Origin of the sequence: Lacrimispora xylanisolvens (assembly GCF_002934545.1) — a bacterium.
Classification (GTDB): domain Bacteria; phylum Bacillota; class Clostridia; order Lachnospirales; family Lachnospiraceae; genus Lacrimispora; species Lacrimispora xylanisolvens.
The window spans coordinates 173,015-230,685 of the sequence record NZ_PTJA01000007.1 but is presented as its reverse complement, the minus strand read 5'-3'; the positions used below and the strand labels follow the sequence as shown (position 1 = coordinate 230,685).

Here is a 57,671-nt window from a genome sequence, read left to right as displayed (position 1 = left end):
TAAAAATGCAATAGAAAAAGCGGAATCAGGCATACATAATATTAGCAAATGTAATTAGTAAATTTTACCTTGGTGTGTTATGATGTTTTTAACAAAAATGTCGAAACATGCAGTATGAGGTCGAAGTCCGAACTACAGGAGATAAAATTATGAAAAGAAGAGTAGGAATCAGAAGCATTGGGATCAAGATGCTCCTTGGCATTTTACCCGTCGTAGTGCTGGCACTGGCACTATTAGCGAAGCTCAGTGAATCTACAAGCAGTGAGTTGATTGAGCAGCAGAGTAATTCCACTATGGAATCAGAACTGAAAGCGAATGTAAACGGCATTGACAATTATTTGAATGCGGTAGAGACCACAGCCATGAATATTTCTCATATCGTAGGAGCCTCTTATCAGTCTACGGATCTTGATACATACGGTAAGGCCATAGCAGATATTATATCTGGCAATGAGTTAATACTTGGCAGCGGAATCTGGTTTGAACCAAATGTATATGATCCCCAGCAAAAGTATGTAGGGCCTTACTGGTATAAAGACGGGAATAAGGTGACCTTAACCAATGAATACAGCAATGAGAGCTATGACTATTTTAATCAGGCGTATTACAAATCCGTATCAGGAGGGACAAAGGATGCAATTATAACCGATCCTTATTTTGATCCCACGCTCAATATGATGATGGCAAGCTGTACAGCTCCTATTTATGACAGCAGCAATCGTTTCATTGGAGCAGTTACGGTAGATATGCAGCTTAGCGATATTGACGAACTGATTAAATCGATTAAAGTTGGTAAGAACGGAACTGCAGTACTAATTTCCGGTGAAGGTGTTTATCTTTGCGGCGCAGATGCAGAAAAAGTGAGTAAGGGTGTCAATATGACTCAGGATGAGAATGCCACACTTTCCGCAGCAGCAGCCCAGATGGTGGCGAACGACAAAGGAAAGACGGTTTATACAGAGGGTGGAGAAACTTATAACCTCTATTATGATACGGTTCCGGGAGTGGGTTGGATCATCATGATTAAGATGCCTCAATCTGAACTGGCAGAGCCCATTGTTGCCTTAAATGAAAAGCTGGCGAAAATCAGCGCAGCAGCTTTGGTTTTATGTATCATCGCAGTTCTGTTTCAGGTCGGAAGTATCACATCAGGTCTTAAGAAGGTCCGCAAGTTTGCAGGTTCACTTGCAGACGGTGATTTTACGGTACAGCCGTTGAAATCCAGACGCAAAGATGAACTGGGTCAGATGAGCAGCTCATTAAATAATATGTTCCAAAGCAATAAAGGAGTGATCGAGCAGATTTCCGACCAGGCAGGTGATATTACGGATGCCAGTATTCATTTAAATAAAGTATCAACAGGTCTGCTTGTTCAGTTCAGCGATGTGAAAACATATATGAGTGATGTAGACAAGGCGATGATGTCTTCCAGTGCAGCAACAGAAGAACTGAATGCTTCTCTTGCAGAGGTAAACTCATCGGTAGGAGTACTTGCCAGTGAGACGGAAAAGAGCAGCAAGATGGCTGGCGAGATTATGGAACGGGCAAAAGACATTGAGAAAAAAAGCAGGGAAGCTTATGACAATGCCATTGTGATTTCACAGGAAAGAGAACAGGATCTCCAGATGGCTGTCCAGCACGCAAAGGTCGTGGAACGGATCGGCGATATGGCTCGTCTTATTTCCAATACCGCATCCCAGATTAATCTTCTGTCACTCAATGCCTCGATTGAAGCGGTAAGGGCAGGAGAACAGGGCAGAGGCTTCGCAGTCGTTGCCAGAGAAATCGGAAAACTTGCCAAGGATACTTCTGAGATTGTAAAAGAAATCGAGGGCACCATAACAGATGTTCAGAATGCATTTTCCATGATGTTAGACGGATCACAGTCTATGCTGTTGTTCTTAAGAGATACCGTAACTCCTGATTACGACAATTTTGTGAATGTAGGACAGCAATATGGCAGGGATGCCGTTACTGTTGAAGAAATCTCCAATGAAGTGGAGGAGATGGCGACCAACATCAGCCAGGTAATGCAGGAAGTGCGGGATGCCATACAGAATGTTTCCGAATCCGTCCAGACTACGGCAGGCAACAGCAGCATGGTTCTTAGCACGATTGAAAAAGCATACATAGTTGTACAGGACATGTCAAAGATGTCAGAGAAGCAGGAGCGGATTGCAGAGGAGCTTAAGACAGTGGTTTCCGGCTTCAAATTAAAGTAATTTAAGCTACAGTCACCTGTACCTCCGCCATATTGAAATGGCGGAGGTAATAAGTGATGAAATGCATAAAAGAAATATGGCAGAGTCTGCAATCCAATTATTAAGAAAATTCATCATGGGGTTTAACAGATTCAAAACCCAGAGTGTTGCTATGAATAGTGACAGAATAAAGGTTAAGTGTGACCATAAATTAACATACCATTCTTTCATTGCTTTGATTCCTCCTTTTTGAAATAAATAATATCACTAATGGTACGTCCGCCGTCTACTGGCTGATTTACGTAATTACCCTGATATACCATGGAGGAGGATTTTCCGCCATCCAGATTGTATGCCAGCAGACAATCTTCATTGGCCATGATTTCTGCAAGTTCACTCATGGTTGCTCCTTTGGAATAGCCTGTATTACGTCCGTCAACCAGAACGAACTTATAATGTCCTGGACCGGCATAACCAATCGCACAGCGGGGATTGCTTCCATTTAAATAAGAGGTTGTCTGGAACACAGTCTTGACTGACCCGTTATCCAACAACGAAGGTCCGAAGTTCCACGCCTGCCATACATCGCATTCCAGTATCTGTTCCTGGTCAAATTCTTCTGGAGTATATATTTTCATTGTACCATCCAGGAACAAAACGCATATTTCAGCGTCATTCGTATCTGAACGGTAAAGAATTCCGTTTCTTACTACAATTCCAGTTTCATTATTTCCGTAGGAATCACCGGATATTGCCAATAAAGCATCATTGTCTTCAGCCATTTGAACGGTTGTCTCTCTTAAATTCTTACCAAACGTCCCATTGGCAAAAGCTGTTTGAAGCTGTTTGATGGAGGTTACGTAGATATCAGCGGTATAATAGGTGATCTTATCATTCCCCTCTCCCAGCTCATTTTTTGTAATGTTCAGTTGTATGGTATCACTTTTGTATGACTCCAAAGTGGTATTGATTTTATCAGATAAATCCAGGCTGCTATTTTCTGATACAATTGATTTTGTATTAGTATTACCATTGCCGGGATTCTCTTTATTGCCTCTTTTTCGACCGAATGATCTGGATTTGGTGTTGTCTTTGCTGTCTGGAAGAGCAAAAGCCTGGGACAGTGTAGCAGCCTCGTTGATTAAAACGGTAGCGTTCTGGTCTCCTTTCTGTGGCATGATATAGAAATAAAGGATAAATGCTCCGAAGCAGAGCAAAGCAATTATAAAATCAAATAATATTACTTTTATGAATTTATTATTTATCATATTGGGCATCCTTTTCTTGGGCGGTTTATGAGAGTTTCAGATGCAATGATCTGATAACGCTGAGTATAACGTCTGAATCTTAAATGCATCTGAAAAAAAGAATGATAATTCTGTGTATATTTTTTCAGTGTTATTTCAGTAGTTACTTATATACTGTTTGAAAAGAGACAGAAAGAGAGGAGCTCTATGGCAGTGAAGAATAATTATATTGTAATTCCGGCGTATAATCCGGATGTGCGGCTAATTGCTCTCTTAAAGGAATTGAGTGAAAAATTGGAAGCAGTGCTGCTAATAGTCAATGATGGAAGCAGGTTAGAAACAAAAGAAATATTTCAGGAGGCAGAACGCTATGGAATTGTACTGCAGCATGACAGGAATTACGGAAAAGGAAAAGCAGTAAAAACTGCATTAACATTTATCAGGGAACAGATGGATTCAGGAAGAATAATCATTGCTGATGCAGATGGCCAGCATACGGCGGCTGATATTGCCCGTTTATTAGAAGCAAAAACAATAGAGAAGAATGTTCTTATTATTGGAAGCCGCTGTTTTCAGGGAAAAATACCATTAAGAAGCAGATTGGGTAATCAGCTTACAAGGGCTGCGTTCTGGCTTTTGTCCGGCAGGTGGCTGAAAGACACACAAACAGGGCTGAGAGCGTTTGACAGCACATTAATTCCAATGCTACTTGAGATATCAGGGGATCGGTATGAATATGAGACAAATATGCTTCTGACCTGTATTAAAGAGAAGATCCGGATAGTGGAAGTTCCCATTGAAACGATTTATCTGGAAGGAAATAAATCTTCTCATTTTCGGCCTTTAAAAGACTCTGCACGCATTTATATGACAATGTTAAAATTTGTTTCGTCCTCGTTTCTTAGTTTTTGTATCGACTACCTGCTGTTTGGCATTCTTTTATCCCTTACTTCCGGACTGGGAGTTATTACTGCAGATGCCGTCAGCAACATCATGGCAAGAATTGTGAGTGCTTCATTTAACTTCATTGTAAACCGCAATTATGTATTTCAATATAAAGGAAGCCTGCTGCAGTCTGCCTTGGGCTATGCCGCTCTGGCTCTTTCCATACTGGCAGTTAATACTGCCATGCTGTTGTGGCTGGTAAGAGATTGGGGAATGGGCGGATTAGAAGCAAAAATTGTGGTGGAGGTCACTATTTTCTTTCTGAATTTTCTGGTTCAGAAATTTTTCATTTTTAAAAAGAGACCAGTTCATACCGCTTTATGAGAAAGACCAGTTCTTTCATTTTGGTAAATGATACAGAAAGGACAGCAGGCGGAGGGATTACTGCCTGTTGTCCTTTCATTGCTTGGCTTCGTCGATTTTTTTATTTACTTTCATCGATCCAGATGCCATCTCCATTATCCTGATAATATTTATATATGGTATATCCATTCTTTTTATCTGTTTTTTCATTTTCAAAGTTTTTTGGCAGGTATTTTGTATCAAATTTCAAATTCTTCTCATTTATAAAATCTAAAAATATATAAGTGATTTTGTTTTCGCCGGTAAGTAAAGCATATTCATAGCAGTGGTTATTGGCATTAATCGTTACGTAAGCAGGATAATTGTAATTTTCGGTGTCGTAAAGAATTTTCTGTATCGTTCCATTGTAGGATTTAGATATTTGTGATAAACGTTTAAGTTCTGCTTCGTATTCTGGCTTATCAAATGAACAGCTTAGGTAAATTTGGCACGTTGGATCAAAGAGTGTATTCTGATATGAATAATAATACTCATCTATTATGGAAGGTGATATATTTTCTGGAAAAATATCCAGACTGCTGTATCCTCTTAGATCTTCAAATTTCCCATAATCTTCAGGGTTGGTAAATGTAACAGATTTATCTCCAAATAATAAGCTTTTAAAATAGATAGAACTTTTTGTATTACCAAACGTAATGAGTGAGGTACATAATAAAAGTACGATAAAAATCGTGGCAATGACCAGTTTATTACTTTTCTTGTTTTTCATATTTAATATATTCTCCATTCTCGACTTTACTGTGTTTTTACTGTAGTCAAAGTTATTTATTAAAGAAATTTCATAATGATCATCTTCATGTATTTCCTTTTTTTCCATTAAACTAAGGATACTTGAACAATAGTTTTTACGGTATGTGATATTCTGTCCTCTGATTACTTCCATATCACAATGGTATTCCAAATCTTTTTCGGCCTCTATCACCAGCAGGTATGCGAGGGGGTTAAACCAATGCAGACAGGAAGCAAGTACGCAAATTAATTTATACCAGATATCGTTCATCATTCCATGAACAATTTCATGTGCAAATATATAATCCAGTTCTTTTTCCGAATAGTTTATCTTAGGAAGCACGATCGTCTTATTGAAATACCCTAAAATAAGGGGAGAATGAATCTCATTTAGTATAACGATATTGACAGGAGATTTGTTTTTTAATCTCTCAGAGCATTTAACGAATATATTTTGGATGGACGGATCTGCAATTATACCCTCCTTCACTTTTTTACATAATAGAAGATAGCTAAATATTTTTATTGACAGATTGATTAAAAAACCGCCGATCCAGATGATTGTAATAGTTGTAATTAAGTTGTTTGATAATGCGATTCGTTTATCCGGTTGATTTTTCATTGCAATTATGGTCTCGGTATCAGTAGAATTAACAACATCTTTACCCGTTTTTGCAGGTTCAGGAGAAGCGGTTATTACTTTGGGATTAATTTCAATTCTTTGGCTGAAAGCTGGAATGGGAAGTGAAACAAAAAAAATCATGCGGATCGCAATTGCAAGCCAGATATAGCGATTAATTTTATAAGAAAATTTTTTATTGATTACGGTTCGGAAGCTCAGCCAGAACAAGATAAATAAGCCAGACAAAAATGATACCGTCAAAATGTGAAATAATAGTTCTTTCATACGTATTACTCCTCTGAATAGTGATCAACAAAATCTTTTAGTTCCTCTATATCTTTCAAAGTAAGCTTGTTTTTCTTGTATAAACAGTTCACCAGATTGCTGACAGAACCGCCAAACAATTTATCAACGATACTCTTTCCTTCTTCCTGTTTGTATTCTGATTCAGATATAAGGGGTTTGAAATATCTGTATTTCCCTTCCTTACAGCACTCTAAGAATTTTTTTTCCACAAGGCGGTTCAGATAACTATGAAGTGCGCCCGCAGTTATTTCCTTTTGCTGAGACAATTGCTGGGCTATATTGTTAACACCGATCTTTTCTTCTTTCGTTTTCCAGATAATTAACATAATATCTAATTCGGATTCCGGTAATTGATACATAATTATGCTGCTCCTTTTTATTTTATGCATTTGCATAAAATGATATAATATTATTATGCCGGTGTCAAGGTATTTATAGATATATTAATAGTTTACAAATTAAATTAAGATTTCTTTTTATAAAGTAATATTGAACAGGAGGTCTTAATATGCATTACCCTATTGTTTATCAAAAAGAGAAATATGATTGTGGACCAGCTTGCATCTGCATGATATGTGAATTCTACCAGTCAAATACAGATTTAGTAACAGTGTGCCGCATTGCCGGGTTAAGTGAAAAAGGAACCAGTATATGGGATATGCAGCGAACGTTACGCATATTAGGCTTTCAGACAGCTTCTATTAAAATGAATAATTTCATTTCAGATTATAATTTTGAAATTCCGCTGATTGCAGTTATCAGTAAGTCTGCTGGAAATAATCATTATGTAGTCATTTATAAAAGATTAAAAAATGGTTTAATCATAGGTGATCCCGATAAAGGACTAATAAAAATGAAAATAACGGAATTTTTAAAAGAATTTATTGGTTACTTAATTATTCCTCAAAAGTAGTTTACATTTAGCGATAAAGATCCTTTTTATTTAATGTAATCAACAAGTGAATGGAGGAAAATATGAATAGTAAATTTGATGTTTTAAGTGAAATGGAACAGAAAAGTATTTTTGCGGGTGCGGCTGAAGTGCCTATGAGCCCGCTGTATTTAACTAAGACAGCGTGTGAGGTTAAAGCTACTGCATTAGTAGTAACAGGTACAGTAAAAAACATTAGCATACATTCTGTTGCTCAGGAAATTTTTGCTCATGCCTGCTGTTACTACGGAGCCTCTGTCTTAAAAGGCCTTGGAGTAGAAAATGACATTGTTGATGATATTTACAGAAGAGCAAATCCTGTAAATATAGATGATGGATTAGACACTCCAAAAAGGGTTGCAGCATATATTCTTATCTGGAATCTTGCACCAGATGTATTTCCACTGTAAATGGTACTTGAGTAATTAAGGTTTATGAATTAAAATAATTGAAAACTTGCTGATTACAGGGGGGTGCTTTGACGCCCCCCTATTAGAATGCAAAAACTTAAGTGCTAAAAATGTCTTGACATTTTAATTTTATCTTATTATAATGGTGACAATATTACATTAAAATATGAAATGCTATGAAAGTGCAAGTAGAATCTTAATTTCTATCAGAGAGAAGGGGTCACCGGCTGAAAGCCCTTTTAAGTTCAATTAAGAGTTCGAATTTCCCACTGAAGCAGCATGGCTGAAACCTGTGAATTTATTTAATTGGCAGGCGGGTAGGTCATGACGTCCTTACACGTTACGTATGCCGAGTGCCTGCTTTTGATGCAGGAATCAGGGTGGTACCGCGAACACAGCTTCGTCCCTTTACAGGGATGGAGCTTTTTTTAATGTATCAGGGAATGAATCAAAGAAGGAGAGCATGATGAAAGATCAATTAGAAAAAATTAAACAAGAAGCGTTAAAGCAAATTGAAGCTTCCGATGCGCTGGAAAAACTCAACGATATTAAAGTTGCTTATCTTGGGAAAAAGGGAGAACTGACCAGCGTGTTAAAGAGCATGAAGGACGTTACTCCGGAAGACAGACCTAAGATTGGACAGATGGTGAATGAGGCCAGAGAAGCAATTGAAGGTAAGTTAGACGCAGCCATGACTGCGCTGATGAAAAAAGCAAGAGAAGAGCAGCTAAAGAAAGAAGTAATCGATGTCACACTGCCGGCGAAGAGGAACCGGGTTGGTCATACCCACCCTAATACCATCGCATTAGAAGAGGTGGAGAGAATCTTCGTAGGTATGGGTTATGAAGTAATTGAAGGCCCGGAAGTAGAGTATGACCATTATAACTTTGAAAAGCTGAATATTCCCAAGAACCATCCGGCAAGAGATGAGCAGGATACTTTTTATATCAGTGACAACATCGTTTTAAGAAGTCAGACTTCTCCCGTTCAGGTTCGTACCATGGAGCAGGGAAAGCTTCCCATCCGTATGCTGGCACCAGGCAGAGTGTTCCGTTCTGATGAAGTAGATGCAACCCATTCTCCTTCGTTCCATCAGATCGAGGGCCTGGTAATCGATAAGAATATAACATTTGCAGATTTAAAAGGAACCCTTGCTGAATTTGCCAGAGAGTTATTTGGACCTGAGACAAAGGTAAAATTCCGCCCCCATCACTTCCCGTTCACTGAGCCAAGTGCAGAGATGGATGTTACCTGCTTTAAATGTGGAGGAAAGGGCTGCCGTTTCTGTAAAGGATCTGGCTGGATTGAGATTTTAGGATGCGGAATGGTACACCCCAACGTGCTTGCCATGAGCGGAATTGATTCCAATGAATACTCCGGATTCGCATTCGGAGTGGGCTTGGAAAGAATTGCCTTGTTAAAATATGAGATTGATGACATGAGATTATTATATGAAAATGACATCAGATTCTTAAAGCAGTTCTAGAAACAGGAAGGGAGATAGATTGATGAATACACCATTATCATGGGTTAAAGCATATGTACCGGATTTGGAAGTGACACCTCAGGAATATACAGATGCCATGACACTGACCGGAACGAAGGTTGAGGGCTATGAATGCCTGGATAAAAATTTGGAGAAGATCGTAGTCGGTCATATCTTATCGATTGAACGTCACCCCGATGCAGATAAACTGATTGTCTGCCAGGTGAATGTAGGTTCTGAGACCGTTCAGATCGTAACCGGCGCATCAAACGTGAAAACAGGAGATAAGGTACCGGTTGTTTTAGACGGAGGAAAGGTTGCAGGAGGCCATGACGGCGGTCCTCTTCCGGAAGATGGAATTAAGATTAAAAAGGGCAAGTTAAGAGGCATTGAATCCTGTGGAATGATGTGCTCCATTGAAGAACTGGGATTTACAAATGAAATGTATCCTGACGCTCCTGAAAGCGGGATCTACATTCTTCCCGAGACTTCCGTACCGGGAAGTGATGCAGTAGAGCTTCTTGGCCTTCATGATTCTGTTTTTGAATATGAAGTAACTTCAAACCGTGTGGACTGTTACAGTGTGATCGGGATTGCAAGAGAGGCAGCAGCTACATTTAACAAAACCTTTGTTCCTCCGGTGGTAACTGCGACAGGCAACAGCGAGGATGTTCATGATTATCTGAAAGTAACAGTAGAAGACAGCCGTCTTTGTTCCCGTTACTGCGCAAGAATGGTAAAAAATATTAAGCTTGCTCCATCTCCTGTCTGGATGCAGAGAAGACTTGCAGCCTGCGGAATCAGACCAATCAATAACATTGTTGACATCACCAACTATGTTATGGAAGAATACGGCCAGCCAATGCATGCCTTTGATTATGAACAGCTGGCAGGCCATGAGATCGTTGTCAGATGTGCAGAAGATGGAGAGACCTTCCAGACCCTGGATGGCCAGGAAAGAAAACTGGACAGCACCGTACTGATGATTCGTGACGGAGAGAAGGCAGTGGGAATTGCCGGTATCATGGGAGGAGAGAATTCTAAGATTACCGATGACGTTCAGACCATGGTATTTGAAAGTGCCTGCTTTGATGGAACCAATATCCGTCTTTCCTCTAAGAAAGTTGGTTTAAGAACCGATGCGTCCGGCAAATTCGAAAAGGGACTTGATCCCAACAATGCAAAGGCCGCAATCGACCGTGCATGCCAGCTGATTGAGGAGCTTGGCGCAGGTGAAGTAGTTGGCGGTATGATTGACATTTATCCGGAGAAGAGAGAGGCAAAACGCGTTGCATTTGAACCGGAGAGAATGAACCGTCTTCTTGGTACAGATATTACAGCAGAGACCATGCTTGAATATTACAAGCGTCTGGAACTGGAATATGACGAAAAAACAGGTGAGATCATTGTTCCTACATTCCGTCAGGATTTAGAATGTATGGCGGATCTGGCAGAGGAGACAGCAAGATTTTATGGTTATGATAAGATCCCGGTTTCCCTTCCTACCGGGGAAGCGACGACTGGTAAACTCTCCTATAAATTAAGAGTGGAGGAGCTGGCAAGAGAAGTTGCAGAGTTCTGCGGATTCTCTCAGGGAATGACATATTCCTTTGAAAGCCCTAAAGTTTTCGACCGTCTTCTTCTTCCTCAGGACAGTCCTCTTCGGGTAACTGTGAATATTTTAAATCCCCTTGGCGAGGACTTCAGTGTAATGAGAACAACTCCTCTTCATGGAATGTTGAATTCACTGTCTACAAACTACAACAGACGTAATAAAAATGTCCGCCTTTATGAGCTGGCCAATATTTATCTGCCAAAGAGCCTTCCTCTTACAGAACTTCCAGATGAAAGAATGCAGTTTACTCTGGGCTTTTACGGAGATGGTGATTTCTTCGACATGAAGGGTGTCATTGAGGAGTTCTTTGAGAAAACCGGTATGAATTTAAAGCCTCATTATGATCCAAAGGCAGGAAAGACGTTCCTTCATCCGGGAAGACAGGCAGACATCATTTACGATGGAGTAAATATCGGATATTTAGGAGAAGTTCATCCGGAGGTGGCCGATAACTATAAGATTGGAGACCGGGCTTATGTGGCAGTAATCGATATGCCGTCTATGATCCCATTTACAAGTTTTGACCGCAAATACACCGGAATTGCCAAATATCCGGCAGTTACCAGAGATATCAGTATGGTAGTGCCAAAGAATGTTCTGGTAGGTCAGATAGAAGAAGTCATTGAACAGCGCGGAGGCAAGATATTAGAAAGCTATGAGCTGTTTGATATATATGAAGGTGCACAGATTCTGGCTGGCTTTAAGTCAGTTGCCTATTCCATCACATTCCGTGCAGCAGATCATACTCTGGAAGAACAGGAAGTTTCAGCAGTTATGAAAAAAATACTCAACGGTTTACAGGCACTTGGTATTGAGTTAAGAGCATAAAAATTTTTTATAAAAAGATGTCGGGAGAAAAGCAAAAGCTTCCGGCATTTTTTTTGTTTGCCTGCATGGAACTGAAAAATCCCGTCAATCCTTACGGTAGAGGAATGTTTGAAAAACAGGGAGGCAAAACAGATGCTTGATGATCTTGATATTAAACTCATAAGAGGGAGAATGCTTTTAGATTCGGGAGGAAATCCGGCTGTGGAAGCAGAAGTGATCCTGGAAAATGGTGCTCAGGGAAAGGCTGTGGTTTCGGTTTTTGATGAAACAAGCGGGGAGGAAGAAGCAGATTATATCAGGGAATGGCTGTCGGAAGCGATTTTATTTGAAGATGCTGCAGAACAAAAAAATATTGATAATCTGCTGATCAGACAAAGAGAGGCAGACGATGTGGACCATAAAGAAAACGGCAGAGGAAAAGCTGGAGTGTTAGCGCTGTCCATGGCAGCAGCAAGAGCGGCAGGTGCAGGTCTTGGACTACCATTATACCGCTATTTAGGTGGATCTACGGCTCCAGTCATGCCTGTTCCGGTCATGAGCATGATTGATGGAGGAGACTGGGGGAAAGGAATCGATTTTAAAGAAATTATGATTATCCCCTTAAACAGGAGTTCATTTGCAGAAGGACTGCGGATGGGTGGGGAAGTATACCAGACATTAAAGCGGCTTTTATCCTTAAACGGAATTGATACATCAGTAGGGGAAAGCGGCGGTTTTGCAGCAGACGTAAAAAGTGCAGAGGAAGCGCTTCATTATATAATGGATGCAGTCAGACTTTCCGGATATGATCCAGATACCGATGTGGCGGCCGCCATATCCGGATATGCAGATCATCTTTACGTAAAAGAAGAAGGAATTTATCATTTTGATAAAGAAAGCATGAATAATGGAATTCTGGTATACAGAAATCAAAAAGATATCATTTCCTATTATTTAAGGCTGGCAGAAGGATTTCCTCTGGGACTTGTGACAGAAGGACTCTGGACAAAAGATCTTGAGGGAAGAAACCGGATGTATCAGATGTTTCATCATCGTTTCACCATAGCTTCCGATGATTTTTTTGCATCCAATGGCGTGGAGATTCAGTTGAAGAAAGCCGGTACTGTAACGGCTGCACTGGAAATGGCTGAGAGAGCAGGAAGGCTTGGGAATAAAGTGATCTTTTCAAACAGTTATAAGGAAACAGAGGAAGTGTTTCTTAGTGACATGGCGGCGGCAGTTGGAGCTGATTATATAAAATGCGGCGCACCCTGCAGGGGAGAATGCACGGCTAAATACAACGAACTGCTAAGAATTGAGGAATTCTATGGCAGACAGCAGTGAAAAATAGAAAAAAATATTGTATTTACTGAAAATTTATGGTATGATAAGCGTTGTTTGACTTAAGGAGGTGGGAAAATGATCCGGATTATATTATCAATTGTGTTCGTTATTATATGCGTTGCTTTATCAGCGATTATCCTGTTACAGGAAGGAAAGAGTCAGGGTCTTGGTTCTATCGGTGGTATGGCGGATACTTACTGGGGCAGGAACAAAGGACGTTCCATGGAAGGAAAACTGGAGAAGTTTACAAAGTACGGAGCAATCCTGTTTTTTATCCTGTCATTAGTACTGAATCTGAATATACTGTAGCGATTAAACACTCTTGTGGTATAGCAGCAAGGGTGTTTTTTTCGCTTTAAGGAAAAATTCTGTCATACCATCAGGTGAAGTGCAGATAATAAAATATAAATTGACTTGTTAGAAAAATAGTGAAAAGAGAGGAAAATAATGACAGAAGAACAGTTAATGCAGCGGAAAGCCATGTTTATGGAACTGTTTTCGGATCCGACTTATAAACCGATGAAATTAAAGGAACTTGCCATGTTATTTGGGGTTCCCAAACATCAGAGAGACGAATTAAAACAGGTACTGGATGCTTTGGTTTCAGAAGGAAAAATCGGAGTATCCCAGAAAGGAAAATACGGGAAGCCGGATATCGGTTCCATGGCAGGAGTATTTTTCGGACACCAGAAGGGCTTTGGTTTTGTATCGGTAGAAGGTTTTGAGAAAGATATCTTTATCCCGGAGGATAAGACTGGCGGTGCTCTTCATGGAGATACGGTTCTTATATCTGCGGAAGCGGAAGGCTCTGGCGGCAAGAGAGCAGAAGGCCGGGTTATTAAGGTGCTTCAGCATGCAAATGAAGAGATTATAGGATTTTATCAAAAAAATAAAAATTTTGGTTTTGTCATTCCGGATAACCAGAAGATTTCAAAGGATATCTTTATCCCTCAGGGAAAGGATATGGGAGCTGTAAACGGACATAAGGTAGTGGTGAAGATCACCGATTTTGGCGGAGAAGGAAAAAAGCCGGAGGGTGTGATCAAGGAGATCCTTGGACATGTCAATGATCCGGGAACAGACATTCTTTCCATTGTGCGCGCTTACGGGCTTCCGGAGGAATTCCCGGACAGTGTGATGAAGCAGGTAGAGTCAGTCCCTGATTCTATTTCCGGTAAAGATATGCAGGGGCGTTTGGATTTAAGAGAATTACAGACTGTCACCATAGATGGAGAAGATGCAAAGGATTTAGATGATGCGATCACCATTTCAAAAAAAGACGGGGCATATACGCTGGGAGTTCACATTGCCGATGTAACCAATTACGTAACAGAGCACAGCCCCCTTGATGAAGAAGCTTTAAAAAGAGGCACCAGCGTCTATCTGGTGGATCGTGTTATCCCCATGCTGCCCCATAAGCTGTCTAACGGTATCTGCTCTTTAAATCAGGGAGAAGATCGTCTGGCGCTGAGCTGTATCATGGAAATCGACGGAGACGGAACCGTAACCGGTCACAGGATTGCAGAAACGGTGATCAATGTAGACCGGAGAATGACTTATACAGCAGTAAATGCAATTATAACCGACCATGATGAAGCTACCATGAAAGAATATGAAGCCTTTATTCCCATGTTTGAACAGATGAAGGAACTGGCTGATATTTTAAGAGAAAAAAGGAAAAAAAGAGGTTCTATTGACTTTGACTTCCCAGAAACAAAGGTAATTCTTGATGAACGGGGAAAGCCATTAGAGATAAAACCTTATGACCGGAATTCCGCTACTAAAATCATTGAAGATTTTATGCTTATGGCAAATGAAACCGTTGCAGAGGATTATTTCTGGCAGGAGATTCCATTCCTTTACCGGACTCATGACAACCCGGATCCGGAGAAGATGAAAAGTCTGGCTACGCTGATTAACAATTTTGGCTATTCCATTCGCTTCCATAACGGAGAAGTATATCCCAAAGAAGTTCAGAAGCTCCTTGCCAATGCAGAGGATACTCCGGAAGAGGCTTTAATCAGCCGCCTTGCTCTTCGTTCCATGAAACAGGCAAAGTATACAGTAGGAAATACCGGACATTTCGGTCTGGCTGCCAAGTATTATACCCACTTTACCTCACCCATCCGCAGATATCCTGATCTGCAGATTCACCGTATCATCAAAGAGAATCTAAGATCCGGACTTAGCGAGAAGCGGGTCAGTCATTATGACAAGCTTCTGATGCAGGTGGCGGTTCAGTCCTCTTCTCTGGAGAGGCGGGCAGATGAAGCGGAGCGGGAAACCATTAAGCTGAAAAAATGTGAATATATGTCCAGATATATTGGGCAGGAGTTTGAGGGAGTCATTTCAGGTGTAACAAACTGGGGGCTTTATGTAGAACTTCCCAATACGGTGGAAGGTCTGATCCATGTCAATGATCTTCAGGATGATTATTATCATTTTGATGAAGAACATTACGAACTGGTGGGAGAAATGACCAGGAAGACGTTTAAACTAGGTCAGCCCATTCGGGTAATCGTATCGGGTACGGATAAACTGCTGCGTACCATTGACTTTATTTTGGGAAGTGATATTGACGGGAAATAATAGATACCAAATTGGCAGGATGAAAATAATTAATTTTTATCCTGCCTGCATTATATCAGGGAGTTGCTAAGTATGAAGATAAAATATTTAATTAATGCATGCATAATGGCGGCATTGTTGTTTACCATGACCGGATGTGCAAAGGAAAGAAATAAGATTACGGTTCAAGAGCCTGAAAATACTAAAACAATAATTGATGAATCGAAGAAAGAAGAAAGTGAACCTGAGATTATAGTTGATAAAACTGAGCGCCTGGAACATATAATGATTAGTGACTGGTTTGATGATGATACTGCAATTGTATCAAAAGAAAATGAGTCATTAGAAAAAATGAGCTTATCGGAACTGTCAGACCAGTATCCTAAGAGTCTGTATTTACTGAATATTAACTCAAAAGAATATCAGCTGGTCAGGGAACAAAAAGATGTATTGCTTGGGGGAGCTGTTTTCTCCAGGGATAAGAAATATCTGATATACGATGAGTATGTTTTAGGGGATCCTGCTTACTTCATTATGAATATGGAGAATCATGAGAGCATTGGGCTTATGGGAGAACCGATTGGAGGAGCAAAAAGTGCGCACTGGGCTGATAATGAAACTGTCATCGGTTCAGCATATAGCGGTGGTGTTTATCTGGCTGACAGAACTGGAAATATGAGCTTGATTGATGAATTAAAAGAGGAAGGAATATTTCTTGCTGAGAAACTGGGTAATAATATTTATTATAATACACAATCAGATTTAACTTTAATGACCTTAGACCTGGCTACAAAGGAAAAGACCAGTCTTAATCTGGGACAGGTATCTGAAATCGTACCGTCTCCGGATAAGAAAGAAATGATAATCTTACAGAATAATGATTCCAAAAGTTCCATGATTATTTATAGTCCTGAGAAGGATGAAAAAAATACAATTGCAGAGAATGCTGAATTGTACGGAGTATCCTGGTCACCTGATCAGAGGATGATTGTTTATGGCATGAAAGAGGATAAAAATAATGCAGCAGAAAGAAATCTGTATGTATATGATATACTTACCGGAAAATCAGTAAAGATTGCTGTGAATGCTGAACCAATAAGTACTAACTGGAGTCCTTCTGGTAAAAGATTATCCTATACGGAATGGGATGGAAAACAGTATACCAGCAGTATTATTTATTTTAAATAGAGCCTTTGCTGATGTTCTTATCCTTTACGAGATATAAATAATGTAGTATGATTGTGTAAAGTTTTAATAAGGGAGATTTATTAATATGGGAGAAAATTTTAAATTAATCGCCAATAACAAAAAGGCCTATCATGATTATTTTATTGATGAAAAATATGAAGCCGGTATTGAGCTGTTTGGCACTGAAGTAAAGTCCATACGTATGGGCAAATGCAGTGTAAAGGAGTCTTTTGTCCGGGTTGACAAAGGTGAGGTTTATGTATTTGGCATGAACATCAGTCCTTATGAAAAGGGGAATATCTTTAACAAAGATCCGCTGCGTATCAGAAAGCTCCTCCTTCATAAATCGGAAATTCAAAAACTGGATGAAAAAATTGCACAAAAGGGATATACTCTGGTTCCTCTTTCCGTATATTTTAAAGGCAGTCTGGTTAAAGTGGAGATCGGTCTGGCAAGAGGTAAAAAACTTTATGATAAAAGAGATGATATCGCAAAGAAAGACCAGAAGCGGGAACTGGAACGTGACTTTAAAGTGCGCAATTTAAAGGTGTAATGGCTGTATGACGAAGAAATTGCCCGTCTGTACAGAATATGGATTGGATGGTAAAATAGGGGTATAAAATAATGGGAGGAAACTGCGGATGGCACTATATGATTATGTAGGGGCATTAAGAAAAGGGCGAAGGCAGTACCAGGCATCCGTATCAAGAGGAGAGTATCCGTATCTGCCAGTGCTTGATGATATCTTATCTTATTCTGATATCGTTTCTGAAGTCAATTTAGGAATAATGGATATTCCTCTGGAGAAGGTAATCGGTACCAAGACAGAAGGACGTACCAATGCATTTGCCAGTAATTTCATGCCCCTTTTGTCGGAGAAATCCGAATTTGGAGCGAAGTGGGCCTACCTGTATGATCATCAGATTCAGGAAGGAATTCATGATCCGATTGTTGTTTATGAATTCATGAATCAATATTATGTTCAGGAAGGCAATAAAAGGGTCAGCGTTTTAAAGTATGTGGGGGCCTTCAGCATCGCTGCCTCAGTAATCCGGATGATTCCAAGGCGTACTGATGATTTAAACAACCGGCTTTATTACGAATTCCTTGATTTTTATCAGGTTTCCTTTAACTGTGATATCTGGTTCAGCAAGGAAGGCAGCTACGATAAGCTTTTAAAGGCAATGAATAAAATTCCGGGAGAACAGTGGAGCGAAGATGACAGGCTGGTATTTAAGTCTGCATATGACCGTTTTTCCAAAGCATTTCACGCATTTGGCGGTGATGATTATGACATGACCTGCTCCGATGCATTTTTAGTCTATGTGGAGCTGTTGGGATACAAGTCGGTGAAAGACCGGGTGGAAAAGCAGATTAAGAAGGATCTGGTTAAAATTAAGGATGAACTTCTTCTGGCTTCCAGAGGCAATAAGATTGCGCTGGTAGAGCAGCCGGAGGAGGCTGGCGACGGATCGGATAACACCACGATGAAGCTGATCAACTGGCTGCTTCCCAATCCAGGCCTTGATCCTTCCATGCTTAAAATCGCATTTATTCACGCAAAGACAGCGGAAACTTCCAGCTGGACGTACGGTCATGAACTGGGCAGGATGTATCTGGAGCAGGCATTTGACGGAAAGACGGAAACCATGGTCTTTTTCCATGCAGACTCGGAATCGGAGACGGCGAAGGCATTTGATGCTGCCATTGCAGGAGGCTGCAACATGATTTTTACAACAGCCTCCCAGATGATTAATTTAAGTGTAAAGACCGCCATTGACCATCCGGAAATCAGAGTGTTCAACTGTTCGGTCAATATGTCCTATTCTTCTGTCTGCACTTATTATGGAAGAATGTACGAATCAAAGTTTTTAATGGGAGCTTTAGCTGCTTCCATGTCACGGGATGACAAACTTGGTTATATTGCAGATTATCCCATATACGGAACCATTGCCAATATCAATGCATTTGCTTTGGGAGCAAGGATGATTAATCCTTATGCAAAGGTTTATCTGGAGTGGTCAAGGATAACAGGGCGGGATGCTCAGGCGGAGCTTGAGAAAGAAGGAATCCGCTTTATATCCGGTGATGATATGATTACTCCTCAGGCACCTACAAGAGAATACGGTCTTTATCAGAAAGCTGCAGATGGAAGCCTGAGAAACCTGGCTACTCCTATCTGGCATTGGGGAAAGTTTTATGAAAGAATCGTAAATCTCACCTGCCACGGTTCTGTTGACAGGAAAGAGATGAAAGGGAAGCAGGCGATTAACTACTGGTGGGGAATGTCTGCAGACGTCATTGATGTGATCTGCTCCCAGAATCTTCCTCACGGCACAAACCGGCTGATTACATTTTTGAAAAATTCCATTCGGGCAGGAAGCTTCCAGCCATTTGTTGGAACGATTTACTCTCAGGATGGCACAATTCAGTGTGAAGAAGGGTTAAGCCTCACACCGGAGGAGATTACTACGATGAACTGGCTTACGGAAAATGTTGTAGGGCAGATTCCTGATTTTGAAGAGTTAACAGAAGAAGCCCGGTCATTGGTTCGTCTTCAGGGTCAGACAATATACGAGAACATGGATACGGAGGAACTTCAGCGTGAAAATTCTGGTACTGGCGGATCATGAGTCCAAGTCGCTCTACGAATTCTATACACCGGAGAAGCTAAAAGACATTGATTTAATCATTTCCTGCGGAGATTTGAGAGCAAATTATCTGACGTTTTTTGCCACCTGTTCTCACGCGCCGGTTTATTACGTAAGGGGAAACCATGATTGTCAGTATGAGAGATGTCCTCCGGAGGGGTGTATCTGCATTGAAGATGAGATTGTTACCTTCAATGGAGTAAGAATTTTGGGGCTGGGTGGTTCCATGGAATATATTCCGGGTTCCCCCAACCAGTTTACAGAAAAGAAAATGGAACAGAGAATTAAGCGCATGTGGTGGAAGTTAAAGAAAAATAAGGGGTTTGATATACTTGTAACCCATGCGCCTGCTTTTGAACTGAATGATCTGCCCGATCTTCCTCATCGCGGGTTTTCCTGCTTTAAGATGCTGATGGATAAGTATGCACCCAGGTATTTTCTTCACGGTCATATCCACGCTAATTATGGCAATGCTTTTAAGAGAGAGGATCAGTATGGAAGCACCGTTGTGATCAATGCGTATGAATATTGCATTATTGATTATACGTAATGGTAACTTTTACAGCAATACGTTCATATCCTATTACAGAAGCCCGTTTAAGGGATTAAACTCATTGCACTGCACATGACTCTACAGTACAAACTGAGCAGGCGTCAGCTTTTAACAGCTGTAAGCCGGGTTGCTTTCGCAACAGCAGATGATATGAAAGCATCTGTGGGACAGTAGTTCACTCTAATTGTTCCGCAGGTGCATTTTTTATTTATCAGCAGCTGTAATCTGATCAAACTGGGGGAACTGGTATGAAACGTATCACTGGATTAAAGAAAGAAAAGGATGGAAAAAGTCTTGCCATGCACGTATCGGTGGTGAGCATTGTCATTAATTTAATGCTTTCTGCATTTAAACTGGCAGCAGGTATGCTTGGTCATTCTGGAGCAATGATTTCGGATGCGGTTCATTCTGCCTCCGATGTGTTCAGCACTTTTATTGTTATGATCGGTGTGCAGCTGGCAGATAAAAAATCTGATAAAGAGCATCCATACGGTCATGACCGGATGGAATGTGTTGCTTCTGCCATACTTGCTTCTTTGTTAATGGCTACTGGCGTTGTAATTGGCATCACAGGTATTAAAGTCATAATAGGGCAGAATGGAAAAACAGCTGAAATTCCCGGATTGATTGCTTTGGTTGCGGCAGTTTTATCAATCGTCGTAAAAGAATGGATGTACTGGTACACAAGAGCAGCAGCCAAAAAGATAAATTCAGGTGCCGTTATGGCAGATGCCTGGCACCATCGCTCTGACGCATTGTCTTCTGTGGGAGCTATGATCGGGATCGGCGGCGCAAGAATGGGGGTTCCTGTTTTAGATCCTCTGGCAAGTATTGTAATCTGCATTTTTATTGGTAAGGCAGCAATTGATATATTTCGTGATTCCATGGACAAAATGATCGATAAATCCTGTGATGAGGATACGGTTCAAAAAATGAAGGAGTTTGCAATGTCAGTTATGGGGGTAAAACGGATTGACGACATCAGAACCAGAATGTTTGGTGCAAAAGTATATGTGGATATTGAAATTGCAGCAGAAGGAAAACTGGAACTGGTAAGGTCACACGAAATTGCAGAAAAGGTGCATCTGTGCATAGAAGAACACTTTCCTGATGTAAAGCATTGCATGGTTCACGTGAATCCCGTTCTTGATATGGAAGAAAATGATTAAATATGTCTATAGGTATAACTACAGATTATAATACACATTCCTATTATTTAGTTGACAAATAACAGTTACATTGTTATCATTTAAATATTATACAAAAAGGCAGGGATGTGAATGGAAAGAATCGTATTATCATTGTTGGTTGATAACACTGCCGGCGTTTTAAGCCGTGTAGCCGGACTGTTCAGCCGCCGTGGCTATAATATTGAGAGCCTTACGGTAGGAGTAACTGCGGATGAGAGATATTCGAGGATGACAGTGGTTTCTGTGGGTGAACAGGAGATCTTGGATCAGATTGAAAAGCAGCTGAGAAAGCTGGAGGATGTCAGGGATATTAAGGAATTGAAGCCCGGACGTTCTGTTTACCGTGAACTTATTCTTGTAAAGGTCCGCGCCAATGCCAGTGAGCGTCAGGCGATCAGTGCCATTGCAGATATATTCAGGGCTACCATCGTTGATGTGGGAAGAGATTCTTTAACCGTCATGCTGACAGGCGACCAGTCAAAACTGGATGCGCTGATTAACCTCCTTGGAGATTATGAGATTTTAGAGTTGGCAAGAACTGGTCTGACAGGACTTTCCAGAGGATCGGATGATATCCGCTATCTGCCATAGGCAGTCTTTTGTTGTTAGCTAGAGGTGTTGCCAAAGGCGGACAGTGAGTCGTCGGCATAGTTCCTTTAACAAAATATATTATGAGTCAGTATATGAGGAGGAAAGAAAGATGGCAAAGATTTACTACCAGGAAGACTGCAACTTATCTTTATTAGAAGGTAAGACCATTGCAGTGATTGGATACGGAAGCCAGGGTCATGCCCATGCGCTTAATTTAAAGGAGTCCGGATGTGATGTCATCATTGGACTTTACGAAGGAAGCAGTTCCTGGGCGAAAGCAGAGGCTCAGGGTTTATCCGTTTATACTGCAGCTGAAGCAGCAAAAAAAGCAGATATCATCATGATTCTGATCAACGATGAGAAACAGGCTGCTATGTATAAGGAATCGGTAGAACCCAACTTAAAGGATGGCGACATGCTGATGTTCGCTCACGGTTTTGCAATTCACTTCGGACAGATCGTTCCTCCTAAGAATGTTGATGTTACTATGATTGCTCCAAAAGCACCAGGCCATACCGTTCGTAATGAATATCTGGTAGGCAGAGGAACTCCTTGTCTTGTGGCAGTTCATCAGGATTATACCGGCAAGGCAATGGACAAGGCTCTGGCATATGCATCTGCAATCGGTGGTGCAAGAGCAGGCGTTTTAGAGACAACCTTCCGCGTTGAGACAGAGACAGATCTTTTTGGTGAGCAGGCTGTATTATGCGGCGGTGTATGCGCACTGATGAAAGCTGGATTCGAGACATTGGTGGAAGCAGGATATGCACCAGAGAACGCTTACTTTGAGTGTGTACATGAGATGAAGCTGATCGTTGATCTTATCTTCGAAAGCGGTTTTGCAGGTATGAGATATTCAATCTCCAATACAGCTGAGTACGGAGATTATATTACAGGACCAAAGATTATTACAGATGAGACCAAAAAGGCTATGAAGAAAGTGCTGACAGACATTCAGGATGGTACGTTTGCAAAAGACTGGCTGCTTGAGAATCAGGTTGGCGGTGCTCACTTCAAAGCTATGAGAAATGCAGAAGCTTCTCATGAATTAGAGAAAGTCGGAGCAGATCTGCGTAAGCTCTACAGCTGGAATAACGGCGGAAAACTGATCGATAACTAAATATAATTTTAGCATATGTTAAAAGGCTGATAAAAAAAGAGTGTGGTTAACATAATTTCTCTTTTATATCAGCCTTTTTTTGCGTATCAGCCTCTGATTCCGGCTTTCTGCATTGCTTCAAAGAAGATTTCCATTGCTGTGGAAACAGATCCCGGGTTATAGGCAAATCCAACCGTTCGTTTTTTTATACCAGCTATCATGGGAACTTCAATCAGTTCTTTTTTATCCAGCTCATCCTGGACAAATTCTTTAATCACACAGCCAATCCCCAGACCGATTTTGGCAAATTCTATCAATAGATCCATCGTAGTAATCTCCAAAAGTTGATTGGGAATGATCTGGTTTTCATTTAAATATTCGTCAATATACTTTCTTGTCATATTATTTTTGTCCAATAGAAGGATGTTGCCTGTCTGAAACAAATCAGCATTCTTTCCCTCTCTTAAGTATAAATTTTCCAGATAGGCACTGGTCGATACAAAGATGTCCTGAATCTCCATAACTGGATTAAATAAAAGGGGACGGCGGTTAGAGGGCTCAGCGATCAATCCCAGGTCTATCTGCTGCTGCTCCAGCATGGCAACCGTATGGGTGGTGGACTGGCTTTCTATGGTAATCTTAATATGAGGATACTTTTCAATAAAACCCTTTAAATAAGGAAGAAGAATGTATTTACACAGGGTATTGCTCACACCGATTCTTAAGTGCCCGATATTAAAATCCTTTACTCTCTTTAGTTCCAGTTCCCCTCTGTTTATCGCTTCAAATGCTGTTTTTGTGTGATGAAACAAAAGTTTCCCCTCTTCCGTAAGCTGGACGCCTCTGGAATTTCGGGTAAATAATGCCACGCCTAAATTGTCCTCCAACTTGCTGATGGACTTACTGATTGCGGGCTGACTGATGAAAAGTTCTTTGGCAGCTTTGGAAATATTACCAGCTTTTGCTACTTCATAAAAAATTTTATATTGGGAAAGATTCTGATCCATATTAAAAATCCTTTCATTTTATAACCATTCATTATAATAATACACAATACTATATATTGATATTATATCAGGTGAAATATCGGAATGTAAAGCAGGAAAATCAAGGAGACAGATAGCCTGCATGGAGGGAAAGCCTGCATAAGCTTTTGCTGGACAAACAGAGTTTTTCTTATTATGATGTAATTCATAAAACAAAAGGACAGGAGTGATCTGATATGATAAAAACAAATGTGATGAGAATGCTTGATAAAGCAGGGATTGCCTATGATACAAGGGAATATACCGTTGATGAACAGGATTTATCAGGAAGCCATGCAGCGGATATGCTGGGGGTTGACCATGGAAGTGTATTTAAAACTCTTGTATTAAAAGGAGATAAAACAGGTTATTTTGTCTGCTGTATTCCTGTTGATGCTGAGCTGGAGTTAAAAAAGACAGCAAAGCTTACAGGCGATAAAAAGGTTGAAATGATTTCCGTGAAAGAGTTACAGTCAGTTACCGGTTATATCAGGGGTGGCTGTTCTCCTGTGGGAATGAAAAAGCAGTTTCCTACATGGATTGATGCATCCGCGGAAAATTATCCTGAAATAGTAGTAAGTGCCGGCATCAGAGGCCAGCAAATTGTCATCGCCCCACAGAAACTTGCTGGCTTTATTAGAGGTAATTTCGCCTCACTTACCCTGAATTAGTTTACATAAAACATTTAAACGGTAAGACAGGCTAGCAGTGCGGAGGTGAATAATTAACAGAAATGTAATACTATTGTAAAAAGTTAACACATGTTTAATACAAAAAAATCGCATAAGTACAAGTAAAAATAGTGTATAACTAACAAAAAAATAAAAATGGAAAAAAATTAAGAAGTTAAATTATCACAAAAATGTTAAATGACCATTGACTTTTTTAACGGGATTCTTCTATAATTACGGACGACACAAAGAAACGGGTACGGAACAGTCCGAAGCCCACGCAAATGAGATTAGAGAAAGAGGAGTATTTATGCTTACACTACGCTCTATCCTTCAGCAGATTAGTCAGTTCTTCAGAGGAATGTCCGTAAGGGTCACGAAGCGAATGTATCGTTCCTCAGCAGTTTTTATGGCAGGTGCCGCAGTAATTACAGTGATTGCTTTTACTTCCACAGGATTTGGAAGCAGCGGAAAAAATGCATTAACGGCATTTGCAGAAACACGGGCTTTAGAAGACGCTACCGATGATGAGAACGTTGAAGAAGAGGAAACAGCTTCACAAGCAAAAGTACAAATTAACCTTACCGATCCCAAGATGCAGGCACAGCAACTTGCTGGAAATCTGTTGGAAAAAGAAGTCATACAAAAGCAGGAACTGGAAAAAGAATCCTTTACCAGAATCCAGCGCATGAACGAACAGATTGCACTGGAGGAGGAAGCAAAAAAGCAGGCGCAGATAGCCGCAGAAGAAGCCCAGAAGGCGAAAGAAGCGGAAGAAGCAGCTGCCAAAAAGGCAGAAGAGGAAAAAGCAGCACGTGCCACGTCTCTGTCGGATGAAGACTATAATGTCTTGTTAAAAATTGTGCAGGCAGAAGCCGGAGTTTGTGATGATGAAGGAAAGATTCTTGTAGCAAATGTGATTTTAAATCGTGTAAAAAGCGGTAAATTTCCAAGTACAGTGAAAGGAGTTGTTTATTCACCCTCCCAGTTTTCCCCGGTATCCAATGGAAGTATTAATTCCGTTAAGGTTACCAGCAATACCATTGATTGTGTGAACAGGGCACTGGAAGGTGAGGACTATTCAAACGGAGCTTTGTATTTTATGAATCGAAGGGGTTCAAGGAGCGGCGCAATCAGCTGGTTTGATTCCCATTTGACTTATTTATTCCAGCACGGAAACCATGAATTTTTTAAATAAAAACATTGTTAAATATTCTGTTTTTGGTGTATACTATAGTTTATATAACTATACTGATACATAAAAGGAGAGTATTCAAATGATTTTTGACACAGCAAAAAACCTTGATTTTTACAGAAACCTTGGTGTGGAAGACAGATATGCCAAGGCAGTAGATTTTCTTAAGAATACTGATCTGGAGAAACTGGAGCCAGGTAAATATGAGATTGACGGCAAGAACGTTTTTGCCAATGTAGTAGAATATACAACAATTCCATGGGAAGAAGCGAAATATGAAGCTCACCATAATTATACAGATATTCAGTATGTGATTTCTGGTTCTGAGATTATGACTTACGCAAGAATTGATGAACTGAATGAAAAAGTACCATATAACGATGAAAAAGATGTTGTATTTTACGACAATGAAAACCCAGGCTTAAAGGCGGTAGTGAAGTCTGGAGAATATATGATTTTTAATCCCTGGGATGGACATAAACCAAAGGCTGCAGCCGGAGAACCAGCTCCAATTAAGAAAGTAATTGTTAAAATCAAAGAAAATTAAAAAAACGGGATTCTGTTCTTTTAAAGGAACAGAATCCCGTTTTTTAAAGCTTCCAGCCGTCAGATCCGGATAGTACGGCATCCTTTGTATATTTGACAAGGTCAGTTTCCTTCAGTCTGTAAATCCAGTCGGGTCTGTGATCCATGTCTCCTTTTGGACCGTAGCTGCCATATTCGGCATAGAAGGCATTTTTATGAGCCCCCTCTTTGTTCCAGTCATGCCAGCCTTCCCGGCAGATGTGGTCGCCAATATAGCAATTGATTAAAACTGTCTTTGCATATTCTCTCCACGGACGTCCCAGATAAGCATTATCTGGAGGACAGTTTCCTTCAAAACGGCAGTTTTCCATTACATAACCGTATTCCTGGCCTTCCGGAGTTGATGCGGCAGTTACATAGCTGCTGATTTCTTTTCCCGTATATTTGGAAAAGAACGTGCAGTTTTCAAAGTAGGCAGTAGCACTTCCAAAAATGAAATCAATGTCACCCTCCAGATAGCAGTCCTTATAATAATGTCTTCCGTTAATTCTTGGATCATTCTGCTTTGGTCCGATAAATCCGTTTGGCTCAATTTCCTTTGGCGGCAGCGGACCTGTAAATATGGTATCCTGATTGCCAAGAAAACGGCAGTTTTCAAAGGAGAGGCGATCGCCATCTGCATAAACGGCAAGAGCCTGTCCCACATCAATTCCTTTTCCGGCGCTGTTTTCAAACGTAATATTTTTTGCTGTAAAATCATAAGTATCGATTAAACAGGAATAGGTTCGAAACGTTCCCCGCTTCATACCGTCTTCCATAAGCATATGGGCATATAGGCCATAGGTGAGAATGGTGTTGTTCTTATCTTCGCCAAGAAAGGTTACGTGAGGAGTGGTAATTGTGATCTGCTCCTCATAAACTCCTTTGTGAATGAAAAGGGTATGTTCGGCAGTGCCGTTTTTTGGCAATGAGTCAAGCGCTTTTTGTATGCTTTCAAAATCTCCGGTGCCATCTTTGGAAATGTGTATCATATTTGACCTTCTTTCTAATGTTGTATACATGATGCATAATGCACATTAAATATAAACAATTTTTGTGGAAAATGCAATAGAAAATATTGACTTTTTCTTAACAAAATGAGATAATGAGAGCAAATTTGAATTTTATAAGGAGGATTTTTATATGTCAACAAAAGCTTATTACCCAATTAATGAAATTGGAAAAGGAAAGCCTGGCTTTGCAACGACACGTTCAATTATCGAGGCACCATTCTATGGGAATAATGTAATTAAAGTTAATACGCTTCGTGAGGCATATGAATTGGCAAAAAACTCACCAGGAACGATTGTTACAGATATGCCGGTTTATAGAGGAGAAGAATTCGGTCTGGATAAGGATGCAAAAGTACTTTTGTTTAATGATGGTGCGATTACCGGACGGTATGCAACAGCCAGAAGAATCGCAGGGGAACCTGGAGTAAACTGTGCAGCTCTTGACAAAGTTGTTATGGATGCTGTTTATGAGACACGGTGGAAAACCATGTATCATGCAGAGGTATACGCTGGCCTTGATCCGGAGTATATGGTGAAGGCGCATCTTCTCATTCCGGAAGGAGAGGAGAACATCTTATATAACTGGATGCTGAACTTCCAGTATATGTCTGATCAGTATGTCAACATGTATAAGGCTTCTAAACCGGTAGGAGATGGCAAAGAGCCTGATATCTATATCTTCTCTGATCCCCAGTGGAATGGTTCTGACCGTCCTGGTGTTGATCTGTCCTGTTTAAGCGATCCTAAATGTCTTTGTTATTTTAACACGGAACAAAACTGCGCTGCGATTCTCGGCATGAGATATTTTGGAGAGCATAAGAAAGGTACGCTTACCATGGTATGGGCACTTGCCAACCGCAACGGCTATGCTTCCTGCCACGGCGGACAAAAGGAGTATACCCTTTCTGACGGTTCCAAGTATGTTGCATCTGTATTTGGTTTATCAGGATCCGGTAAATCCACAATTACACATGCAAAACATGGTGGCAAATACGGCGTTACCGTACTTCATGACGATGCATTTATCATTAATACCGATACCTGCGCATCTGTTGCAATTGAACCTACATACTTTGATAAGACACAGGATTATCCTACCGGATGTGAGGACAACAAGTACTTACTGACTGCACAGAACTGCTCCTGTACCCTGGATGAAGACGGAAAGATTCAGCTGGTAACAGAAGATATCAGAAATGGTAACGGACGTGCAATTAAGTCTAAATTATGGTCACCAAACCGTGTGGATAAGATTGAATCTCCTGTTAATGCAATTTTCTGGATTATGAAGGATCCTACCATCCCACCAGTAGTTAAATTAAAAGGAGCATCACTGGCATCTGTTATGGGCGCAACTCTTGCAACCAAGAGATCCACTGCAGAGAGACTTGCTCCGGGAGCAGATCCGAATGCACTGGTAGTTGTTCCTTATGCGAACCCATTCAGAACCTATCCTCTTGCCAATGATTATGAAAAATTCAAAAAACTGGTTGAAGAAAAGAACGTAGACTGCTATATTATTAATACAGGTGATTTTATGGGCAAGAAGGTTCAGCCTAAGGATACACTTGGAATTCTGGAAGCAATTGTTGATAAAAAGGCAGAGTTCAAACAGTGGGGACCATTTACAGATATCGATATCTTTGAGTGGGAAGGATTCGTTCCGGATCTGAATGACCCGACTTATGCAGAGCAGTTAAAGGCTCGTATGCAGGATCGTGTGAAATTTGTTGCCAATATGTCAGTTGCAAAAGAAGGATACGATAAGCTTCCTGATGATGCGTTAGAGGCAATCCAGAAGGTTGTTGATCAATTGAAGTAATTGTCACAGAGACGAAAAAGGAGAACTTTTTCGTCTCTGTTTTTAAGTAAGTGAAGGAGATGTTATGAAAAAAGATTATTTGCTGTTTGATTTAGATGGAACGCTGACTGATCCCAAAGAGGGAATTACAAAATCGGTCCGCCATGCTCTGCATGCTTTTGGAATTGAAGTGGAAAACCTCGATGATTTATGCTGTTTTATCGGACCACCTTTAAAAGACAGCTTTATGGAGTACTATGGATTTACAGAATCAGATGCCCAAAAGGCAGTGGAGATCTTTCGGGAATATTTCTCCTCACAGGGAATCTTTGAGAACAAAGTATATGAGGGAACCAGAGAGTCTTTAAACGCACTTGTAAGATCCGGGAAAAAACTTTATGTTGCTTCATCAAAACCGGAAGTCTTTGTAAGAATGATATTGGAACATTTTGAACTGGATTCTTATTTTGAGTTTATGGGAGGAGCGGATTTTGAAGAAATCCGTGTAAAGAAAGCAGATGTGATCCGTTATGTGCTTGATACCTGTGAAATCCGTGATATATCAAAGACAGTGATGATCGGCGACCGGAAACATGATATTTTGGGTGCAAAGGAGTTTGGAATGGAATCTGTGGGGGCATTGTATGGATATGGGAGCAGGGAGGAACTTACAAAGGCGGGAGCAGATTTTCTGGTAGAATCAATTTTTGATTTGCAGAATCTTTTCTAGTGTGCTATACTAGGGCTTTAACAGGAAACAGTCCTTTTGATATCGGTATTTGGAAGACGAAGCACCAGCGGAAGGAGAATTATTGTGATTGAATTGGAACGAGATGAGAGACAGATTGTAAGAGAACTTTGCAGCATGAGCAAAGAGGTGATTCCCTCTGCTGTTGCAAAAGGGCGTATCGGAAAAGTCTGGGTCCCGGAGCGGGATAATCCGTCCTTTTGTTTGATTCATTCGGGTAATTTTGTATATCTGGCCGGAATTTGTCCCAAGGGAGAGCAGGCTCTTGAGCTCAGGGAACTTTTAATTAAAAACTGCAGTAAGGGGTTTATTACCCCTTCCGACGAACGCTGGTCTGAATGGCTGGAAGAGACGTTTGGAGGCAGTTGCCGGATTATGTCCCGTTATGCCATGAGAACAGACGAAGATCTTTTCTCTAAGGAGACGCTGAATAATTATCTGAATTCCATTCCTGAAGGAATTCAAATAAAAAAAATGAATCAGAGTCTTTATGAGAAAGCCATGAGTTCAGAGTGGAGCAGAGAAATCTGTTCTGATTTTGAAACCCAGAAGGATTTTATCCATCGCGGTTTTGGATTTGCAGCACTGGACGGTGAAAGACTGGTTTCCGGTTGTTCGGCCTATCCAATCAGTGAAGAGAAGATTGTGGTAAAAGTTGCGACGCACAGGGAATATAAGCGCCGGGGTCTTGCTCTGGCATGCAGTGCAGGATTAATCTTATCCTGTTTAAAACAGGAGATTTTTCCAACCTGGGATGCGGACAACATTCCTGCCGCCGGACTGGCGGAAAAGCTTGGCTATATTTTTGAAAAAGAATATCAGGTATACACACTTGGAAATCTGGAGAATGGACTGTTTTAAACGCAAGAAAAATCAGGAGGATTACAGCAGATGAAAAAGGTTAGGATCGGTTTCTGGGGCATGGACTCCATATTGGAATTTGTGACCATAGCCGGTAAATGTAAAGAAAAGATGGAATTGATGAATGGAGACTGCATTGTAAATGCGAAATCACTTTTATCTGTTCTTTCCCTGGTAACTGCTGAAGCGGTTGAGCTGATTATACAGGAAGAATCCTGCGATTCCCTTTTAAACCGGCTGGATTTATATGTGGAACACGGAAGACTTCTTGGCGGTAAGAATATTGTTTTCTGATCAGTTAAGTAAAAACTGACAGGAAAAGGAACTTGAAAATTCTCTGGAATTGTTGTATACTGAAGCCATAGAAAATAGAGACTGTAATTCCTGAGATGTGCGATAATCTTACCTTTTTTGAACCTACATTATGACATAAGGGATTCCAATATTTTCAGGCGGATGTCAGGCCTCCGTTGTAGTGGAAGGCAGATGCCTGAGTGAGGTTGCCCACCTAGCTTAGCTAGGCGTCAATAAGTAAGAACCGGCATTTTGGGGTTACAAAAGAAAAAAGCAGCGAGAAATCGCTGCTTTAACTTTATGGAAAAATATGGTAAAGTATGTTAAGACATATATTAATTTCAACCATAAAGGAGATGAAGATGAAGGATTTTAAATACCGCAGTTACGTTTGCTGGGGAGTAACTGCTCTTGCAGTCATTGCATTAAGCATAGCATTTGCTTTTTTTCTTTCCCGGTTTGAATCGGTAAAAGGTACGTTGGATTTGATTGTAGAAATATTAATGCCAGTCATTTATGGCGCAGTTCTGGCATATCTTTTATTGCCGGTTTATAACAAAACAAGGGACATGGCAGCCCGTATGCTGAATAAGGTGTTTCACAACAAGAAGACGGTTCGCTCCATTTCAAGAGCTCTGGCGACTCTGGTCAGCCTGATTTTTTTGTTTGTGATTGTCATAGGACTTTTCTCAATGATTATACCCGAAATTTATACAAGCATTATGGGGATACAGAATAATTTCGGAGATAACATCAATAATATTGCACTTGGACTTCAAAAGCTGTTTCAGGATAACCCTGCTTTTGAAAAAGCCATAATCCCTATCTATGATCAGGTTGCCAGCCGGCTTCAGAGCTGGATGTCCACTGATTTAGTCCCCAATATGACTTCCTTAATCGGCAGCTTATCCAGCGGCCTGTTAAGCGTTGTTCTGGTTTTTAAGAATATATTAATCGGCGTTATTGTTATGGTATATATTCTTAATATCAAAGAGACGCTTTCTGCTCAGGGGAAAAAAATAATTTATAGCATATTTTCCTTAAAAACGGCGAATCAGGCAATTGAAGAAATCCGATTTGTACACCGTGTATTTGGCGGATTTATTACTGGTAAGCTATTAGATTCTTTAATTATCGGAATTATGTGCTTTGTGCTGCTCAATGCGATGAAGATGCCCTATGTACTGTTAGTCAGCGTAATTGTAGGAGTTACCAATGTCATACCATTTTTTGGTCCCTTCATCGGGGCGATTCCCAGTGCATTTTTAATACTCTTAGTCAGCCCGGTAAAGTGTCTCTATTTCCTGATTTTCATTTTGCTTTTGCAGCAGTTTGATGGAAATATACTCGGACCTAAAATTCTTGGACAATCCACTGGTCTGCCCAGTTTCTGGGTGTTGTTTTCCATTCTTCTGTTTGGAGGTTTGTTTGGATTTGTGGGAATGATTATTGCCGTGCCCACCTTTGCCGTGCTCTACAGTGTGATTACCAGACTGGTAAACGGGTCACTTTCAAAGAAAGATCTTTCTCTAAAAACAGAAGATTATTTAAATCTGGATCGGATTGAAGAAGAGAAAAAAACATATATGAAATAAGAGGAGCGCATGAATAAAAAGTCATTGATTGGATTTGTCGTCGGAATTCCTCTCCTGGTTATCATTCTCATTATCATTATTCTGATGAATGAGCCGGAACCAGAGGGGATCTCAAGGGGGTTGGCATGCAAGTCAGCAGCTCTCCTTCTTACAGACAGAGAAAGCCTGGAAAAAATGCCGGACAATCAAAAACAGCAATATTTCTCCAAACAGGATCAGAGCCTCTGGTATGCGAAATATATGGATTACTTATATGCCAATGGTTATCTTGATGCTGGGCTTATGCCTGCAGACAAAGAAACTGCACAAGGTTTTTTAACTTACCAGGAAGCAGAAAGTCTGGCAGAAGCGCTGGTTCCTGGTTCAGGAACCAACATTCATGCAGGAAGAAAGAATAAGAGCAAACATATAACCGCTGATGAATGGTGGAATCTGTTTGACGATTTAAAAAAAGCACTTGATAAAGAAAATCAGATAAAAACAATGGATGTACTACTTTATGGAACACCTTCTAACATTAATCCTTCTTCCGTATGGACTGCCTATACCAGTGAAGGTACATTCGGGTTTGAAGGGATCAGTCTGGATTCTTATATTGACTGGGAAATAAAGATTCTGGTAAAAGGCAATGAGATCATTGCACTAAAAGAAGTGGTAAGTGATTCTGTTACATATAAGAATGTCTGGCTAACTGCTGGGGATAATCAGACATTCCAGGTGCACTTTGGTTCTGTTATCAGAACTTTTCCTTTGGATACATCATTAGGGCAGACGGAGGATCTGGTTAACAATCTGGCAGATATCAGTCTGAAACGGGGAAATTTAGAAAAAGTTACGTTGAAGAAAAAAAGAATATCCGGGAAGGTACTTGCCATTACCGATTCTTATATTGAAATTGAGAATTATGGAAAGCTGAAGTTTGATAAGGACTTTAAAGTATACCGCCTGTATGGTCAGTTTGAAGAACGGTCTGTTACCGATATTTTAGTTGGTTATGACATTCAGGATTTTGTTGTAGCCCATGGAAAGCTTTGTGCAGCTTTACTTGTTCGTGAATTTGATGCAAAGACCATACGGGTGCTTTTGATGAACACGAATTTTCAGTCCATCTTTCACCCGTCGGTTACACTCTCTTCTGACACAGGTCTTACACTGACTTATGATAAAGAGACCGTTCAGGTACCTCCAAAAGCGGAAGTGATCATTGAACCCTCCGATGAAAGGTTAAAGAGCGGCAGAATAGTAGCAGCTCCTCTGGAAAAAGGTGGTTCGATACAGGTGAATTCCATAAACCGTTCCTATGGAACACCTACTTATGGCGGAACCATTGAGATCAGAAAGGATTCCGATGGATTACTTCTGATTAATGAGCTGTATCTGGAGGATTACTTAACAAAAGTTGTTCCAAGTGAGATGCCAGACAGCTACGAAAAGGAAGCGCTGAAAGCCCAGGCTGTGTGTGCAAGAACCTATGCATACCGCCAGATCCAAAGCAATACCTACAGCAAATATGGCGCCCATGTAGACGACAGCACACGTTTTCAAGTGTACAATAATCTTCCTACTGCGGTAAAGACGGAGGATGCAGTGCGGGAAACTTACGGCAAACTGCTGTTTTATGGTGATACTCCCATTGAAGCATTTTATTTTTCCACCTCCTGCGGCCATACGACAGATGGCAGTGTGTGGGGAGGAGATCCGGCCCAGTTTCCTTATTTAGACGGGAGTCTGCTTCAGGATGGCGGGGCAGTGTTAAATCTCTCCACCAATTCTGATTTTGAACAATTTATAAAAAATAAGGATTATCCGGCTTATGATTCCTCATTCCCCATGTATCGGTGGGAGACGACAGTAACCAACCGGCAGCTGGAAGAAGAGATTACTGAGGTAGGCTCCATCTTAAACATTACAGTGGTCGAAAGAGGAGTAGGGGGTATCGTAAAGAAGTTAAGAGTTGAAGGCTCAGAAGGCGTTATGACCATAAGCGGAGAGGGTCAGGTCAGAGCCAAACTCGGCAATAAATATATGACACTTACCAAAAAAGACGGAACCCAGATGAAAAATTTCGATTCCCTTCCCAGCGCTTATCTGGCCATAGAAAATCAGGGAGTTGATGAAAAAAACATCACTACGTTTCATATCTACGGCGGCGGATTTGGTCATGGAGTGGGGATGAGCCAGAACGGAGCCCAGACTATGGCAAAGGAAGGAAAATCTTTTGAAGATATCCTGCAGTTTTTTTATCATGGTGTTAAGGTATGCGAGGCAGACAGCGTAAAGGAATGAGAGAGCGTCTTCCTGCGTACAATGTAAAAAAAGCACAGGATGTTTATATGCAGGATCAGAAATTGGAAAATCTGCTTAATCTCGCTCTCAGTGCAACTCCGGAGGAGCGGGAGAAGTCAGGTAATTTAAATGTAGGATATAATCCCGTGGAAAAAACATGGGATGTGATTGTAAAGCATTCCGGTGATATCAGTTTTCTTACCGAGATAGGAATCAGGGTGGAGCCAATGTTAAATGAGTATGCCATCTTGAATGTACCGGAGTCCCTGATTGACCAGTTAAGTGATCTTCCCCAGATTGAATATGTGGAAAAACCAAAGAGGCTGTTTTTTGCCATAAATCAGGCAAAAGCGGCCTCTTGTGTCAATCTGGTCCAGCAGGGAACTAACAATCTGACAGGGAAAGGTGTTCTTGTAGCCATTATTGATTCCGGAATTGATTATTATCATGATGATTTTCGAAACCCTGATGGAACCACCCGGATTGTAAAGCTGTGGGATCAGACCCTGGACAGAGTATTTACAAAAGAGGAGATTGATGCAGCTCTGGCAACAGGAAGCAGAGCAGAGGCCAATAAACTGGTTCCGTCCGTTGATATTACCGGTCATGGAACTGCGGTAGCCTCCATAGCAGCAGGAAACGGCAGGGAAAACCGGGGGCAGTACAGAGGGATTGCATATGAAAGCCCTCTTCTGGTGGTGAAGCTGGGAGTGCCTCAGGAAAACGGGTTTCCAAGGACTACAGAACTTATGCGTGCAGTGAATTTTGCAGTAAAAGAAGCAGTGGATATGCAGATGCCGGTTGCCGTTAATTTAAGCTTTGGCAATACGTATGGATCTCACGACGGAACCAGTCTTCTGGAAACATTTCTTGATGATATCTCCAATTATGGGAAAACAGTAATCGTGGTTGGTACAGGAAACGAAGGGGTTGGTGCCGGACATATTTCAGGAACACTGACCATGGCAAGTCCTCAGGAGATAGAACTAAGTGTGGGAAATTTTCAGCAGAGCTTCAGCGTCCAGCTCTGGAAATCCTATGCGGATTTGTTTGATATCAGCATTGTGACTCCTTCCGGAGAAGTAATCGGCCCCATCAGCAGCCGGCTTGGTCCCCAGACCATCCGGTACGGAAATACGCAGATCCTTCTGTATTACGGAAAACCGGGGCCATACAGTGTGGCACAGGAGATTTATTTAGACTTTCTTCCTGCGGACACGTATGTTGACAGTGGAATCTGGAAATTCCGGCTGACACCCAGACAGATTGTTGAGGGGAAATATGATTTATGGCTGCCATCCTCTGGTGTGTTAAATCAGTCCACCCGTTTTTTACGGGCAACACCGGAAACCACATTAACCATTCCCTCCACAGCATCGAAAGTTATTTCGGTGGGAGCATATGATGATACCTACCAATCCTATGCCGATTTTTCAGGAAGAGGTTTCACCAGAAGAACCAATCAGGTAAAGCCGGATCTGGCTGCACCGGGGGTAGGGATTATCGCCGCATATGCAGGAGGAGGTTATGATTCGGTAACAGGAACTTCGTTTGCAACACCATTTGTCACTGGCAGTTCCGCGCTTCTCATGGAGTGGGGAATTGTGGATGGAAGAGATCCGTTCCTTTTCGGGGAAAAAATAAAAGCATATCTCATCCGCGGGGCAAGAAAACTTCCCGGAATCACCCAGTATCCCAATCCGGAACTGGGGTATGGCGTTTTATGTGTCAGTGACAGTCTTCCTGTGTAATACAAAAGAAAATCCGTTGGAAAACAGACAAAAATGTTTTATAATGGATACAGTACTTTACGGAGGTGTGAAATGGAAATCAGGCATGAGCTGGTAATTCCCAATAATGATCTTCCTTTCCGGCTGTTTATTTTCGAGGGCAGAGAAGGAAACTATAAAGTGACAAAGCACTGGCACCACTCGGTAGAGATTTTTCTGGTACTGGAGGGAGAGATTGATTTTTTTATCAATAATACCCATCTTAAGCTTACCAGAGATGAGTTTGTACTGGTCAATTCCAATGAGGTTCATTCCATCGAATGCCCCAATCCTAATATTACCATTGTCCTGCAGATTCCGGGAGAGACCTTTGAAGATTACATGGGAGAAGATTCCTATGTGAACTTTGAAAGAAAAGGAGAAGAGGCAAACCGCAGACTGAAGGATCTTGTGACTTCTCTTTTTTTTACTTATGACAAACAGGAATATGGCTATAGCTTTCAGGTAAAAAGCCAGTTCTATCAGCTTTTGTATCTTCTGGTAACAGAGTTTAAAACAGAAAATATGGATAAAGAGATCATCCGGCAGAAAAAACAGCTGGATAAACTTTCTGATGTAACCCAGTATATGAGGGAGAATTATGATCAGGATTTAAAGCTGGACTCGGTGGCATTGCGCTTTGGTTTCAGTCCCACCTATTTATCCAGAATTTTTTTAAAGTATGCGCAGGTTAATTATCGTACCTTTTTAATTGACCTGCGAGTCAAATATGCAGTGCGTGAACTCATGGGAACAGATCACGAAATCGGGGAAATTGCCATGAAGCATGGATTTCCTGACAGCAGGGCATTTGCCAAGGCGTTTAAGAAACGATATGGCTGTCTGCCCAGTGAATACAGGAAACACATCAACAGCACCAGATGAGCACAGTGCAAATAATTTAATATAGGGTGTTAAAATTACTGAAAATATGATATAATGTACCATAACTATGCGAAGGATGTGATCGAATGAATATCAGAGAATCCATTGAACAGTGGGAGGAAGCTTATTTAAGTCCTTATGCTGCTTTTAGCAAGAATACCAAAGGCAGAGAACGGGAAGAAGTACCCTGTGATATCCGCACCGCTTACCAGCGGGACCGTGACAGAATCATTCACTGTAAAGCATTTCGAAGGCTGAAGCACAAAACTCAGGTGTTTCTGGCACCGGAGGGTGATCATTACCGGACAAGACTTACCCATACACTGGAGGTTTCCCAGATAGCAAGAACCATTGCCAAATCCCTGCGCATGAATGAGGATTTAACAGAGGCGATTGCGCTGGGGCATGATCTTGGACATACTCCGTTTGGCCATTCCGGAGAAGCAATTCTGAATGAGATCTGTTCCCAGGGGTTCGCCCATTACAGGCAGAGCGTGCGGGTAGTTGAAATCCTGGAAAAGAACGGAATGGGTTTAAATCTCACATGGGAAGTGAGAGATGGAATCTTAAATCACCGGACAAGCGGTCATCCTTCTACTTTGGAGGGCGCCATTGTCCGGCTCTCTGACAAAATTGCCTATATTAATCATGACATCGATGATGCAATCCGGGCAAAGATGTTTGTGGAGGAGGATCTTCCTGGCTGCTATACCGATATTTTAGGACACAGCGTCAGAGAGAGACTGAATAACCTCATTCATGATATTATTAATAACAGCTATGGGAAGAATGAGATCATCATGTCTTCTGATATGGAAGCAGCCATGCAGGGACTTAGAACCTGGATGTTTCAGCATGTCTATAAGAATGAGATTCCAAAAGCAGAAGAAGGAAAAGCACAGAAGATGATCGCCATGCTTTTTGAGTATTATATGGATCATCCGGATAAGCTTCCCCAGGAATACCGGTATTTAATGGAAAAAGGTACTGCAGACAAGGAACGTGCTGTCTGTGATTATATTGCCGGCATGAGTGACAGCTACGCCATTGACCGGTTTGAGGAACTGTTTGTACCAAAGGCATGGAAAGCAATTTGACAAATAAGCATTTTATCATAAATCTTTGTGAAAGGAGGATGATGGCTTTATGCGATATTCGGAAGACATAATAGAAGAAGTCCGCGTAAGGAATGACATTGTGGATATCGTATCAGGGTACGTGAAACTGCAAAAAAAAGGCAGCAATTATTTTGGCTTATGCCCGTTTCATAATGAAAAGTCTCCCTCCTTTTCCGTGTCACCGGCCAAACAAATGTATTACTGCTTTGGCTGCGGTGCAGGCGGTAATGTTATTACCTTTGTTATGGAGTATGAGAATTATTCCTTCTCAGAAGCGTTTAAGATGCTGGCAGACCGGGCAGGAGTAAAACTGCCGGTGGAAGAATACAGCAAAGAGGCAAGGGAGCAGGAAGATTTAAGGGCCGCTCTTCTGGAGATGAATAAGCTGGCTGCCAGCTATTTTTATTATCAGCTCAAGAAGCCTCAGGGCGAAGCGGGTTACCGGTATTTAAAGGACAGGCAGTTAAGTGATGAAACCATAGTCCGCTTTGGGCTGGGTTACTCCAATAAAACCAGTGACGATTTATACCGCTATTTAAGAGGCAAGGGGTATGAGGATGCTGTATTAAAGCAGTCAGGGCTTGTGACCATTGAGGAAAAGGGAAGTCATGATAAGTTCTGGAACCGGGTGATGTTTCCCATCATGGATGTGAATAACCGGGTCATCGGTTTTGGCGGAAGAGTTATGGGAGCCGGTGAACCGAAATATTTAAATTCACCGGAGACAAAGCTGTTTGATAAAAGCAGAAACTTATATGGACTGAACTATGCCAGATTGTCACGGGAAAAATACATATTGATCTGCGAAGGGTATATGGATGTAATTGCCATGCATCAGGCAGGCTTTACCAATGCGGTGGCTTCCCTGGGAACGGCCTTTACCACTCAGCATGCCCAGCTGTTAAAGCGGTATACGGACAAAGTAATTCTTACCTATGACAGTGACGGAGCAGGTCGGAAAGCGGCACTGAGAGCGATTCCCATTTTAAGGGATGCGGGAGTTTCCATTCGTGTTCTTAATATGGAGCCTTATAAGGACCCGGATGAATTTATAAAGAATCTGGGAGCGGAAGAATTTAAACAGAGAATTGAACAGGCGCAAAACAGTTTTCTCTTTGAGATTGAAGTTTTGAAAAAGAATTACAAGATGGATGATCCGGAACAGAAAACAGAGTTTTATAATCAAACGGCAAGAAAGCTTCTGGAATTTCCCGAAGCGCTTGAACGGGAAAACTATTTAGAAGCTGTTTCCAGAGAATTTTTCATTAATTACCAGGATTTAAAACGCCTGGTTAACCGGCTGGGAGCCACTCTCGGACCTGTCCGGTCCTCAGTAAGGGGAGAAGAGGAAGAGAACGGGAAGAATCAGCGGAAAAAAGAAAAAGAAGATGGGGTTATGCAGTCTCAAAGACTGCTGCTTACCTGGCTGATTGAAAATCCTGTACTATTTGATAAGATTAAAGGGGTCATTACTCCTGATGATTTTATAGAAGAACTGTATCATAAGGTGGCACAGATGGTTTTTGACGGACACGCTGCCGGAACACTGAATCCGGCCGAGATTTTGAATCATTTCATCGATGATGATGATCAATACCGGACTGTCGCAGGTCTTTTCCATGCGAGCTTAAAAGAGTCTCTTGATAATGAAGAACAGAAAAAAGCGTTTTCGGAAACAATAATGAAAGTGAAAAAAAACAGTCTGGATCATGCCAGCCGTCATGCAGCAGGGATAGAAGAACTGCAAAGAATTATAAAGGAACAGGCTGCGCTGAGGGATTTGAATATTTCGCTGGATTAGGGTGTACACTATAGGCAGGCTGTGGAAGGATGGAAAAACATGGACGAGAATGTTAAGAAGACAGCAGATAAGATGGTGGGTTCAGGAAAGACAGAAGAGGAACAGGTTTTTGGCAGCAGGCAGGAAGAGTCAACAGCGGCATTTGAGGAGAAGTTAAACCAGCTCCTCTTATTGGCGAGAAAAAAGAGAAATGTCCTGGAAAATCAGGAAGTACTTGATTTCTTTATTGGAGAGAGTTTGGATTCAGACCGTCTGGATCAGATCTATGATTTCCTGGAGAGCAGCAAAGTTGATGTGCTTTCCATGGGTGGAGAAGAACTGGATTTAGACGAAGATCTGTTTATGGAAGAGGACATCGAGGAAGAGGAAGAAATCGATATGGAAAGCATCGATTTATCTGTTCCGGAAGGTGTCAGCGTAGAAGATCCGGTCCGCATGTATCTAAAAGAAATCGGTAAAGTTCCCCTGCTATCCAGTGAAGATGAGATTGAACTTGCAAAAAAGATTGAGCTTGGGGATGAAGAATCGAAGCAAAGATTAACAGAAGCCAACCTCCGGCTGGTCGTCAGTATCGCCAAGCGCTATGTGGGGCGGGGAATGCAGTTTTTAGATCTGATACAGGAAGGAAATTTAGGTCTGATTAAAGCAGTAGAAAAGTTTGATTACCGGAAAGGCTATAAGTTCAGCACCTATGCAACCTGGTGGATCAGACAGGCAATTACCCGGGCCATAGCAGATCAGGCCCGTACAATCCGGATCCCTGTTCATATGGTGGAGACCATTAACCGTCTGGTACGCGTATCCAGACAGCTTTTACAGGAACTGGGAAGAGAACCTGTGCCGGAAGAGATTGCGGCAAGGGCAGATATGCAGGTAGAGCGGGTACGGGAAATTATGAAAGTTTCCCAGGAGCCGGTTTCTTTAGAAACACCCATCGGCGAGGAAGAAGACAGTCATTTAGGTGATTTTATCCAGGACGATCAGGTGGCGGTTCCTGCAGATGCGGCAACCTTTACCATGCTTCATGAACAGCTGATGGAAGTGCTTGATACCCTGACAGAGCGGGAGCAAAAGGTGTTAAAACTTCGGTTTGGTTTAAATGACGGGCGCCCCAGAACCTTGGAAGAGGTTGGAAAAGAATTTAATGTTACAAGAGAACGGATCAGACAGATTGAAGCGAAAGCTTTGCGAAAACTGCGCCATCCCAGCAGAAGCAAAAAGTTGAAAGATTATCTGGACGATTAAGAAATAATACGGAGTTTACTATGAAATTATCAAAACGTTTGGGAATGATCGCTTCCTTTGTACCTGGTGGCAGCCGTGTGGCTGACATCGGTACCGATCATGGTTATATCCCGATTCATTTAGTACAGGAAGGGATTGCAAAATCTGCAATCGCCATGGATGTGAGAAAAGGGCCTCTTTTAAGGGCCCAGACTCACATAAAAGAGGCAGGTCTTACCGATCTGGTTGAAGTCCGTTTAAGCGACGGGCTTTTAAAGTTAGAGAAAAATCAGGCTGACTGCGTTGTCATTGCTGGCATGGGCGGAGAGCTGATTATACATATATTGGAGGAGGGACGGCATTTATGGGACAGTATCTCATACTGGGTTCTGTCACCTCATTCGGAGCTTTATAAAGTTCGTAAGTTTCTTGCAGAACATGAATTTTCTATAAGAAGAGAGACTATGATAAAAGAGGACGGAAAATATTATTCTGTCATGGGTGTTACCAGAGATTCCATGGTTTCGGAAGATAGAGATCCGGAGCTGGGATACCGGTACGGAAAAGACCTGTTAGATTCAAAAAATCCGGTTTTAAAGGAATTTTTACAGAAAGAACAGATACAGATTGGTGAAATTTTAAAAGGACTTCAGTCAAGCGGGACAAAAAACGCAGAGGGCAGAATCGAAGAACTGAAACTGGAACTGAAGTGGAATAAGGAGGCACAAGATGCAATGCAGCAAACTGATTGAAATACTGGAACAGCTGGCGCCTGTCAGATGTGCCTGTGACTGGGATAATGTAGGACTTCTTGTGGGACGGAATACAAAAGAGATAAAAAAAGTATTTATCGCGCTGGACGGGGATGAGAGAGCAATTGAAGAGGCGGTGCAGTTTGGAGCTGATCTTCTTTTGACCCATCATCCCCTGATTTTTAAGCCTGTAAGCAGAATTACTGACAGTGATTTTATTGGTGAAAGACTGATGAAGCTGATACAGCATGATATCTGCTGTTATGCCATGCATACCAACTTTGATTCAGCACCAGGCTGTATGGCGGATGCCGCTGCGGGTATGTTAGGGTTAGAAAAAACCCAGGTATTGGAACAAGAAGGAATTGTTCCGTTTGAAACACCGGAAGGTATCAAAGAACTTCCATATGGGATTGGAAAGACCGGTTATTTAGAACAGCCCATGACAGTGAGGGAACTGGCTGGTCTGGTAAAAGAACGGTTTCAGCTTCCATTCGTTACCATATATGGAGAACAGGATATAAAAGAGCCGGTAACCTTTGTGGGAATCAGCCCCGGCGCTGGTTCCAGCATGATAAAACCTGCATTAAAAGCAGGAGTAGAAGTACTGATTACCGGTGATATCGGACATCACAGCGGAACTGACGCAGCAGCCAGTCATATGGCAGTGATCGATGCAGGCCATTACGGACTGGAATATCTGTTCCTTAAATTTATGGAAGATTTTCTAAAGGCGAATGCAGGGGAAGAACTGGAGATTGGCAAGGCAGATGTGAGATTTCCTGAGACATTTTTATAAGGAGGAAAAGAATGGCGATTGTAACAATAGATGGAACTAAGAAACAATATCCAATAGGAACGACTTATCAGGATATAGCAAAGGAATATCAGTCCCAGTATGAAGATGAGATTCTGCTGGTAGGAATCAACGGCAAATTGAGAGAACTTCATAAGACCGTTCAGTTTGACTGTACACTTCAATTTTATACCGGAAAAGATCAGCCGGGAATACAGACTTATCACCGAAGCGCAATTTTTCTTATGATGAAAGCATTTTATGATGTGGCTGGTTCTGAAAACATTGAAAAAGTGACAGTTGATTTTTCCCTGGGAAAGGGATATTACATTCAGCCCCATGGAACCGTAGAACTGACGGAAGAACTGTTAAACCGGGTACTGACACGCATGAGGGAATACGTGGATCAGAAGATTCCCATTATGAAGCGAAGCGTCAATACAGATGATGCCATTGAATTATTTCATAAGCACCGTATGTATGACAAAGAACGGCTTTTCCGCTACCGCAGAGTATCCCGCGTAAATTTATACAGCATCGGTGGCTTTGAAGATTATTTTTACGGCTATATGGTTCAGAATACGGGATATATTAAATATTTCAATATCATTCCTTATGATGAAGGATTTATGCTTATGCTCCCTCAGAAGGAAAATCCACAGGAAGTACCTGTTTTTGAGGCAGAAAAAAAACAGAAGCTTTTCGCGGTGCTAAAGGAAAGTGTTAAATGGGGAGAACGTCTGAATGTTTCCCATGTCGGAGCATTAAATGAAGTCATAGCCGCAGGTGATATTAATGAGCTGCTCCTGATTCAGGAAGCGCTTCAGGAGAAAAAGATTGCCGAAATTGCAGCACGGATTGGTTCTGACAGAAGTAAAAAATTTGTTATGATCGCAGGTCCGTCTTCCTCTGGAAAAACTACATTTTCTCACAGATTATCAGTCCAGTTAAAAGCCCAGGGGATGATTCCACACCCCATAGCAGTGGATGATTATTTTGTAAACAGAGTTAACAGTCCGAAAAATCCTGACGGAAGCTACAATTATGAAGTGCTGGAATGTCTGGACATCGATCAGTTTAATAAGGATATGACGGCTCTTTTAGCTGGCGAAACGGTAGAGATGCCAAGATACCAGTTTAAAACAGGGGAACGGGAATATCGGGGAGATTACTTAAAGCTGGGTAATGACGATATTCTGGTAATCGAAGGAATTCACTGTCTGAATGACAAGTTATCCTATTCACTTCCAAAAGATAGTAAATTCCGGGTCTATGTCAGTGCACTGACCCAGTTAAACATTGATGAGCACAACCGGATTCCAACCACGGACTGCCGTCTGATCAGGCGCATGGTGCGGGATGCCAGAACAAGAGGTGCATCAGCCCAGGATACCATACGCATGTGGCCCACTGTAAGAGAGGGAGAGGAAGCCTATATTTTCCCATTCCAGGAATCTGCAGATATGATGTTTAATTCTGCGACAGTATATGAATTATCTGTTTTAAAGCAATATGCAGAACCGCTTTTGTTTGGAATACCAAGGGAATCCCCTGAATACATGGAAGCGAAACGGCTTTTAAAGTTCCTGGATTATTTTCTGGGAGTTAACAGTGAAGACATTCCGCGAAACTCCATTGTAAGGGAATTTATTGGAGGAAGCTGTTTTAAGGTGTAAGTAAGATATCCTAAAAGGCAGCTTTACAAATGGCTGGAACTATGATAAACTTATATGGTTTTGAGTAAGACAAATGGCCGCAGCTGCAAAGCCGAAAGGCTGCAGGTGAGGAAAGTCCGGGCTTCACAGGGCAGAATGCCAGATAACGTCTGGCGGAGGTGACTCCAGGGAAAGTGCAACAGAAATAAACCGCCGCATCTGCGGTAAGGGTGGAAAGGTGGTGTAAGAGACCACCGCTCTTCTGGTAACAGGAGGGGTCCATGTAAACCCCATTCGAAGCAAGACCGAACAGGAAGCATAAGGCGGCCCGTCTGCTTCCGGGTAGGTCGCTTGAGCCTGCTGGCGACGGCAGGCCTAGATAGATGGCCATTCAATGACATAACCCGGCTTATCGTCTTACTCAAAGCATTTAATAGTATGTCAATTAAAAGAGGGTACGCTTTATCACATTTCCTGTGATTTTGGCGTTACCCTCTGTTCTGTTATCTGCTGTATTTTTCTTCACAATACATGCAGCGGTAGGTTTCCTTTTCGGCATCTGAGAGATAAAAAACATGGGGAAGTCCCTGCTCGATGGAAGTGATGCAGCGTGGATTTTTGCACTGTATGATATTGGTGATCTTTTTAGGAAGGCTGAGCGTCTTCTTTTCTACAATTTCATTATCCCGGATAATGTTAACTGTGATGTTGTGATCAATATACCCCAGGATTTCCAGATTAATATGATCCATACCGCCTTCTATTTTGATAATATCTTTCTTTCCCATTTTATTGCTTTTTGCATTCTTGATAATAGCTACCTGGCAGTCTAACTTGTCCAGTCCAAGATTGTAGTAGATTTCCAGACTCTTTCCTGCCTCAATATGGTCTAATACGATACCTTCTTTTAATCCGCCAATATTTAACATGGTTTATTTACCTCCAGTAATGTCATGATAAGAGCCATACGTACATAAACACCATACTGTGCCTGCTTAAAGTAAGCGGCCCGTTTATCATCATCAACCTCTACAGAGATCTCGTTGACTCTGGGAAGGGGGTGAAGAACATACATATCTTCTTTCGCCAGCTTCATTTTCTTCTTATCCAGAATGTAGCAGTCCTTTAAACGGATGTAGTCTTCTTCGTTAAAGAAACGTTCTTTCTGTACGCGTGTCATATACAGGATATCAAGATCCGGCATGGCATCGTCAAGACTGTCCATTTCAATAAATTCAATGTTGTTGGCCCTTAGGACATCTTCCCGGATGTATTCAGGTACCCTCAGTTCAGGGGGGGAAATTAAGATGAATTTGATGTTTTCGTATCTTACAAGAGCATTGATAAGAGAGTGAACAGTACGGCCAAATTTTAAATCACCGCAAAGACCAATAGTTAAATCGTTCAGACGGCCTTTTAAGGAACGAATAGAGAGTAAATCAGTAAGTGTCTGTGTTGGATGCTGGTGTCCGCCGTCTCCTGCGTTAATGACTGGAATACCGGAGTAGTTTGCAGCAACTAATGGTGCGCCTTCCTTGGGGTGTCTCATTGCACAGATATCTGCGTAACAGGAGATGACCCGAATGGTATCAGCGACGCTTTCTCCTTTAGAAGCAGAACTTGAATCGGCAGAGGAAAAGCCAAGTACGCTGCCTCCTAAATTAAGCATGGCAGCCTCGAAACTCAAACGGGTTCTTGTACTTGGCTCATAAAAAAGTGTCGCTAGTTTTTTTCCATTGCATACATGAGAATATTCCGGAAGATTATCTTCAATATCTTTTGCCAGATCAAGCAGTTGTCCGGTTTCTTCCAGACTGAAATCTAACGGGTTAAGTAAATGTCTCATAAGAATCTCCTTTATCCACTGAGTTATGGTTTAAAATTCTATCCCATTATAAAGCATACTTTGAAATATTTCCACTCTTTTTTAAAATATTTTTTACGGGTTTTTAAAAGACTTCTGGACGTGTAAGGAATATGTAAGGAAGATTAAGAAAATAAAGAATGCCGGATTTGCCAATCCTGTTGTATAATATGATTGCGTGAATATTTCAAGGAGGAAGCTGCAGTGGTGGAAAACAAAACACCCATGATTCAGGTTAAGGATCTTTATAAGGTGTATAAGGTGGGAGATACCAAAGTCTATGCTCTGAATGGAGTAGACTTTACGATATATAAAGGCGAATTTTGTGCCATTGTGGGCCCGTCCGGCTCGGGAAAATCCACACTTTTAAACATGATGGCGGGGTTGGAAAAACCGTCAAAAGGGGAGATTGTCATTGCAGGCAATCACATCGAAAAACTTTCGGAGAATCAGCTGGTTGCTTTTAGAAGAAAGCATGTGGGTTTTATTTTCCAGTCCTATAATTTGATTAAGACATTGAATGCAGTAGAGAATGTTGCACTTCCCCTGTCATTTCGTGGTGTACCAAAAAAGATCCGGAATGAAAAAGCAAAAAAATACATAAAACTGGTAGGTTTGGAAAAACAGATGAACCATATGGCCAATGAGATGTCAGGAGGCCAGCAGCAACGGGTGGGAATAGCCAGAGCACTTGCCGTGGATCCCAAGATTATTTTTGCTGATGAACCAACCGGAAATCTGGATTCCAAAACCACAAAAGAGGTTCTTTCCCTGATGCAGAAGATTGTAAAAGAGCAGAACCAGACCCTTGTCATGGTAACTCATGATAATTATATTGCCAGGTTTGCAGACAGACAGTTCCACATAGTAGATGGAAAGATATTTAAAATTGAAGAACAGCACCACGAGGAGACTAAGGGGGATATGGAAGATGTACAGAGTTAAGAGAAAGATTGTAGGGCTGCTGGCTGTAATTATGGCGGTTACTGCCATACCGGCAACAGCGTTTGCACAATATGATTTAAGTAAAAACGAATATATCGATGTTAAAAAGACTCCTTCTGGAAAGACTGGGGAGAATATTACCATTAATATGGTTTTTACTAATAATACAGGTCATGATTTAGATAACGTAGCAGTGAGATTTGACAGAGATATAGCAGAACAGGAATATTCAGCGACAGAAGATGCGGATGAAACTACAACATACTCAGGATCCATATTTCCTTTTGAAATATCTTCAAGCACATTCGATAATAAAAAACTTGGAAATATAAAGAGCGGTAGCTCTAAATCATTTAGTTTAACTGCAAGAGTCCGTAGAGATATAGCTGAGGGATATTATCTAGTGCCTTTAGAAGTTGTTACAGATGCGAAAACAAAAGATGATGGTGCTTCTGGAAAACCTGAAAAGGTGAATATCTGGATTACAAAATCATCCGCAACCACCTCTTCCGGAGCCAATGAAGGAACCATCAGTTTCGAACTTGGCGAGGGTCAGAACACTCCTTTTGGAACTTACCCGGAAGTGATGAATTATAGCATGAATGTCCGTAATTCTTCTAATTTAACTGCCTTTGACGTCAATGTCCGAATGGGAGTAAACCAGGACAGCACAAAGTTCCCTTTTGATATTAACGATGGAAATTATACCAAACATTTCGACCGGATCGGAGGAGGGGAGACGATTTCCATTCCTTACAGCATGATGATCCGAAAGGATGTGTACAGCGGGTATTATCCCATTACATTTAACATCGAATACCGGGACAGCACCGATGGAGACATTCAGAAATCCGAAGAGACGTTTTTTGTAAAGGTACAGAATAAAGAGAAGGAAGAGGCAACCAAAGAGTTTAATATCAATGACAGAACCAAAGCCAGGATCGTTGTTGATGGATTTGAAACCAATCCGGAAAAGGTTTTTGCCGGTGAGGAATTTGAGCTTACTCTGCACATGAAGAATGCATCAGAAAGCGTTCCTGCAAGCAACATTCTATTTAATCTGGAATCTGAGAAGGTAACGGACAGTGCCGTGTTTACAACGGATGAAGGTAGTTCCTCCGTTGTTGTGAATTCCCTTGGCGCAGGTCAGACGACAGATATCAAGGTAAAGCTCCGGGCCGGTGCATGGGTAGATCAAAGAACCTATGGACTGACAATTAATGAAAAATTCGACAGCCCGGAATATAAAAATGCGGAAGAAAAAATAACTGTGAATATCCCGGTAAAACAGGTGGCCCGCTTAAATACAGGTACCATCGACATCATGCCGGAATCAATAGCGGCAGGTTCAGAAACTAATATTATGTTCCCTGTTAATAATACAGGTAAGGTTCTTCTCTATAATGTCATGGTGTCATTTGTGGGAGATTCCATACAGCAGTCCAGTACCTACATAGGAAATATTAAGCCTGGAGAAACACAGAATGTGGATGCCATGATTACCGGAACCACACCAACTGCAGATGACGGAAAAATAAAGATTTTAATTACCTATGAGGATGAAAACGGAGTCGTTTCTGATCCCATAGAAAAAGAAGTTACATTGATGGTAACAGAGGCGGAAGAAACAGGAGCTGATAACGGGAATATGGGCGAGGAGCCTGTAGATGTCCAGCCTACAGGGTTTGCAAAGTATGGTAAGATCCTGATCCCTTCTGTTGTTGTCCTGCTTGCGGCAGGCGCAGGTGCAGCCTTTTTTATCTGGAAAAGAAGAAAGCAGAAGAAGCTGGCTGCCATAGAGGATATTAACGATGAAATTTAGTGATTTGCTTTCCATGAGTGTGAACAATTTAAGACGGAGAAAGATGAGAACATTTTTAACGGTTCTTGGAGTTTTAATTGGTACCGCTTCCATTGTTGTTATGGTATCTCTGGGAATCGGTTTTAATGAACTTACCATGGAACAGTATGCTTCTTATGGAAGTCTGACTGAGATCACTGTGTATTCCAATCAATCCTACGGGGGAGAAGGGAAAAAAGAACCCAATTATATGACAGATAATGTGGTTGCCCAGTTTGCTGGTCTGGATCATGTAAAATCGGCCTCTCCGCTTTTACAGGCAGACACAATCATGAGCCAGGGGGCATATCAGGGCAATATCACCGTGATTGGAGTCACCCCCGAATACATGGATAATATATCGCTTAAACAGGGGCATCTTCCCGAGAAAGGGACGAAAGAACTTCAGATGGTGGTAGGAAACATGGTACCCAGGCAATTTAGTAATCCCAAAAGCAGAAATCAGGATTATTACGATGATCCAACCAAGATTCCGGATATTGATTTTATGAACAGACCTGTATTTGTGGTATTTGACACCGATGCCTATTACCAGTCTCAGAACGGAGGCACAGGAGAAGATGGAAAAACTCCTGTGAAGCCGCCTAAAAAATACCTGCTGAAGACTGCAGGACTGGTAGCAGGAGGAGTCGAGGACTGGAGTAATTACAGCTACAATGTTTATGTTGATTTGGATGCACTGAAATCCCAGTTAAAACAGATCTTTAAGAAAAAGCCAATTCCCAATCAGCCTACCAATAAAAAGGGGAAGCCTTATAACTACTTTATCTATGATCAGGCAGTGGTAGAGGTGGATGATATGGCTAATGTAACTGCGGTACAGAAGGCGATTACAGATATGGGATATCAGGCAAACAGCAATATGGAATGGCTGGAGCAATCTCAGAAGCAGGCAAAGATGGTTCAGGCTTTGCTTGGAGGAATCGGAACAGTATCCTTATTTGTCGCAGCCATCGGTATTGCTAACACGATGATGATGTCTATCTATGAAAGAACCAAGGAGATCGGAATTTTAAAGGTACTGGGGCTTGATATGAATCATATCAGAGACATGTTTCTGATTGAATCCGGGTTTATTGGTTTCCTTGGCGGTATTACGGGTATTACATTCAGCTACGGGGTTTCATTTCTTATAAACCGGTTTCTGGCAGGTCGTTTTATGCCCGATATGCCAGGAGATTTGTCCAGAATACCTTTGTGGCTGTCTCTGGCTGCTGTAGGATTTTCTGTTTTTGTAGGTATGGCTGCGGGATTTTTCCCTTCTCTCAGAGCAATGAAACTCAGTCCTCTGGCTGCCATTCGCAACGAATAAAAACCGGAACAATAAAAAAAGACCTTGCAATTTTTTGGAGAATCATATATTATGTTAAACATGGTACGTGCAACTGGCGGATAAGTGGAGAAAACCACGGGGAGCACGTTACGTTTTGAAGCCGACCGCCTGGGCACCGCTATGGGATGCCCAGGCGGTTTTTTGCGTCTTTATTGAGAATGGAGGACTGAGAGTCATGAATTTGGTTTCTTTGAAGGATGAATTAACAAACAATTCCTATCCTGGAAGGGGGATAATTATTGGCAAAACCCCAGATGGAAGGAAGGCAGTAACTGCTTATTTTATCATGGGAAGAAGTGTGAACAGCCGTAACCGCGTATTTGTGGAAGATGGGGATGGAATCCGTACCCAGGCTTACGATCCTTCAAAATTATCAGATCCCAGTCTGATTATTTACGCTCCGGTGCGTGTTCTGGGCAACAAAACCATTGTGACAAACGGAGATCAGACGGATACCATCTATCAGGGCATGGATATTCAGCTCACATTTGAGCAGTCTCTTCGCAGCAGGGAATTTGAACCGGACAGCCCCAATTATACACCCCGTATCTCTGGCATTATGCATGTGGAAGATGGAAGATTTAACTACGCCATGTCTATATTAAAGAGTAATAACGGGGATCCGTCCTCCTGCAACCGATTTACCTTTGCCTATGAGAATCCTGTGCCTGGAGAAGCTCATTTTATCCATACCTACATGCATGACGGAAATCCTCTGCCAAGCTTTGAAGGGGAGCCAAAACTGGTGGAAGTCTCAGCTGATCCGGATGAGTTTACTTCCCTGATCTGGGAAAGCCTGAATGAAGAGAACAAGGTATCGCTGTTTGTACGTTATATAGATCTTGAAACAGGTGCCTTTGAAACCCGGATAATAAATAAGAATGAATAGCAGGAGTACAAAAGATGAATGAATTAGAGCTGAAATATGGGTGTAATCCCAATCAAAAACCATCAAAAATCTATATGGCAGACGGATCGGATCTTCCCATAACCGTATTGAGCGGAAAACCCGGTTATATTAATTTTCTGGACGCATTAAACGGCTGGCAGCTGGTAAAAGAATTAAAGGAGGCAACTGGAATGCCGGCGGCAGCTTCCTTCAAACACGTTTCTCCAGCTGGTGTGGCAGTTGGACTTCCCTTAAGTCCGGTTTTAAAAAAGATCTACTGGGTTGAAGATATGGGAGAGCTTTCCCCTCTTGCCTGCGCTTATGCCAGAGCCAGAGGCGCAGACCGCATGTCTTCCTTTGGTGATTATATTTCCTTATCGGATATTTGTGATGAAGATACAGCGAAAATCATTAAGAGAGAGGTTTCGGATGGTGTGATTGCACCTGGCTATACCCCGGAAGCTTTGGACATATTAAAGTCAAAGAAAAATGGCAATTATAACGTGATTCTCATTGATCCCGAATATACTCCGTTACCCATAGAGAAAAAACAGGTTTATGGAGTTACGTTTGAGCAGGGAAGAAATGAGATTAAAATTGGCCGTGAAGTGTTGGTAAACAGAGTAACTGAGAACAAAGAGATTCCTGAAGCTGCAGAAATTGATTTAATCATATCTTTGATTACTTTAAAATACACCCAGTCAAATTCCGTCTGCTATACGAAGAATGGACAGGCAATTGGAATCGGGGCCGGACAGCAATCCCGCGTTCATTGCACCAGACTGGCAGGCAGCAAGGCGGACAACTGGTATTTAAGACAGGCACCCAAGGTGCTGGAACTTCCGTTCCTTGATGACATCCGCCGCGCAGACAGGGATAATGCCATTGATGTATATATCGGTGAAGATGATATGGATGTTTTGGCAGACGGCAGATGGGAGCAGGTATTTAAGGAGAAGCCTTCTGTATTTTCAAGAGAAGAAAAAAGGCAGTGGCTTGATCAGCTGACTGATGTGTCACTTGGTTCTGATGCATTTTTCCCATTTGGAGATAACATCGACCGTGCATATAAAAGCGGCGTGAAATATGTTGTTCAGCCAGGAGGTTCTGTCAGAGATGATCAGGTGATTGAGACTTGTAACAAATATGGTATGGTAATGGCATTTAATGGAATCCGCCTGTTCCACCATTAAAAAAGTGAAATGTAAGGGATCGGACTGTTGTCCGGTCCTTTTTGATGGCTGTTACTTTACATAAAAATATTATGTAAAGTAACACAGAGAATTTTGTAAATAAATAAGTACCAGCCAATATTTTTTGTAAAAGCACTTTAAAGATAAGGGCGGCATAAAATAGGAGTAAGTAAGTTTAAGGTGGCTTTCTTTGAAAACTTTTCCCAAACCTTTAACTGCGCGAGAGGAACGAGAGTGTCTGGAACGATACCAGGAAGGGGATCAGGAGGCGAGAGCCACACTCATCGAGCGTAATATGCGTCTTGTAGCCCATGTGGCAAAAAAGTATCAGAATACAGACTATGATATGGAAGATCTTCTGTCAGTAGGGACTATCGGTTTAATCAAGGCTGTTAATACCTTTCATCCAGACAGAGGATCAAGGCTGGCCACTTATGCGGCGAAATGTGTGGAGAATGATATACTATCATAACGGCTTTTGCAGCCCATTATGCCGGTCTCTGTATTGAGCAGGTGAAATGCCCATATTTTTCCTGAAAACCTTTGAAAAATAATTACTGCCCGAGTATCCGCATTCCGCCGCAATGGCTTCAAGACCCATTGACGTATTTAGGAGAAGGGATAATGCATGTTCCAGGCGCAGACTGGTTAAATACTTTATGGGAGAGAGCCCTGTCTGCAAATGAAACTGCCTTGTTAAATGGGGAAGACTCACGCCAAGCTCCCGGCACATCTGAGAGAGCCCGATCTGATATTTATAGTTTTTCTGCATCCACGCTGCAGCATCTTCCACACATGCATTCTTAACTGATTTTAACGGGGTTTCCAGTTCTCTCATAAGCAGGACCAGGAATTGGTATAAAAAGATCCCGCTGTCATAGCGTCCGTATTTCTTCCCTGATTTCACCGCCTGGAATTCCTCTAAAAACAGTAAGATGGCCTGACTTGTATTGGGTATGGAAAAGGTTTTTCCTGTCAGAACCTGCATCCGCTGAAAGAAATATTCCCCCATTTCGCCGTCAAAATGGATATAAAAGTATTTCCATGAATTATTTTCAGCCAGATAGTATCTGCTTCTATCTGGAAATGTGATAAAAAAAGCATCTCCAGGAGACAGAATGGTTGTCTGTCCCTCTGATTCAAACATTCCCACCCCATCTAACGTGTATTGAAGCAGATAACCAGAATAACTGCCTCGATTACTATTTTGAAAATCATAGGTCTCATTTTTTCTCTGCTCCATTCCAAAATCCAGGAGAAACAGTGGTGCATTCCATTGTCTGTCGAGATCCAGAAAACCAAAAGTCTGACAAGCCTGGTTGATCAAAAAATTACCCTCCCTGTATCGTGTTCTTACTCTTGTAATAGATTGTTCAGTTGCTATAATGATATCAGATTTATCAATAAATTACCAGGAAAGGATATCAGATGAGAAGATATTTATCATCAGGAAAACCCCCTATGGGGTGGAACAGCTATGACTATTATGATACTGCAGTTACAGAACAAGAGGTTCGGGCCAATGCTGAATATATGGCGCAGAATTTAAAAGAATATGGCTGGGAATATATTGTGGTTGATATACAGTGGTATGCTCATAATGCCGGAACCAGACGGCAGGAGTGCCAGTATATTCCCTTCGGTCAGGTTGAAATAGACGAATACTCCAGACTTTGGCCATGTACGGAACGCTTTCCATCTTCTGCGGGCGGTCATGGTTTTCAACCACTGGCTGATTATATCCATGGACTGGGGCTAAAATTCGGGATTCACATCATGAGAGGGATTCCCCGTATCGCAGCTCATAACAGGATGAAAATATGGGGGACAGACCGTACAGCCGATGGGATTTCAAATCCTTATTCCATCTGCTCATGGAACCCGGATATGTATGGAGTGAACCCTGATGCAGAGGGGGCGCAGGCGTATTTTGATTCTATCTTCCAGCTGTATGCCCAGTGGGGGGTAGACTTTATTAAATGTGATGATATCTGCCGCATGGATGCAGCATCTGCAAAAGAAGAAATTCGTATGCTTCATGAGGCAATCAATAAAAGCGGAAGACAGATGGTACTTAGCCTTTCACCGGGACCTGCCCGGCTGAAAGAGGCATGGCATTACGAGACTTATTCTAATATGTGGCGGATTACCGATGACTTTTGGGACGACTGGAATTTGTTAAAGCAGATGTTTGAACGGTGTGAGCATTGGCAGAACCATGTGGGGAAGGGAAATTATCCGGACTGTGATATGCTTCCAGTGGGTATGTTGGGGAAAGGCTTTGGAGAAGAACGTCTGACACGGTTTACCAGGGATGAACAGATAACAATGATGTCACTCTGGTGCATATTCCGGTCTCCTTTGATGATTGGAGCGGAGCTTACCCATTTGGATGAATGGACAAAAACTCTGCTTACAAATCCGGAAATTCTAGCGCTTCTTTCTGATGACTGCAAAGCTTCTCAGCTAGCCCGGGACGGGAAGCATTGTATCTGGCACAGCAGTGACCAAAGGAGTGGTTTCAATTATCTGGCTGTCTTTAATTTAATGGAAGAAGAAAGAGAAATTGATATTTCAGCCAGTCTGTTGGATAAAGAAGGATTAAGGGGTATTTGTTTCAAAGAACTCTGGACGGGTGAAACATTCACCAATCCATCAAAGGATCTGATAGCAAAGGTGCCTGGACATGGGGCAAGGATTTGCCGTTATAAGGAAACCTGATTTTAAAAGACATGGGAGTGTGAATATTCCCATGTCTTTTTCATATATTTAAAAAAATAGGACAGGGAGGGATAAGTAACGAAACTGATCGCTGTTGGCAGCCGGTTGATGAAGGATGACGGGATTGGACTTTTAATTGCAGAAGAACTTGAAAAACGGTTCCTACGCTCGGAACTTGAAATAATCTATGGAGAAACGGATAGTGAGACGTGCTTTTATTCTCTGAGTCCCAATGATTTTATACTGATTATAGATGCCACGTCATTTGGGGATCGGCCGGGTTCTGTTAAAATATTTTCCTTAGAGGAGATTATGGAACGGATATCCAATCCCACTATGCAGCATGATATGAGTTTTATCGACATGATAAGAGTGTACCGATTCCCGGTAAGAGGATACTTAATTGGAGTTGAAGCTGCCATAATTGCACCAGGACTTGAGTTAAGTACTGTGTTAAAAAGGCAGTTTCCCCTTATATGCAGAAAAATAGAAGATATCATAAGAGAAATCTTGTCAAAAGAAGCAAAAAAAGATAATTAAACCGGGTTACTTTTATAAATGCCTTGGAAAATGGGCTTAAAAACCAGGCTTGCACATATATTCTAACAGATTAGCCAGTAAAAAAGGTGATTTAGAAATTGATAAGGAGGTACCATTATGGATTTGGATTTACTCATGACGTATCTTGGCAGCAGTTTAAAGAGATTAAATGCTGATGTGGAAAAGCTGCGCTCCAATCTATACAACAGCAATGATGTGCTGGATCATTTAAGCAGTGAATTGATTATGCTTCAGAATCATGTATACTATTTCGGACAATTGAGCCAGATGCAGGAGAATGGGCTATATGTCAGTCAGATGAATGGCCAGACAGGCGGCGGAGTGGGGAACCCGACCGGAGGAATCACTGGCCCGACCGGAGGAATCACTGGCCCCACTGGAGGAATCACTGGCCCAACCGGAGGAGTAACTGGCCCAACTGGAGGAATCACTGGCCCAACCGGAGGAGCAACGGGCGGGGCAACCGGCACGCCACAGCCTCTGACCTATTTTACTCTGGAACAGCTGGCACAGTATGATGGGAAAAACGGAGCCCCTGCTTATGTTGCAGTGAATGGGGTAGTATATAATGTTAGTAATAACCGGTTATGGGCAGGAGGTAATCATTTCTGGGGTCTTTCAGCAGGCAGAGATTTAAGTGCAGAGTTTGCCTCCTGTCACCCTGGTGCAATGGTACTAAGTGTATTGCCTGTTGTAGGATATATGGTTCAGGAATAGGGGGAACGATTACCTTTGGAGAAAAAGCGTGCATTTTGTCCTTTTCAAGAACTGAAATGGAAGGAAACCAGACAGCTGGTAACCAGAGCAATGGAAGAAATCGAAACTCAGAAACGTACCAAACCTAATCTGGTCTGGCTGGAATTAAACGGGTGTACAGGAAATACCATTTCCATGCTGGATGGTCAGGATCCGGATTTCCAGTATCTTATGACTCAGATGACCAACTTTATCTACAGCAACAGCCTGATCGCATCCCAGGGGGAAGAGGCGATGGATCAGCTGTTTGATATCATTGGGGAGGAATACATATTAGCAGTAGAAGGTGCTGTTTCCAGAAAGGACAACGGGCTCTATCACATCATCGGACGTCATGAGGGAAGAGAGATAACAGGCCTTGAAGCAGCAATGCGGCTGGGAGAACGTGCTGCCCATGTAATAGCAGTTGGTGACTGTGCTTCCTACGGCGGAGTATCGGCGGCAAGACCCAATCCGTCAGATTGTACCGGGATTTCAGATGTTGTCAGCCGGAAAGTAATCAAGCTTACCGGATGTCCCTGTCATCCGGACTGGCTCATGGGAACCGTGGCTTATTTAATTCTGTATGGGGAACCTCCCCTGGACGAAGTGGACCGGCCGCTGATGTTTTATGGCATTACAATTCATGACCGTTGTCCAAGAAGATCCT

50 protein-coding genes, 2 other RNA genes, 1 pseudogene, 2 riboswitches and 1 other annotated feature (1 of these 56 cut by a window edge) are annotated in these 57,671 nt (G+C 41.7%); of the genes and pseudogenes, 45 read left to right on the top strand and 8 right to left on the bottom strand.

What is annotated here, in order from left to right; translation table 11 throughout:
* Positions 1–149: 149 nt before the first annotated feature.
* Positions 150–2,222, top strand: a complete 2,073-nt coding sequence (locus BXY41_RS14730; protein WP_170072379.1) for a methyl-accepting chemotaxis protein — start codon at positions 150–152, stop codon at positions 2,220–2,222.
* A gap of 206 nt (positions 2,223–2,428) precedes the next feature.
* On the opposite strand, the gene BXY41_RS14720 is transcribed toward BXY41_RS14730, so the two are convergent.
* Positions 2,429–3,469, bottom strand: a complete 1,041-nt coding sequence (locus BXY41_RS14720) for a phosphodiester glycosidase family protein (protein ID WP_242980207.1) — start codon at positions 3,467–3,469, stop codon at positions 2,429–2,431.
* A gap of 186 nt (positions 3,470–3,655) precedes the next feature.
* Here BXY41_RS14720 and BXY41_RS14715 point away from each other — a divergent pair, with 186 nt between their 5' ends.
* Positions 3,656–4,717 (top strand): bifunctional glycosyltransferase family 2/GtrA family protein, encoded by a 1,062-nt coding sequence (locus BXY41_RS14715; protein ID WP_104437606.1) that lies wholly within the window; start codon positions 3,656–3,658, stop codon positions 4,715–4,717.
* Positions 4,718–4,817: 100 nt separating this feature from the next.
* On the opposite strand, the gene BXY41_RS14710 is transcribed toward BXY41_RS14715, so the two are convergent.
* Both BXY41_RS14710 and BXY41_RS14705 read right to left on the bottom strand, forming a co-directional pair.
* Positions 4,818–6,392, bottom strand: coding sequence for a M56 family metallopeptidase (locus BXY41_RS14710; RefSeq protein WP_104437605.1), 1,575 nt, complete (start codon positions 6,390–6,392; stop codon positions 4,818–4,820).
* A gap of 5 nt (positions 6,393–6,397) precedes the next feature.
* Positions 6,398–6,772: a BlaI/MecI/CopY family transcriptional regulator gene (locus tag BXY41_RS14705; protein WP_170072377.1), complete on the bottom strand. Its 375-nt coding sequence runs from the start codon at positions 6,770–6,772 to the stop codon at positions 6,398–6,400.
* A gap of 149 nt (positions 6,773–6,921) precedes the next feature.
* Here BXY41_RS14705 and BXY41_RS14700 point away from each other — a divergent pair, with 149 nt between their 5' ends.
* From BXY41_RS14700 to ilvC, 14 genes are all read left to right on the top strand, one after another.
* Positions 6,922–7,326, top strand: a complete 405-nt coding sequence (locus BXY41_RS14700) for a cysteine peptidase family C39 domain-containing protein (protein ID WP_104437603.1) — start codon at positions 6,922–6,924, stop codon at positions 7,324–7,326.
* Positions 7,327–7,388: 62 nt separating this feature from the next.
* Positions 7,389–7,754 carry a hypothetical protein gene (locus BXY41_RS14695; protein WP_104437602.1) on the top strand — a complete coding sequence of 122 codons (366 nt, stop codon included), beginning with the start codon at positions 7,389–7,391 and terminating at the stop codon, positions 7,752–7,754.
* A 167-nt stretch (positions 7,755–7,921) separates the two neighbouring features.
* Positions 7,922–8,165, top strand: a binding site (T-box leader).
* Between the two features lie 55 nt (positions 8,166–8,220).
* Positions 8,221–9,240 (top strand): phenylalanine--tRNA ligase subunit alpha, encoded by a 1,020-nt coding sequence (pheS, locus tag BXY41_RS14690; RefSeq protein ID WP_104437601.1) that lies wholly within the window; start codon positions 8,221–8,223, stop codon positions 9,238–9,240.
* Positions 9,241–9,262: 22 nt separating this feature from the next.
* Positions 9,263–11,683 carry a phenylalanine--tRNA ligase subunit beta gene (pheT, locus tag BXY41_RS14685; protein WP_104437600.1) on the top strand — a complete coding sequence of 807 codons (2,421 nt, stop codon included), beginning with the start codon at positions 9,263–9,265 and terminating at the stop codon, positions 11,681–11,683.
* A 132-nt stretch (positions 11,684–11,815) separates the two neighbouring features.
* Positions 11,816–13,006, top strand: a complete 1,191-nt coding sequence (eno, locus tag BXY41_RS14680; protein ID WP_104437599.1) for a phosphopyruvate hydratase — start codon at positions 11,816–11,818, stop codon at positions 13,004–13,006.
* Between the two features lie 75 nt (positions 13,007–13,081).
* Positions 13,082–13,315 carry a preprotein translocase subunit SecG gene (gene secG / locus BXY41_RS14675; RefSeq protein WP_104437598.1) on the top strand — a complete coding sequence of 78 codons (234 nt, stop codon included), beginning with the start codon at positions 13,082–13,084 and terminating at the stop codon, positions 13,313–13,315.
* A gap of 138 nt (positions 13,316–13,453) precedes the next feature.
* Complete coding sequence (rnr, locus tag BXY41_RS14670) at positions 13,454–15,595, top strand: ribonuclease R (protein ID WP_242980206.1); 2,142 nt, start codon at positions 13,454–13,456, stop codon at positions 15,593–15,595.
* A gap of 72 nt (positions 15,596–15,667) precedes the next feature.
* Positions 15,668–16,762 (top strand): hypothetical protein, encoded by a 1,095-nt coding sequence (locus tag BXY41_RS14665; RefSeq protein ID WP_104437597.1) that lies wholly within the window; start codon positions 15,668–15,670, stop codon positions 16,760–16,762.
* An 85-nt stretch (positions 16,763–16,847) separates the two neighbouring features.
* Complete coding sequence (gene smpB, locus BXY41_RS14660) at positions 16,848–17,315, top strand: SsrA-binding protein SmpB (RefSeq protein WP_104437596.1); 468 nt, start codon at positions 16,848–16,850, stop codon at positions 17,313–17,315.
* Positions 17,316–17,403: 88 nt separating this feature from the next.
* The gene (locus BXY41_RS14655; RefSeq protein WP_104437595.1) at positions 17,404–19,395 is read left to right on the top strand and encodes a BMP family ABC transporter substrate-binding protein; all 1,992 of its coding nucleotides are present in this window, start codon (positions 17,404–17,406) and stop codon (positions 19,393–19,395) included.
* A complete protein-coding gene (locus BXY41_RS14650) occupies positions 19,367–19,963 on the top strand; it encodes a metallophosphoesterase family protein (protein WP_104437594.1) in 597 nt (198 codons plus the stop codon). The genes BXY41_RS14655 and BXY41_RS14650 overlap by 29 nt, the downstream gene beginning before the upstream one ends.
* A gap of 83 nt (positions 19,964–20,046) precedes the next feature.
* Positions 20,047–20,139: riboswitch (NiCo riboswitch) on the top strand.
* A gap of 75 nt (positions 20,140–20,214) precedes the next feature.
* Entirely contained in the window at positions 20,215–21,135 is a 921-nt protein-coding gene (locus BXY41_RS14645; RefSeq protein ID WP_104437593.1) for a cation diffusion facilitator family transporter, read from the top strand.
* 111 nt (positions 21,136–21,246) lie between these two features.
* The gene (ilvN, locus tag BXY41_RS14640) at positions 21,247–21,747 is read left to right on the top strand and encodes an acetolactate synthase small subunit (RefSeq protein ID WP_104437592.1); all 501 of its coding nucleotides are present in this window, start codon (positions 21,247–21,249) and stop codon (positions 21,745–21,747) included.
* 109 nt (positions 21,748–21,856) lie between these two features.
* Positions 21,857–22,867, top strand: a complete 1,011-nt coding sequence (ilvC, locus tag BXY41_RS14635; protein WP_104437591.1) for a ketol-acid reductoisomerase — start codon at positions 21,857–21,859, stop codon at positions 22,865–22,867.
* Positions 22,868–22,953: 86 nt separating this feature from the next.
* Here ilvC and BXY41_RS14630 read toward each other — a convergent pair whose 3' ends face one another.
* On the bottom strand, positions 22,954–23,853 hold the full coding sequence (locus BXY41_RS14630; protein WP_104437590.1) for a LysR family transcriptional regulator: 900 nt from the start codon (positions 23,851–23,853) through the stop codon (positions 22,954–22,956).
* A 215-nt stretch (positions 23,854–24,068) separates the two neighbouring features.
* On the opposite strand from BXY41_RS14630, the gene ybaK reads away from it, so the two are divergent.
* The 3 genes from ybaK (at position 24,069) to BXY41_RS14615 (ending at position 26,284) form a co-directional block, all read left to right on the top strand.
* Entirely contained in the window at positions 24,069–24,542 is a 474-nt protein-coding gene (gene ybaK, locus BXY41_RS14625; RefSeq protein WP_104437589.1) for a Cys-tRNA(Pro) deacylase, read from the top strand.
* A gap of 310 nt (positions 24,543–24,852) precedes the next feature.
* Positions 24,853–25,740, top strand: coding sequence for a cell wall hydrolase (locus BXY41_RS14620; RefSeq protein ID WP_104437588.1), 888 nt, complete (start codon positions 24,853–24,855; stop codon positions 25,738–25,740).
* Between the two features lie 79 nt (positions 25,741–25,819).
* Positions 25,820–26,284 (top strand): NanQ anomerase/TabA/YiaL family protein, encoded by a 465-nt coding sequence (locus tag BXY41_RS14615; protein WP_104437587.1) that lies wholly within the window; start codon positions 25,820–25,822, stop codon positions 26,282–26,284.
* Between the two features lie 43 nt (positions 26,285–26,327).
* Here BXY41_RS14615 and BXY41_RS14610 read toward each other — a convergent pair whose 3' ends face one another.
* Positions 26,328–27,293, bottom strand: coding sequence for a pectinesterase family protein (locus BXY41_RS14610; RefSeq protein ID WP_104437586.1), 966 nt, complete (start codon positions 27,291–27,293; stop codon positions 26,328–26,330).
* Between the two features lie 151 nt (positions 27,294–27,444).
* On the opposite strand from BXY41_RS14610, the gene BXY41_RS14605 reads away from it, so the two are divergent.
* The 16 genes from BXY41_RS14605 (at position 27,445) to rnpB (ending at position 45,327) form a co-directional block, all read left to right on the top strand.
* A complete protein-coding gene (locus BXY41_RS14605; RefSeq protein ID WP_104437585.1) occupies positions 27,445–29,136 on the top strand; it encodes a phosphoenolpyruvate carboxykinase (ATP) in 1,692 nt (563 codons plus the stop codon).
* A 64-nt stretch (positions 29,137–29,200) separates the two neighbouring features.
* Entirely contained in the window at positions 29,201–29,845 is a 645-nt protein-coding gene (locus tag BXY41_RS14600) for an HAD family hydrolase (RefSeq protein WP_104437584.1), read from the top strand.
* A gap of 84 nt (positions 29,846–29,929) precedes the next feature.
* Positions 29,930–30,724, top strand: coding sequence for a GNAT family N-acetyltransferase (locus tag BXY41_RS14595; protein ID WP_104437583.1), 795 nt, complete (start codon positions 29,930–29,932; stop codon positions 30,722–30,724).
* A gap of 30 nt (positions 30,725–30,754) precedes the next feature.
* A complete protein-coding gene (locus tag BXY41_RS14590) occupies positions 30,755–31,018 on the top strand; it encodes an HPr family phosphocarrier protein (protein WP_104437582.1) in 264 nt (87 codons plus the stop codon).
* Between the two features lie 84 nt (positions 31,019–31,102).
* A non-coding RNA gene (gene ssrS / locus BXY41_RS14585) (6S RNA) lies at positions 31,103–31,281 on the top strand.
* 99 nt (positions 31,282–31,380) lie between these two features.
* Entirely contained in the window at positions 31,381–32,613 is a 1,233-nt protein-coding gene (locus BXY41_RS14580; protein WP_104437581.1) for an AI-2E family transporter, read from the top strand.
* A gap of 9 nt (positions 32,614–32,622) precedes the next feature.
* A complete protein-coding gene (locus BXY41_RS14575; protein ID WP_104437580.1) occupies positions 32,623–34,899 on the top strand; it encodes a SpoIID/LytB domain-containing protein in 2,277 nt (758 codons plus the stop codon).
* Between the two features lie 47 nt (positions 34,900–34,946).
* A complete protein-coding gene (locus BXY41_RS14570) occupies positions 34,947–36,650 on the top strand; it encodes a S8 family peptidase (protein ID WP_104437677.1) in 1,704 nt (567 codons plus the stop codon).
* A gap of 72 nt (positions 36,651–36,722) precedes the next feature.
* Positions 36,723–37,553 carry an AraC family transcriptional regulator gene (locus BXY41_RS14565; protein ID WP_104437579.1) on the top strand — a complete coding sequence of 277 codons (831 nt, stop codon included), beginning with the start codon at positions 36,723–36,725 and terminating at the stop codon, positions 37,551–37,553.
* A gap of 86 nt (positions 37,554–37,639) precedes the next feature.
* On the top strand, positions 37,640–38,650 hold the full coding sequence (locus BXY41_RS14560) for a deoxyguanosinetriphosphate triphosphohydrolase (protein WP_104437578.1): 1,011 nt from the start codon (positions 37,640–37,642) through the stop codon (positions 38,648–38,650).
* Between the two features lie 49 nt (positions 38,651–38,699).
* The gene (dnaG, locus tag BXY41_RS14555) at positions 38,700–40,472 is read left to right on the top strand and encodes a DNA primase (RefSeq protein ID WP_104437577.1); all 1,773 of its coding nucleotides are present in this window, start codon (positions 38,700–38,702) and stop codon (positions 40,470–40,472) included.
* Positions 40,473–40,544: 72 nt separating this feature from the next.
* Entirely contained in the window at positions 40,545–41,717 is a 1,173-nt protein-coding gene (gene rpoD / locus BXY41_RS14550; RefSeq protein WP_104437676.1) for an RNA polymerase sigma factor RpoD, read from the top strand.
* Between the two features lie 20 nt (positions 41,718–41,737).
* Positions 41,738–42,448 carry a tRNA (adenine(22)-N(1))-methyltransferase gene (locus BXY41_RS14545; protein WP_104437576.1) on the top strand — a complete coding sequence of 237 codons (711 nt, stop codon included), beginning with the start codon at positions 41,738–41,740 and terminating at the stop codon, positions 42,446–42,448.
* Complete coding sequence (locus BXY41_RS14540; RefSeq protein ID WP_104437575.1) at positions 42,426–43,247, top strand: Nif3-like dinuclear metal center hexameric protein; 822 nt, start codon at positions 42,426–42,428, stop codon at positions 43,245–43,247. The genes BXY41_RS14545 and BXY41_RS14540 overlap by 23 nt, the downstream gene beginning before the upstream one ends.
* 11 nt (positions 43,248–43,258) lie before the next feature.
* Positions 43,259–44,920, top strand: a complete 1,662-nt coding sequence (locus BXY41_RS14535) for a nucleoside kinase (RefSeq protein WP_104437574.1) — start codon at positions 43,259–43,261, stop codon at positions 44,918–44,920.
* Between the two features lie 61 nt (positions 44,921–44,981).
* An RNA gene (rnpB, locus tag BXY41_RS14530) (RNase P RNA component class A) lies at positions 44,982–45,327 on the top strand.
* A gap of 75 nt (positions 45,328–45,402) precedes the next feature.
* Here rnpB and BXY41_RS14525 read toward each other — a convergent pair.
* Positions 45,403–45,828 carry an aspartate carbamoyltransferase regulatory subunit gene (locus BXY41_RS14525; RefSeq protein WP_104437573.1) on the bottom strand — a complete coding sequence of 142 codons (426 nt, stop codon included), beginning with the start codon at positions 45,826–45,828 and terminating at the stop codon, positions 45,403–45,405.
* Complete coding sequence (gene pyrB, locus BXY41_RS14520; protein ID WP_104437572.1) at positions 45,822–46,745, bottom strand: aspartate carbamoyltransferase; 924 nt, start codon at positions 46,743–46,745, stop codon at positions 45,822–45,824. Before pyrB ends, BXY41_RS14525 begins: the two co-directional genes overlap by 7 nt.
* Positions 46,746–46,988: 243 nt before the next feature.
* On the opposite strand from pyrB, the gene BXY41_RS14515 reads away from it, so the two are divergent.
* The 6 genes and pseudogenes from BXY41_RS14515 to BXY41_RS14490 all read left to right on the top strand — a co-directional run.
* Positions 46,989–47,708 carry an ABC transporter ATP-binding protein gene (locus tag BXY41_RS14515; protein WP_104437675.1) on the top strand — a complete coding sequence of 240 codons (720 nt, stop codon included), beginning with the start codon at positions 46,989–46,991 and terminating at the stop codon, positions 47,706–47,708.
* A complete protein-coding gene (locus BXY41_RS14510; RefSeq protein ID WP_104437571.1) occupies positions 47,695–49,530 on the top strand; it encodes a COG1361 S-layer family protein in 1,836 nt (611 codons plus the stop codon). The genes BXY41_RS14515 and BXY41_RS14510 overlap by 14 nt, the downstream gene beginning before the upstream one ends.
* Complete coding sequence (locus BXY41_RS14505) at positions 49,520–50,881, top strand: ABC transporter permease (RefSeq protein ID WP_104437570.1); 1,362 nt, start codon at positions 49,520–49,522, stop codon at positions 50,879–50,881. The genes BXY41_RS14510 and BXY41_RS14505 overlap by 11 nt, the downstream gene beginning before the upstream one ends.
* A gap of 59 nt (positions 50,882–50,940) precedes the next feature.
* Positions 50,941–51,023: riboswitch (ZMP/ZTP riboswitch) on the top strand.
* Between the two features lie 54 nt (positions 51,024–51,077).
* Positions 51,078–51,791 (top strand): IMP cyclohydrolase, encoded by a 714-nt coding sequence (locus BXY41_RS14500; RefSeq protein ID WP_104437569.1) that lies wholly within the window; start codon positions 51,078–51,080, stop codon positions 51,789–51,791.
* A gap of 14 nt (positions 51,792–51,805) precedes the next feature.
* On the top strand, positions 51,806–52,984 hold the full coding sequence (locus BXY41_RS14495) for a phosphoribosylaminoimidazolecarboxamide formyltransferase (RefSeq protein WP_104437568.1): 1,179 nt from the start codon (positions 51,806–51,808) through the stop codon (positions 52,982–52,984).
* Between the two features lie 190 nt (positions 52,985–53,174).
* Positions 53,175–53,450, top strand: a pseudogene (locus BXY41_RS14490) (sigma-70 family RNA polymerase sigma factor); the annotation flags it as partial.
* Here the strand turns inward: BXY41_RS14490 and BXY41_RS14485 are convergent.
* Complete coding sequence (locus tag BXY41_RS14485; RefSeq protein WP_104437567.1) at positions 53,451–54,311, bottom strand: helix-turn-helix domain-containing protein; 861 nt, start codon at positions 54,309–54,311, stop codon at positions 53,451–53,453.
* A gap of 101 nt (positions 54,312–54,412) precedes the next feature.
* Here BXY41_RS14485 and BXY41_RS14480 point away from each other — a divergent pair, with 101 nt between their 5' ends.
* The 4 genes from BXY41_RS14480 to BXY41_RS14465 form a co-directional block, all read left to right on the top strand.
* The gene (locus BXY41_RS14480) at positions 54,413–55,705 is read left to right on the top strand and encodes an alpha-galactosidase (RefSeq protein WP_104437566.1); all 1,293 of its coding nucleotides are present in this window, start codon (positions 54,413–54,415) and stop codon (positions 55,703–55,705) included.
* Positions 55,706–55,789: 84 nt separating this feature from the next.
* On the top strand, positions 55,790–56,245 hold the full coding sequence (locus tag BXY41_RS14475) for a hydrogenase maturation protease (protein ID WP_341457846.1): 456 nt from the start codon (positions 55,790–55,792) through the stop codon (positions 56,243–56,245).
* Between the two features lie 117 nt (positions 56,246–56,362).
* The gene (locus tag BXY41_RS14470; protein WP_242980205.1) at positions 56,363–56,983 is read left to right on the top strand and encodes a cytochrome b5 domain-containing protein; all 621 of its coding nucleotides are present in this window, start codon (positions 56,363–56,365) and stop codon (positions 56,981–56,983) included.
* A gap of 15 nt (positions 56,984–56,998) precedes the next feature.
* Positions 56,999–57,671: the 5' portion of a hydrogenase small subunit gene (locus tag BXY41_RS14465; protein ID WP_242980204.1), read on the top strand. It continues 224 nt past the right edge of the window; 673 of the gene's 897 nt are visible here — the first part of the coding sequence; its start codon is at positions 56,999–57,001; its stop codon lies beyond the right edge, outside the window.

Excerpts from the sequence above, each read along its gene's own strand:
- BXY41_RS14730 (WP_170072379.1), top strand. The coding sequence starts at position 150 with ATGAAAAGAAGAGTAGGAATCAGAAGCATTGGGATCAAGATGCTCCTT.
- BXY41_RS14720 (WP_242980207.1), bottom strand. The coding sequence starts at position 3,469 with ATGATAAATAATAAATTCATAAAAGTAATATTATTTGATTTTATAATT.
- BXY41_RS14715 (WP_104437606.1), top strand. The coding sequence starts at position 3,656 with ATGGCAGTGAAGAATAATTATATTGTAATTCCGGCGTATAATCCGGAT.
- BXY41_RS14710 (WP_104437605.1), bottom strand. The coding sequence starts at position 6,392 with ATGAAAGAACTATTATTTCACATTTTGACGGTATCATTTTTGTCTGGC.
- BXY41_RS14705 (WP_170072377.1), bottom strand. The coding sequence starts at position 6,772 with ATGTATCAATTACCGGAATCCGAATTAGATATTATGTTAATTATCTGG.
- BXY41_RS14700 (WP_104437603.1), top strand. The coding sequence starts at position 6,922 with ATGCATTACCCTATTGTTTATCAAAAAGAGAAATATGATTGTGGACCA.
- BXY41_RS14695 (WP_104437602.1), top strand. The coding sequence starts at position 7,389 with ATGAATAGTAAATTTGATGTTTTAAGTGAAATGGAACAGAAAAGTATT.
- pheS (WP_104437601.1), top strand. The coding sequence starts at position 8,221 with ATGAAAGATCAATTAGAAAAAATTAAACAAGAAGCGTTAAAGCAAATT.
- pheT (WP_104437600.1), top strand. The coding sequence starts at position 9,263 with ATGAATACACCATTATCATGGGTTAAAGCATATGTACCGGATTTGGAA.
- eno (WP_104437599.1), top strand. The coding sequence starts at position 11,816 with ATGCTTGATGATCTTGATATTAAACTCATAAGAGGGAGAATGCTTTTA.
- secG (WP_104437598.1), top strand. The coding sequence starts at position 13,082 with ATGATCCGGATTATATTATCAATTGTGTTCGTTATTATATGCGTTGCT.
- rnr (WP_242980206.1), top strand. The coding sequence starts at position 13,454 with ATGACAGAAGAACAGTTAATGCAGCGGAAAGCCATGTTTATGGAACTG.
- BXY41_RS14665 (WP_104437597.1), top strand. The coding sequence starts at position 15,668 with ATGAAGATAAAATATTTAATTAATGCATGCATAATGGCGGCATTGTTG.
- smpB (WP_104437596.1), top strand. The coding sequence starts at position 16,848 with ATGGGAGAAAATTTTAAATTAATCGCCAATAACAAAAAGGCCTATCAT.
- BXY41_RS14655 (WP_104437595.1), top strand. The coding sequence starts at position 17,404 with ATGGCACTATATGATTATGTAGGGGCATTAAGAAAAGGGCGAAGGCAG.
- BXY41_RS14645 (WP_104437593.1), top strand. The coding sequence starts at position 20,215 with ATGAAACGTATCACTGGATTAAAGAAAGAAAAGGATGGAAAAAGTCTT.
- ilvN (WP_104437592.1), top strand. The coding sequence starts at position 21,247 with ATGGAAAGAATCGTATTATCATTGTTGGTTGATAACACTGCCGGCGTT.
- ilvC (WP_104437591.1), top strand. The coding sequence starts at position 21,857 with ATGGCAAAGATTTACTACCAGGAAGACTGCAACTTATCTTTATTAGAA.
- BXY41_RS14630 (WP_104437590.1), bottom strand. The coding sequence starts at position 23,853 with ATGGATCAGAATCTTTCCCAATATAAAATTTTTTATGAAGTAGCAAAA.
- ybaK (WP_104437589.1), top strand. The coding sequence starts at position 24,069 with ATGATAAAAACAAATGTGATGAGAATGCTTGATAAAGCAGGGATTGCC.
- BXY41_RS14620 (WP_104437588.1), top strand. The coding sequence starts at position 24,853 with ATGCTTACACTACGCTCTATCCTTCAGCAGATTAGTCAGTTCTTCAGA.
- BXY41_RS14615 (WP_104437587.1), top strand. The coding sequence starts at position 25,820 with ATGATTTTTGACACAGCAAAAAACCTTGATTTTTACAGAAACCTTGGT.
- BXY41_RS14610 (WP_104437586.1), bottom strand. The coding sequence starts at position 27,293 with ATGATACACATTTCCAAAGATGGCACCGGAGATTTTGAAAGCATACAA.
- BXY41_RS14605 (WP_104437585.1), top strand. The coding sequence starts at position 27,445 with ATGTCAACAAAAGCTTATTACCCAATTAATGAAATTGGAAAAGGAAAG.
- BXY41_RS14600 (WP_104437584.1), top strand. The coding sequence starts at position 29,201 with ATGAAAAAAGATTATTTGCTGTTTGATTTAGATGGAACGCTGACTGAT.
- BXY41_RS14590 (WP_104437582.1), top strand. The coding sequence starts at position 30,755 with ATGAAAAAGGTTAGGATCGGTTTCTGGGGCATGGACTCCATATTGGAA.
- BXY41_RS14580 (WP_104437581.1), top strand. The coding sequence starts at position 31,381 with ATGAAGGATTTTAAATACCGCAGTTACGTTTGCTGGGGAGTAACTGCT.
- BXY41_RS14575 (WP_104437580.1), top strand. The coding sequence starts at position 32,623 with ATGAATAAAAAGTCATTGATTGGATTTGTCGTCGGAATTCCTCTCCTG.
- BXY41_RS14570 (WP_104437677.1), top strand. The coding sequence starts at position 34,947 with ATGCAGGATCAGAAATTGGAAAATCTGCTTAATCTCGCTCTCAGTGCA.
- BXY41_RS14565 (WP_104437579.1), top strand. The coding sequence starts at position 36,723 with ATGGAAATCAGGCATGAGCTGGTAATTCCCAATAATGATCTTCCTTTC.
- BXY41_RS14560 (WP_104437578.1), top strand. The coding sequence starts at position 37,640 with ATGAATATCAGAGAATCCATTGAACAGTGGGAGGAAGCTTATTTAAGT.
- dnaG (WP_104437577.1), top strand. The coding sequence starts at position 38,700 with ATGCGATATTCGGAAGACATAATAGAAGAAGTCCGCGTAAGGAATGAC.
- rpoD (WP_104437676.1), top strand. The coding sequence starts at position 40,545 with ATGGTGGGTTCAGGAAAGACAGAAGAGGAACAGGTTTTTGGCAGCAGG.
- BXY41_RS14545 (WP_104437576.1), top strand. The coding sequence starts at position 41,738 with ATGAAATTATCAAAACGTTTGGGAATGATCGCTTCCTTTGTACCTGGT.
- BXY41_RS14540 (WP_104437575.1), top strand. The coding sequence starts at position 42,426 with ATGCAATGCAGCAAACTGATTGAAATACTGGAACAGCTGGCGCCTGTC.
- BXY41_RS14535 (WP_104437574.1), top strand. The coding sequence starts at position 43,259 with ATGGCGATTGTAACAATAGATGGAACTAAGAAACAATATCCAATAGGA.
- BXY41_RS14525 (WP_104437573.1), bottom strand. The coding sequence starts at position 45,828 with ATGTTAAATATTGGCGGATTAAAAGAAGGTATCGTATTAGACCATATT.
- pyrB (WP_104437572.1), bottom strand. The coding sequence starts at position 46,745 with ATGAGACATTTACTTAACCCGTTAGATTTCAGTCTGGAAGAAACCGGA.
- BXY41_RS14515 (WP_104437675.1), top strand. The coding sequence starts at position 46,989 with ATGATTCAGGTTAAGGATCTTTATAAGGTGTATAAGGTGGGAGATACC.
- BXY41_RS14510 (WP_104437571.1), top strand. The coding sequence starts at position 47,695 with ATGTACAGAGTTAAGAGAAAGATTGTAGGGCTGCTGGCTGTAATTATG.
- BXY41_RS14505 (WP_104437570.1), top strand. The coding sequence starts at position 49,520 with ATGAAATTTAGTGATTTGCTTTCCATGAGTGTGAACAATTTAAGACGG.
- BXY41_RS14500 (WP_104437569.1), top strand. The coding sequence starts at position 51,078 with ATGAATTTGGTTTCTTTGAAGGATGAATTAACAAACAATTCCTATCCT.
- BXY41_RS14495 (WP_104437568.1), top strand. The coding sequence starts at position 51,806 with ATGAATGAATTAGAGCTGAAATATGGGTGTAATCCCAATCAAAAACCA.
- BXY41_RS14480 (WP_104437566.1), top strand. The coding sequence starts at position 54,413 with ATGAGAAGATATTTATCATCAGGAAAACCCCCTATGGGGTGGAACAGC.
- BXY41_RS14470 (WP_242980205.1), top strand. The coding sequence starts at position 56,363 with ATGGATTTGGATTTACTCATGACGTATCTTGGCAGCAGTTTAAAGAGA.